The sequence below is a fragment of the Kitasatospora sp. Ki12 genome, assembly GCF_054601375.1.
Genome location: NZ_BAAIHT010000001.1, coordinates 690,223 through 747,239, shown reverse-complemented (window position 1 = coordinate 747,239; position 57,017 = coordinate 690,223). Strand labels below are relative to the sequence as shown.

General features: G+C 72.8%; 50 protein-coding genes and 5 tRNA genes (1 of these 55 running past the window's edge). 45 read left to right on the top strand and 10 right to left on the bottom strand.

From position 1 onward, the window contains the following. On the bottom strand, nt 1-2,263 hold the 5' portion of the coding sequence (locus tag ACYP53_RS03200; protein WP_459646584.1) for a nitrate- and nitrite sensing domain-containing protein. It extends 1,532 nt beyond the left edge of the window; the window shows 2,263 of its 3,795 coding nt (coding positions 1-2,263); its start codon is at nt 2,261-2,263; its stop codon lies beyond the left edge, outside the window. A 640-nt stretch (nt 2,264-2,903) separates the two neighbouring features. On the opposite strand from ACYP53_RS03200, the gene ACYP53_RS03195 reads away from it, so the two are divergent. The 8 genes from ACYP53_RS03195 (at nt 2,904) to ACYP53_RS03160 (ending at nt 6,422) form a co-directional block, all read left to right on the top strand. Beyond that, on the top strand, nt 2,904-3,122 hold the full coding sequence (locus ACYP53_RS03195; protein WP_189923461.1) for a hypothetical protein: 219 nt from the start codon (nt 2,904-2,906) through the stop codon (nt 3,120-3,122). A gap of 234 nt (nt 3,123-3,356) precedes the next feature. Then, entirely contained in the window at nt 3,357-4,157 is an 801-nt protein-coding gene (locus ACYP53_RS03190) for a fumarylacetoacetate hydrolase family protein (protein WP_189923463.1), read from the top strand. Continuing rightward, a complete protein-coding gene (gene gltX, locus ACYP53_RS03185; RefSeq protein WP_189923465.1) occupies nt 4,150-5,649 on the top strand; it encodes a glutamate--tRNA ligase in 1,500 nt (499 codons plus the stop codon). Before ACYP53_RS03190 ends, gltX begins: the two co-directional genes overlap by 8 nt. 239 nt (nt 5,650-5,888) lie before the next feature. Beyond that, nucleotides 5,889-5,960, top strand: a tRNA-Gln gene (locus ACYP53_RS03180). A 45-nt stretch (nt 5,961-6,005) separates the two neighbouring features. Next, nucleotides 6,006-6,078, top strand: a tRNA-Glu gene (locus ACYP53_RS03175). Nucleotides 6,079-6,126: 48 nt separating this feature from the next. Beyond that, nucleotides 6,127-6,199 (top strand) — tRNA-Glu (locus ACYP53_RS03170). Between the two features lie 26 nt (nt 6,200-6,225). Further along, nucleotides 6,226-6,298 (top strand) — tRNA-Glu (locus ACYP53_RS03165). Nucleotides 6,299-6,347: 49 nt separating this feature from the next. Beyond that, nucleotides 6,348-6,422, top strand: a tRNA-Gln gene (locus ACYP53_RS03160). A 172-nt stretch (nt 6,423-6,594) separates the two neighbouring features. Here ACYP53_RS03160 and ACYP53_RS03155 read toward each other — a convergent pair. Further along, complete coding sequence (locus tag ACYP53_RS03155) at nt 6,595-7,308, bottom strand: IclR family transcriptional regulator (protein ID WP_030246527.1); 714 nt, start codon at nt 7,306-7,308, stop codon at nt 6,595-6,597. A 232-nt stretch (nt 7,309-7,540) separates the two neighbouring features. On the opposite strand from ACYP53_RS03155, the gene leuC reads away from it, so the two are divergent. From leuC to ACYP53_RS03135, 4 genes are all read left to right on the top strand, one after another. After that, the gene (gene leuC, locus ACYP53_RS03150) at nt 7,541-8,980 is read left to right on the top strand and encodes a 3-isopropylmalate dehydratase large subunit (RefSeq protein WP_189923467.1); all 1,440 of its coding nucleotides are present in this window, start codon (nt 7,541-7,543) and stop codon (nt 8,978-8,980) included. A 3-nt stretch (nt 8,981-8,983) separates the two neighbouring features. Continuing rightward, nucleotides 8,984-9,580: a 3-isopropylmalate dehydratase small subunit gene (leuD, locus tag ACYP53_RS03145; RefSeq protein WP_189923469.1), complete on the top strand. Its 597-nt coding sequence runs from the start codon at nt 8,984-8,986 to the stop codon at nt 9,578-9,580. A 182-nt stretch (nt 9,581-9,762) separates the two neighbouring features. Then, entirely contained in the window at nt 9,763-10,110 is a 348-nt protein-coding gene (locus ACYP53_RS03140) for an SCO5555 family protein (protein ID WP_373313895.1), read from the top strand. 133 nt (nt 10,111-10,243) lie between these two features. Beyond that, nucleotides 10,244-10,981, top strand: coding sequence for an HU family DNA-binding protein (locus ACYP53_RS03135; protein WP_189923471.1), 738 nt, complete (start codon nt 10,244-10,246; stop codon nt 10,979-10,981). A 189-nt stretch (nt 10,982-11,170) separates the two neighbouring features. On the opposite strand, the gene ACYP53_RS03130 is transcribed toward ACYP53_RS03135, so the two are convergent. Further along, nucleotides 11,171-11,392 (bottom strand): hypothetical protein, encoded by a 222-nt coding sequence (locus tag ACYP53_RS03130; protein WP_189923473.1) that lies wholly within the window; start codon nt 11,390-11,392, stop codon nt 11,171-11,173. Nucleotides 11,393-11,496: 104 nt separating this feature from the next. Further along, nucleotides 11,497-12,180, bottom strand: a complete 684-nt coding sequence (gene cofC, locus ACYP53_RS03125; protein ID WP_459646583.1) for a 2-phospho-L-lactate guanylyltransferase — start codon at nt 12,178-12,180, stop codon at nt 11,497-11,499. 231 nt (nt 12,181-12,411) lie between these two features. On the opposite strand from cofC, the gene ACYP53_RS03120 reads away from it, so the two are divergent. From ACYP53_RS03120 to ACYP53_RS03110, 3 genes are all read left to right on the top strand, one after another. Further along, nucleotides 12,412-13,242, top strand: a complete 831-nt coding sequence (locus ACYP53_RS03120) for a lysophospholipid acyltransferase family protein (RefSeq protein ID WP_189923477.1) — start codon at nt 12,412-12,414, stop codon at nt 13,240-13,242. After that, nucleotides 13,239-14,243, top strand: coding sequence for an NAD(P)H-dependent glycerol-3-phosphate dehydrogenase (locus ACYP53_RS03115; protein WP_268256655.1), 1,005 nt, complete (start codon nt 13,239-13,241; stop codon nt 14,241-14,243). The genes ACYP53_RS03120 and ACYP53_RS03115 overlap by 4 nt, the downstream gene beginning before the upstream one ends. Nucleotides 14,244-14,328: 85 nt before the next feature. Beyond that, the gene (locus ACYP53_RS03110) at nt 14,329-15,474 is read left to right on the top strand and encodes a D-alanine--D-alanine ligase family protein (RefSeq protein WP_459646582.1); all 1,146 of its coding nucleotides are present in this window, start codon (nt 14,329-14,331) and stop codon (nt 15,472-15,474) included. Nucleotides 15,475-15,553: 79 nt separating this feature from the next. On the opposite strand, the gene ACYP53_RS03105 is transcribed toward ACYP53_RS03110, so the two are convergent. Beyond that, complete coding sequence (locus ACYP53_RS03105) at nt 15,554-16,072, bottom strand: DUF3515 family protein (protein WP_459646581.1); 519 nt, start codon at nt 16,070-16,072, stop codon at nt 15,554-15,556. Nucleotides 16,073-16,092: 20 nt separating this feature from the next. After that, nucleotides 16,093-16,326 carry an Lrp/AsnC family transcriptional regulator gene (locus ACYP53_RS03100; protein WP_189923483.1) on the bottom strand — a complete coding sequence of 78 codons (234 nt, stop codon included), beginning with the start codon at nt 16,324-16,326 and terminating at the stop codon, nt 16,093-16,095. 215 nt (nt 16,327-16,541) lie between these two features. Between ACYP53_RS03100 and ACYP53_RS03095 the strand changes: the two genes are divergently transcribed. From ACYP53_RS03095 to thiD, 3 genes are all read left to right on the top strand, one after another. Continuing rightward, nucleotides 16,542-17,507 (top strand): thiamine-phosphate kinase, encoded by a 966-nt coding sequence (locus ACYP53_RS03095; RefSeq protein WP_189923486.1) that lies wholly within the window; start codon nt 16,542-16,544, stop codon nt 17,505-17,507. 189 nt (nt 17,508-17,696) lie between these two features. Beyond that, nucleotides 17,697-18,722 (top strand): ATP-dependent 6-phosphofructokinase, encoded by a 1,026-nt coding sequence (locus tag ACYP53_RS03090; RefSeq protein WP_189923488.1) that lies wholly within the window; start codon nt 17,697-17,699, stop codon nt 18,720-18,722. A gap of 23 nt (nt 18,723-18,745) precedes the next feature. Beyond that, a complete protein-coding gene (thiD, locus tag ACYP53_RS03085) occupies nt 18,746-19,543 on the top strand; it encodes a bifunctional hydroxymethylpyrimidine kinase/phosphomethylpyrimidine kinase (protein ID WP_459646580.1) in 798 nt (265 codons plus the stop codon). Nucleotides 19,544-19,712: 169 nt separating this feature from the next. Here thiD and rpmB read toward each other — a convergent pair whose 3' ends face one another. Then, complete coding sequence (gene rpmB, locus ACYP53_RS03080; RefSeq protein WP_014138233.1) at nt 19,713-19,898, bottom strand: 50S ribosomal protein L28; 186 nt, start codon at nt 19,896-19,898, stop codon at nt 19,713-19,715. A 298-nt stretch (nt 19,899-20,196) separates the two neighbouring features. On the opposite strand from rpmB, the gene ACYP53_RS03075 reads away from it, so the two are divergent. The 10 genes from ACYP53_RS03075 (at nt 20,197) to mutM (ending at nt 30,507) form a co-directional block, all read left to right on the top strand. Continuing rightward, the gene (locus tag ACYP53_RS03075) at nt 20,197-21,828 is read left to right on the top strand and encodes a DAK2 domain-containing protein (RefSeq protein WP_189923492.1); all 1,632 of its coding nucleotides are present in this window, start codon (nt 20,197-20,199) and stop codon (nt 21,826-21,828) included. A 66-nt stretch (nt 21,829-21,894) separates the two neighbouring features. Further along, the gene (recG, locus tag ACYP53_RS03070) at nt 21,895-24,120 is read left to right on the top strand and encodes an ATP-dependent DNA helicase RecG (protein WP_459646579.1); all 2,226 of its coding nucleotides are present in this window, start codon (nt 21,895-21,897) and stop codon (nt 24,118-24,120) included. Nucleotides 24,121-24,225: 105 nt separating this feature from the next. Next, a complete protein-coding gene (locus ACYP53_RS03065) occupies nt 24,226-24,759 on the top strand; it encodes a hypothetical protein (protein WP_459646578.1) in 534 nt (177 codons plus the stop codon). Nucleotides 24,760-25,249: 490 nt separating this feature from the next. Then, complete coding sequence (rsmD, locus tag ACYP53_RS03060; protein ID WP_459646577.1) at nt 25,250-25,834, top strand: 16S rRNA (guanine(966)-N(2))-methyltransferase RsmD; 585 nt, start codon at nt 25,250-25,252, stop codon at nt 25,832-25,834. Nucleotides 25,835-25,885: 51 nt separating this feature from the next. Further along, entirely contained in the window at nt 25,886-26,377 is a 492-nt protein-coding gene (gene coaD, locus ACYP53_RS03055; protein ID WP_189923500.1) for a pantetheine-phosphate adenylyltransferase, read from the top strand. A gap of 219 nt (nt 26,378-26,596) precedes the next feature. After that, nucleotides 26,597-27,775, top strand: a complete 1,179-nt coding sequence (locus ACYP53_RS03050) for an ATP synthase F0 subunit B (RefSeq protein WP_459646576.1) — start codon at nt 26,597-26,599, stop codon at nt 27,773-27,775. 166 nt (nt 27,776-27,941) lie between these two features. Next, a complete protein-coding gene (locus ACYP53_RS03045) occupies nt 27,942-28,586 on the top strand; it encodes a YceD family protein (RefSeq protein WP_373313896.1) in 645 nt (214 codons plus the stop codon). A gap of 2 nt (nt 28,587-28,588) precedes the next feature. After that, nucleotides 28,589-28,762, top strand: a complete 174-nt coding sequence (gene rpmF / locus ACYP53_RS03040) for a 50S ribosomal protein L32 (protein WP_030056747.1) — start codon at nt 28,589-28,591, stop codon at nt 28,760-28,762. A 20-nt stretch (nt 28,763-28,782) separates the two neighbouring features. Further along, nucleotides 28,783-29,574 carry a ribonuclease III gene (rnc, locus tag ACYP53_RS03035; RefSeq protein ID WP_189923506.1) on the top strand — a complete coding sequence of 264 codons (792 nt, stop codon included), beginning with the start codon at nt 28,783-28,785 and terminating at the stop codon, nt 29,572-29,574. Between the two features lie 54 nt (nt 29,575-29,628). After that, on the top strand, nt 29,629-30,507 hold the full coding sequence (mutM, locus tag ACYP53_RS03030; RefSeq protein ID WP_189923508.1) for a bifunctional DNA-formamidopyrimidine glycosylase/DNA-(apurinic or apyrimidinic site) lyase: 879 nt from the start codon (nt 29,629-29,631) through the stop codon (nt 30,505-30,507). A gap of 28 nt (nt 30,508-30,535) precedes the next feature. Here the strand turns inward: mutM and ACYP53_RS03025 are convergent, their stop codons facing one another. Next, nucleotides 30,536-31,459, bottom strand: coding sequence for a DMT family protein (locus ACYP53_RS03025; protein ID WP_459646575.1), 924 nt, complete (start codon nt 31,457-31,459; stop codon nt 30,536-30,538). A 320-nt stretch (nt 31,460-31,779) separates the two neighbouring features. On the opposite strand from ACYP53_RS03025, the gene ACYP53_RS03020 reads away from it, so the two are divergent. The 5 genes from ACYP53_RS03020 to ftsY all read left to right on the top strand — a co-directional run bounded on the left by ACYP53_RS03020 (nt 31,780) and on the right by ftsY (nt 39,247). Next, nucleotides 31,780-33,126 carry a hypothetical protein gene (locus tag ACYP53_RS03020; protein ID WP_189923512.1) on the top strand — a complete coding sequence of 449 codons (1,347 nt, stop codon included), beginning with the start codon at nt 31,780-31,782 and terminating at the stop codon, nt 33,124-33,126. 100 nt (nt 33,127-33,226) lie between these two features. Further along, the gene (locus tag ACYP53_RS03015; RefSeq protein ID WP_189923514.1) at nt 33,227-33,526 is read left to right on the top strand and encodes an acylphosphatase; all 300 of its coding nucleotides are present in this window, start codon (nt 33,227-33,229) and stop codon (nt 33,524-33,526) included. A 446-nt stretch (nt 33,527-33,972) separates the two neighbouring features. Further along, nucleotides 33,973-34,176, top strand: a complete 204-nt coding sequence (locus ACYP53_RS03010) for a hypothetical protein (protein ID WP_030243474.1) — start codon at nt 33,973-33,975, stop codon at nt 34,174-34,176. A gap of 161 nt (nt 34,177-34,337) precedes the next feature. Further along, the gene (gene smc / locus ACYP53_RS03005) at nt 34,338-37,973 is read left to right on the top strand and encodes a chromosome segregation protein SMC (RefSeq protein WP_459646574.1); all 3,636 of its coding nucleotides are present in this window, start codon (nt 34,338-34,340) and stop codon (nt 37,971-37,973) included. Between the two features lie 47 nt (nt 37,974-38,020). Then, nucleotides 38,021-39,247 carry a signal recognition particle-docking protein FtsY gene (gene ftsY, locus ACYP53_RS03000; protein WP_189923518.1) on the top strand — a complete coding sequence of 409 codons (1,227 nt, stop codon included), beginning with the start codon at nt 38,021-38,023 and terminating at the stop codon, nt 39,245-39,247. A 177-nt stretch (nt 39,248-39,424) separates the two neighbouring features. Here ftsY and ACYP53_RS02995 read toward each other — a convergent pair whose 3' ends face one another. Continuing rightward, nucleotides 39,425-40,132 (bottom strand): bifunctional DNA primase/polymerase, encoded by a 708-nt coding sequence (locus ACYP53_RS02995; RefSeq protein ID WP_459646573.1) that lies wholly within the window; start codon nt 40,130-40,132, stop codon nt 39,425-39,427. Nucleotides 40,133-40,748: 616 nt separating this feature from the next. Here ACYP53_RS02995 and nsdA point away from each other — a divergent pair. The 7 genes from nsdA (at nt 40,749) to ftsH (ending at nt 51,342) form a co-directional block, all read left to right on the top strand. Further along, nucleotides 40,749-42,203 (top strand): transcriptional repressor NsdA, encoded by a 1,455-nt coding sequence (nsdA, locus tag ACYP53_RS02990; RefSeq protein ID WP_189923523.1) that lies wholly within the window; start codon nt 40,749-40,751, stop codon nt 42,201-42,203. Nucleotides 42,204-42,533: 330 nt separating this feature from the next. Next, on the top strand, nt 42,534-43,907 hold the full coding sequence (locus ACYP53_RS02985; RefSeq protein WP_189923525.1) for an ammonium transporter: 1,374 nt from the start codon (nt 42,534-42,536) through the stop codon (nt 43,905-43,907). Beyond that, a complete protein-coding gene (locus ACYP53_RS02980; protein ID WP_045700226.1) occupies nt 43,907-44,245 on the top strand; it encodes a P-II family nitrogen regulator in 339 nt (112 codons plus the stop codon). The genes ACYP53_RS02985 and ACYP53_RS02980 overlap by 1 nt, the downstream gene beginning before the upstream one ends. Before the next feature lie 158 nt (nt 44,246-44,403). Continuing rightward, on the top strand, nt 44,404-46,863 hold the full coding sequence (locus ACYP53_RS02975; RefSeq protein ID WP_189923527.1) for a [protein-PII] uridylyltransferase: 2,460 nt from the start codon (nt 44,404-44,406) through the stop codon (nt 46,861-46,863). A gap of 113 nt (nt 46,864-46,976) precedes the next feature. Continuing rightward, nucleotides 46,977-48,542 carry a signal recognition particle protein gene (gene ffh, locus ACYP53_RS02970; protein ID WP_189923529.1) on the top strand — a complete coding sequence of 522 codons (1,566 nt, stop codon included), beginning with the start codon at nt 46,977-46,979 and terminating at the stop codon, nt 48,540-48,542. A 131-nt stretch (nt 48,543-48,673) separates the two neighbouring features. Further along, nucleotides 48,674-49,198 carry a GNAT family N-acetyltransferase gene (locus tag ACYP53_RS02965; protein WP_189923531.1) on the top strand — a complete coding sequence of 175 codons (525 nt, stop codon included), beginning with the start codon at nt 48,674-48,676 and terminating at the stop codon, nt 49,196-49,198. Nucleotides 49,199-49,314: 116 nt separating this feature from the next. Continuing rightward, nucleotides 49,315-51,342 (top strand): ATP-dependent zinc metalloprotease FtsH, encoded by a 2,028-nt coding sequence (ftsH, locus tag ACYP53_RS02960; RefSeq protein ID WP_459646572.1) that lies wholly within the window; start codon nt 49,315-49,317, stop codon nt 51,340-51,342. 95 nt (nt 51,343-51,437) lie between these two features. On the opposite strand, the gene ACYP53_RS02955 is transcribed toward ftsH, so the two are convergent. Then, nucleotides 51,438-52,271: a class I SAM-dependent methyltransferase gene (locus tag ACYP53_RS02955; RefSeq protein WP_189923535.1), complete on the bottom strand. Its 834-nt coding sequence runs from the start codon at nt 52,269-52,271 to the stop codon at nt 51,438-51,440. Between the two features lie 291 nt (nt 52,272-52,562). Here ACYP53_RS02955 and proS point away from each other — a divergent pair, with 291 nt between their 5' ends. The 5 genes from proS (at nt 52,563) to rimM (ending at nt 56,995) form a co-directional block, all read left to right on the top strand. Then, nucleotides 52,563-53,975 (top strand): proline--tRNA ligase, encoded by a 1,413-nt coding sequence (gene proS / locus ACYP53_RS02950; RefSeq protein WP_189923537.1) that lies wholly within the window; start codon nt 52,563-52,565, stop codon nt 53,973-53,975. A 554-nt stretch (nt 53,976-54,529) separates the two neighbouring features. Then, entirely contained in the window at nt 54,530-55,108 is a 579-nt protein-coding gene (locus tag ACYP53_RS02945; protein ID WP_189923538.1) for a hypothetical protein, read from the top strand. Nucleotides 55,109-55,601: 493 nt separating this feature from the next. Beyond that, nucleotides 55,602-56,030 carry a 30S ribosomal protein S16 gene (gene rpsP / locus ACYP53_RS02940; RefSeq protein WP_189923540.1) on the top strand — a complete coding sequence of 143 codons (429 nt, stop codon included), beginning with the start codon at nt 55,602-55,604 and terminating at the stop codon, nt 56,028-56,030. A gap of 2 nt (nt 56,031-56,032) precedes the next feature. After that, on the top strand, nt 56,033-56,272 hold the full coding sequence (locus ACYP53_RS02935; protein ID WP_030056773.1) for an RNA-binding protein: 240 nt from the start codon (nt 56,033-56,035) through the stop codon (nt 56,270-56,272). Nucleotides 56,273-56,404: 132 nt separating this feature from the next. Beyond that, complete coding sequence (rimM, locus tag ACYP53_RS02930; RefSeq protein WP_189923542.1) at nt 56,405-56,995, top strand: ribosome maturation factor RimM; 591 nt, start codon at nt 56,405-56,407, stop codon at nt 56,993-56,995. Nucleotides 56,996-57,017: the final 22 nt, after the last annotated feature.

Sequence of the window (57,017 nt, the reverse complement as noted above, 5' to 3'; positions counted from 1 at the left end):
CGGCCGGGCCGCCCTGGCCGCCCTGGCCGAGCTGCGGGCGCCCGCCCTGCGGAGCACCGCCGCCCGGGCCCTGGCCGAGCGCGGCCGGACCGTTCTGACGGCCGGGCTGCATCTGGCGCTGCTGGCGCGGCGTCGGGGCGACCCCGCGCTGCTGCTGCTTGGCCTGCGCGGCGCCGCCGCGGCCGGTGGGGCGGCGGTCGCCGGAGTTGGTGACGTCCACCGGGAGCATGACCAGCGCGGTGGTGCCGCCGGAGTCGCTGGGGCGCAGCTGGATGCGGATGCCGTGGCGCAGCGACAGGCGGCCGACCACGAAGAGGCCCATGCGGCGGGAGACGGAGACGTCCACCGTCGGCGGGTTGGCGAGGCGCTCGTTGATCTCGGCGAGGTCGTCGGGGCTCAGGCCGATGCCGGTGTCGTGGATCTCGACCAGCACGCGGCCGTCCGGCAGCGCGTGGCCGGTGACCCGGACGCGGGTCTGCGGGCTGGAGAACGAGGTGGCGTTCTCGAGCAGCTCGGCGAGCAGGTGGACGAGGTCGTTGACGACGCGGCCGGCGACCTCGGCCGACGGTACGGCGGCGAGCTCGATGCGCTCGTACTGCTCCACCTCGGACGCGGCGGCGCGGAGCACGTCGACCAGCGGGACGGGGCGGGTCCAACGGCGGCCCGGGTCCTCACCGGCGAGGACGAGGAGGTTTTCGCCGTTGCGGCGCATGCGGGTCGCGAGGTGGTCCAGCTTGAAGAGGTTGGCCAGCTGGTCCGGGTCCGCCTCGCGGCTCTCCAGCTCGGAGATGAGCGACAGCTGGCGCTGGATGAGGCCCTGGCTGCGGCGGGAGAGGTTGGTGAACATCGCGTTGATGTTGCCGCGGAGGAGGGCCTGCTCGGCGGCGAGGCGGACGGCCTCGCTGTGCACCATGTCGAAGGCGTGCGCCACGTGGCCGATCTCGTCGGCGGAGTCGACGGCGACCGGCTCCACCGTGGTGTCGACGTCGTGCGGGTCGCTCTCGGAGAGGGTCTTGACCAGCTCGGGCAGGCGGCGCTCGGCGACGTCCTCGGCCGCGGCCTGCAGACGGGTCAGCGAGCGCACCATCGAGCGGGCGATCAGACCGGCGCCACCGAGGGCGACGAGCAGCACCAGGGCGATGGCGACACCGATGATCAGGGCGTCCGTGTCGGCCTGGGACTGCAGGTCCTGGGCCTTGCCGTCCAGGTTCTCGATGAGCTTGGACTCGATCCGGCGCTCGGCGGAGATCTTGGCGCTGGACTTCTCGTACCAGTCCTTGTAGCTGACCGGCTCGGTCTGGTGGATGCCGCCCTGGGTGAGGATCGTCTGGGCGTAGCGGTCGGCGTCGGCGACGACGCCGTTGTAGCTCAGCTGGCTGCGCAGGTTGTCCAGGTCGTGCGCGGTGTAGATGTTGTTGAAGCTGGCGATCGCGTTGTCGTACGACAGGCGCAGGCGGATACCGAAGGACTCGTCGCTCAGGCTGAGGTCGGGGGCCTTGGGGTTGGCGAGCGCGGCGCTGATCAGGGCCCGCTGCTGCGAGGTGGCGTTCTTGGCGAGCGAGAACTGCTGCAGCGCGCGGGTGGAGACGACCAGGTCCTTGTTGTTGGACGCGAGCGCGATGTCCTGGGTGATGGACAGCAGGTCGCGGATGATCACGTCGTAGGCGGTGATCGTCGACTGGATGTTCTGGTTGTTCTGGTACGGCAGGCTGCGGGTGTCCGCGATCGAGTTGAGGTCCTTGCGGATCTGCAGCAGCAGCGCCTTTCCGCCGGACAGTTCGAGGTTCTCGAACTTGTCGGAGGAGGCGGTGAAGGTGCGGCTCAGGTCGTCGGTGGCCTTGCGGGCGGCGACGATGTCGTCGTCCAGCTGGGCGCTCGGCTTGTCCGTGATCGGGCCGGCGCTGATGTCGCGCTCGGTCTGCAGCGCGTCCGCGAGGTTGGTCGCCTTCTTGGCCAGGTCGGACAGGTTGGCCATCTGGGCGAGTTGCTGCGAGTTCTCCATCGAGGTCTGGATACGCAGGCCACCGAGGACCAGCGCGACCATGACGGGGAGGGCGAGCAGGGCGATCAGTCGGGTGCGGATGCGCCAGTTGCGCATCGCGAGCCGGTTCAGACCGGTGGCCCGGCGCCGGGTCAGGGAGGTCCGGAGCTTGTCCCGTGCGGACTTGCGCTCCTGACCGTCGTCCTCCGGTCGGCCGACGGCCTCGGGCGGCACCGGCCCGGTCGGGCCGCCGGGCGCCGCCGCCTGTTGGGGGGCTGCCACAGGCTCACGCGACTCCGGGTTACCCGCGGCGCCGCTACCCCTTTTGAAACGTCCCTGCACTGGCGTCGCAACCTCTGGACCGGGCGTCCCGCCGCGTCGCCACGGCCTGGACGGTGTCGAGTTTCCATCCGCCTCCCGGCCGGTCCGGGAGAGCGGGTCACCGGGGTGGACCACTCCCTACCCACGGTCCGTCGCATTCCAGCACAGCCGGGGAATCCCAACAAGGGCCGCAGGAACCCGGCGCCCGGCGCTACCGAACGCTTGCGGCATCTCACTGACTGTGCGGTAACCGGACCGGAATACCGCCTTTTTCGGACACTCGCCGGATACATGCCAAGCAGACCGTAGATCGAAAAGAGTCACAGACCTTCCGGAATGCCCGATACCAGCTGAATGTCGGAATATTCCGGTGCGGCGATATGTCGGATATTTTCGCTTTGCTCAGCATTTTGTGAGCAAAATCACAGTCTAATGTGTAGCTTTGGTCACGGTCTCTATGGAAAGAGATCTCGTAATCTGGCTGTCTCCGGAGCACGGCCGCGTTCAGCCTGCCCAGAACCCCTCCGAATCAATCGGAATCACTCAGGCCGGCGCCGATCCGCCGCGGATCCGCCCGGCCGCGAACACCGAGGTGCTGTCGATGTCCCAGACGAAGAAGGCCACCACGTCCACGCTGTCCAGCCGCCCCACGGCGAACCCGCGCCGGACGACGCTGGCCTCGGTCGAGGACTTCAGCAAGATCCCGGGCGCCCGCAAGCCCGAGGACGTCGTGACCTACGGCACCGAGCTGCCGGCCAGCACCGCCAACCCGCGGCGCGTCCAGCTGATGGTCGCCCCGGTCGTCGTCGTCCAGGACTGACGCCGGAACGCGTTCGTACGAGGGCACCCCGCCGCACCACGGCCGGGTGCCCTCGCGCGTACCGGCCCCGCGGCCGATCCGTCCCAACCGCGCTGAACAGGGGCAAAGCGGTCAGCCGGGGCCCCACGCGATAGCCTGGAGGCCGATTGACGGGGCCGCGCCCACCCGTGGGCGGCGGCCCACCAGCGCCCGGGCGCGCCCCGGGCGGCCGACGAAGCGAGGGGTAGCCCAGCCGTGCGCATTGCCAGGTTTTCCGTCCGGGAAGGGAGTCCTGCCGCCGGCAGCGTCTCCTTCGGCGTGGTGGAGGGCGACCCTTCCCAGCCCGACTCGCTGGTCGTCCACGCGCTGGCCGGCCACCCGTTCGGCCAGCCCCAGCCCACCGGCGAGAGCTACCGCTTCCAGGACGTCCGGCTGCTCAGCCCGATGCTCCCGAACAAGATCGTGGCGGTCGGCCGGAACTACGCGGCGCACGCCGAGGAGCTGGGCAACCGGGTCCCGGACGTCCCGCTGACCTTCTTCAAGCCGTCCACGGCGGTGATCGGCCCGACCGAGAGCATCGCGTACCCGCCGTTCTCCTCGGACGTCCAGCACGAGGCCGAACTGGCCGTGGTGATCGGCCGGATGTGCCGCGAGGTGCCGCTGGAGCGGGTGCCCGAGGTGATCCTCGGCTACACCTGCGCCAACGACGTCACCGCCCGGGACGTCCAGCAGCGCGAGGGCCAGTGGGCCCGGGCCAAGGGCTTCGACACCTCCTGCCCGCTGGGCCCGTGGATCGAGACCGACCTGGACCCGAGCGACCTGGCCGTCACCTGCACGGTCAACGGCGAGCTCCGCCAGGCCGGCCGCACCTCCCTGATGGTCCGCTCGGTCGCCGAGCTGATCGTCCACATCTCCGAGGCCATGACGCTGCTGCCCGGCGACGTCATCCTCACCGGCACGCCCGCAGGGGTGGGCCCCCTCAACGTCGGCGACGAGGTCGCCGTCTCCATCGAAGGCATCGGCACTCTCACCAACAAGGTGATCAAGCGTGGCTAACACTGACCCGGCCGTCCGGGTTCGCTTCTGTCCCTCCCCGACCGGCAACCCCCACGTGGGCCTGGTCCGCACCGCCCTCTTCAACTGGGCCTTCGCCCGCCACAACGGCGGCACGCTGGTCTTCCGGATCGAGGACACCGACTCCGCCCGCGACTCCGAGGAGTCGTACGGCCAGCTGCTCGACGCCATGCGCTGGCTCGGCTTCGACTGGGACGAGGGCCCGGAGGTCGGCGGCCCGCACGAGCCGTACCGCCAGTCGCAGCGGATGGACATCTACGCCGACGTCGCCCGTCGCCTGCACGAGGCCGGCCACGCCTACCACTGCTACTGCAGCACCGAGGAGCTGGACGCCCGCCGCGAGGCCGCCCGCGCGGCCGGCAAGCCCTCCGGCTACGACGGCCACTGCCGCGAGCTGACCGACGACCAGGTGGCCGTCTACAAGCTGGAGAAGCGCGAGCCGATCCTGCGCTTCCGGATGCCCGACAAGACGATCTCCTTCGACGACGTGGTGCGCGGCACGCTCACCTTCGAGCCGGAGAACGTGCCGGACTACGGCATCGTCCGGGCCAACGGCGCCCCGCTGTACACCCTGGTCAACCCGGTGGACGACGCCCTGATGGGCATCACCCACGTGCTGCGCGGCGAGGACCTGCTGTCCTCCACCCCGCGGCAGATCGCGCTGTACGCCGCGCTCGCCGAGATCGGCGTGGGCAACGGCACCACCCCGCGCTTCGGCCACCTGCCGTACGTGATGGGCGAGGGCAACAAGAAGCTCTCCAAGCGCGACCCGCAGTCCTCGCTCAACCTGTACCGCGAGCGCGGCTTCATCCCCGAGGGCCTGCTCAACTACCTGTCCCTGCTGGGCTGGTCGCTGGCCGAGGACCGCGACATCTTCGACATCGACGAGATGGTCGCCGCCTTCGACATCACCAAGGTGAACGCCAACCCGGCCCGCTTCGACCTGAAGAAGTGCGAGGCGATCAACGCCGAGCACGTCCGGAAGCTGGCCCCGGAGGACTTCGCCGCCCGCCTGGTGCCGTTCCTGCAGACCGCCGGGCTGCTGCCGGCCGAGCCGACCGCCGAGCAGCTGGACGTGCTCGCCAAGGTCGCGCCGCTCACCCAGGAGCGGATGGTCGTGCTGAGCGAGATCGTGAACATGGCTGGCTTCCTGTTCGTCGCGCCGGAGGACTTCGCCCTCGACCCGGACGACGCCGCCAAGGTGCTGACCGCGGACGCCCGCCCGGTGCTGGAGGCCAGCGTCAAGGCGCTGGAGGAGCTCGCGGACTTCACCCCGGAGCCGATCCAGGCCGCGCTGCGCGCGGCGCTGGTGGAGGGGCTGGGCATCAAGCCCAAGTTCGCCTTCACGCCGCTGCGGGTGGCCGTCACGGGCCGCCGGGTCTCGCCGCCGCTCTTCGAGTCCATGGAGCTGCTGGGCCGCCCCGAGACGCTGCGCCGCCTGCGCGCCGCCCTGGACGCCGTGCCGGCCGCCTGAGCGGGCCGCTGAGCAGGCCGCGGGCCCGGCTCCGTGCCGGGCCCGCGGCGTACCCGGAGGTCATCCGCCGGCCTCCCCGCCGCTGCCTGGGGTTATCGATTTTGGAGCCAGGGCCGACGTCGGGTAATGTTCTTTCTGCGCCGCCCGGGAGGGAACGGACGAGGGAGCGAAAGCCCCCCGGCCGGGACCGAACGAGAGGCGCAACGCCTGAGAAGATCCCGACGAGGGTTCAACTCTGGTGGGGTATGGTGTAATTGGCAGCACGAGTGATTCTGGTTCATTTAGTCTAGGTTCGAGTCCTGGTACCCCAGCGCAGTACGCAGTAACAGCAGTACCGCAGGAAAACTGAAGATCAAGCCCCCGTTGTGTAGCGGCCTAGCACGCTGCCCTCTCACGGCAGTAGCGCCGGTTCGAATCCGGTCGGGGGTACTGATCCCGCAAGGGATCGCACGGATCCCGCAAGGGATCACCTGGAAAGCCCCCGTTGTGTAGCGGCCTAGCACGCTGCCCTCTCACGGCAGTAGCGCCGGTTCGAATCCGGTCGGGGGTACTGATCCCGCAAGGGATCGCCAGGATGCCCCCGTTGTGTAGCGGCCTAGCACGCTGCCCTCTCACGGCAGTAGCGCCGGTTCGAATCCGGTCGGGGGTACTTCAGAGCAGGAAGCCGGTGGGCTCGCCCATCGGCCCTTGCTTTGTGTTGGGGTATGGTGTAATTGGCAGCACGAGTGATTCTGGTTCATTTAGTCTAGGTTCGAGTCCTGGTACCCCAGCCAGAAAAGGAAGGCCCCGGCCAACGGGGTCTTTTTTGTTTTCCCGGCCGCATTCCGGCCGGATGTCCGAAGGGCCCCACTCGCGTGCGAGCGGGGCCCTTTCGGTGTTCGGTGGGGGAAGGTCTTCGGTGGGGACGGGTGGGGGCGGGTGGGGGATTCCGCCGGGCAGCGGGGGTCAGCTGCGGCGGAGGGCCTCGGTGAGCCGGTTCGCGGCCTCGATGATGGCCTGGGCGTGCAGCCGGCCCGGGTGGCGGGTCAGGCGCTCGATCGGGCCGGAGACGGAGACGGCGGCCACCACGCGGTTGGAGGGGCCGCGGACGGGCGCGGAGACGGACGCGACGCCCGGCTCGCGCTCGCCGATCGACTGGGCCCAGCCGCGCCGCCGGACGCCGCTCAGCGCGGTGGCGGTGAAGCGGGCGCCCTGGAGGCCGCGGTGGAGCCGCTCGGGCTCCTCCCAGGCCAGCAGGACCTGGGCGGCCGAGCCGGCCTTCATCGGCAGGGTGCTGCCGACCGGGACGGTGTCCCGCAGGCCGGAGAGCCGCTCGGCGGCGGCGACGCAGATCCGCATCTCGCCCTGGCGGCGGTAGAGCTGTGCGCTCTCGCCGGTGACGTCGCGCAGGTGGGTCAGGACCGGGCCCGCGGTGGCGAGCAGCCGGTCCTCGCCCGCCGCGGCGGAGAGTTCGGACAGGCGGGGACCGAGGATGAAGCGTCCCTGCATGTCTCTGGTGACGAGACGGTGGTGTTCGAGTGCGACGGCGAGTCTGTGTGCCGTGGGGCGCGCCAGACCGGTGGCGGCGACCAGCCCCGCCAACGTGGCGGGGCCCGACTCCAGTGCGCTCAGCACCAGAGCGGCCTTGTCGAGAACGCCGACGCCGCTAGTGTTGTCCATGCCCTAAGACTGCAGTCTCAGTCCGCGAGACGCAAGTTCAATCTTCCGAGAAAAGCGCCACTCTGGATGCAGCAGCCCGGGAGACATCCAGGATGGGGCCTCGTCCGAGTGTCCGCATCGTGGACAGCGATCCGGCGTGCAGGTCGTGCGGAAGCGCCCCCCACCGGGTGGCGCACGTTCTGACCTCGACGACACGAGAAGGCCGGCAACGCGGCCGGCTGGAGGGAATCCGATGGGACGGACACTCGCAGAGAAGGTCTGGGACGACCACGTCGTGCGGCGCGCGGAGGGCGAGCCCGACCTCCTCTTCATCGACCTGCACCTGCTCCACGAGGTCACCAGCCCGCAGGCCTTCGACGGGCTGCGACTGGCCGGCCGTACGGTCCGCCGCACCGACCTGACGATCGCCACCGAGGACCACAACACCCCCACCCTCGACATCGACAAGCCGATCGCCGACCCGGTCTCCAGGGTGCAGCTGGAGACGCTGCGCCGGAACGCCGCCGAGTTCGGCGTCCGGATCCACTCGCTGGGCGACGTCGAGCAGGGCGTCGTGCACGTCGTCGGCCCGCAGCTCGGCCTCACCCAGCCCGGTATGACCGTGGTCTGCGGCGACTCCCACACCTCCACCCACGGCGCCTTCGGCGCACTGGCGTTCGGCATCGGCACCAGCCAGGTCGAACACGTGCTGGCCACCCAGACCCTGCCGCTGGCCCCGTTCCGGACCATGGCGATCACCGTCGAGGGCGAACTGCCGGAGGGCGTCACCGCCAAGGACCTGATCCTGGCCGTCATCGCCAGGATCGGCACCGGCGGCGGCCAGGGCTACGTCCTGGAGTACCGCGGTTCGGCGATCCGGGGCCTGTCCATGGAGGCCCGGATGACCATCTGCAACATGTCGATCGAGGCGGGCGCCCGGGCCGGCATGATCGCCCCGGACGAGACCACCTTCGCCTACCTGGAGGGCCGCCCGCACGCCCCGCAGGGCGAGGACTGGGACGCCGCCGTCGCGTACTGGAAGACCCTGGGCACCGACGAGGACGCGGTCTTCGACCACGAGATCTTCATCGACGCGAGCGAGCTGAGCCCGTTCGTCACCTGGGGCACCAACCCCGGTCAGGGCGCCCCGCTGGGCTCGAACGTGCCGGACCCGGCCTCCTTCGCCGACCCGCAGGAGCGCGCGGCCGCCGAGAACGCCCTGGCGTACATGGGCCTGGAGGCCGGCACCCCGCTGCGCGAGGTGAAGGTCGACGCCGTCTTCGTCGGCTCCTGCACCAACGGCCGGATCGAGGACCTGCGGGCCGCCGCCGCCCTGCTGGAGGGCCGCCGGATCGCCGAGGGCGTACGGATGCTGGTGGTCCCCGGTTCCGTACGGGTCGCCCTGCAGGCCGTCGAGGAGGGCCTGGACAAGGTGTTCACCGCGGCCGGTGCCGAGTGGCGCCACGCGGGCTGCTCGATGTGCCTGGGCATGAACCCCGACCAGCTGGCCCCGGGCGAGCGCTGCGCCTCCACCTCGAACCGCAACTTCGAGGGCCGGCAGGGCAAGGGCGGCCGCACCCACCTGGTCTCCCCGCAGGTCGCCGCCGCGACCGCCGTGCTGGGCCGCCTCGCCGCCCCCGCCGACCTGACCGCCGCCGACCCGGCGGACACCGACGTTGCCGTGGAGGCCTGAGCCATGGAGAAGTTCACCACCCACACCGGCCGGGCCGTCCCGCTGCGCCGCAGCAACGTGGACACCGACCAGATCATCCCGGCCCACTGGCTCAAGAAGGTCACCCGATCCGGTTTCGAGGACGGCCTGTTCGAAGCCTGGCGCAAGGACGAGTCGTTCGTCTTCAACCGCCCCGAGCGGCAGGGCGCCACCGTCCTGGTGGCCGGCCCCGAGTTCGGCACCGGCTCCTCCCGCGAGCACGCCGTCTGGGCGCTGCAGAACTACGGCTTCCACGCGGTCATCTCCTCGCGCTTCGCCGACATCTTCCGGGGCAACTCCCTGAAGAACGGTCTGCTGACCGTCGTCCTGCCGCAGGAGACCGTGGAGCGGCTCTGGGCGCTCACTGAGAGTGACCCTTCGGCGGAGATCACCGTTGACCTGGAGGCGCGCGAAGTGCGCGCCGAGGGTGTCACCGCGGCCTTCGAACTGGACGACAACGTCCGGTGGCGGCTGCTCAACGGCCTGGACGACATCAGCATCACGCTGCAGAACGAGGCCGACATCTCGGCCTTCGAGGCGACCCGCCCGGCCTTCAAGCCCCGTACTCTGCCGGTCGCCTGAGTTCCCCTCAGAACAAGCATTCTGACGATCCGCCGGATGGCCCGCGCCCCCCTCGGGGGGGCCGGGCCATCCGTCGTTCCGGAGCACGAGTTAGCGCCGCGGCCCGCCCCGGATTGCCCATTTGGCTTTGCGGAAGAGGGGCCCGCGCAAGTACAACTGCGGGTAGATGGCACAATCAGTACATGCACCGGCACCATGAACCTCCGTACGCGGGCGGCGAACCCGCGGCTGAGGACTCCAGGGGCCGGCCATCCGAACGCCGAATTGACGACCGGCCGGACGTCACCTCCGCGCCAGCTGAGGAGCCGGACGACCAGGAAGTCGCAGCGCTCTACGCGCTCGTGGCCGAGCGGTTGAAGCAAGCTCACGCCCGCGTGCATGCGCTGAACGTGTCTGCCGATGCAAAGACCGCTCTCACCCGTCAACTCCTCATCGTCACCGAGACCGCCAAGCGCGATCTTCCGGAGGCGGCAAGGCGGTTGAGTCGCTTTGTACATGACCTCGACGAGGGGCCCCCGCCGCTCCGCTGAGGTCGCCGACGCGCAAATCCATTGCGACACTAGGGTGATTCGCGCGTTTGGTAATTGAAAGTCCGCAGATACATACCTAACGTGCGAAAAGAACGGATGGAATCATCCGGCGCCCGTTTCCGAAGGGGAAGACGTGAACAAGGCTCAGCTTGTCGAAGCGGTGGCCGAGCAGCTGGGCGGTCGCAAGGCTGCCGCAGAGGCTGTCGACGCAGTGCTCGACACCATGGTCCGTGCCGTCGTGGCCGGTGACCGGGTTTCGGTCACCGGTTTCGGCACCTTCGAGAAGGTGGAGCGCTCCGCGCGCTTCGCCCGCAACCCGCAGACCGGCGAGCGGGTCAAGGTCAAGAAGACCTCGGTCCCCCGCTTCCGCCCCGGCCAGGGCTTCAAGGACCTGGTCAGCGGCAGCAAGAAGCTGCCGAAGGAGGGCCCCTCGGTGAAGAAGGCCCCCAAGGGCTCCCTCACCCCGGGCAAGACCGGTGTGGCCGCCACCCCGGCCGCCAAGCGCGCCGCCACCAAGCGGGCCACCGCCGCCGCTGCCGCCGCCGCTCCGGCCACCAAGAAGGCCGCCGCGAAGAAGACGGCCACCACGGCCGCCGCCAAGAAGACCACGGCCACCACCGCGAAGAAGGCGGCCACGGCCAAGAAGACCGCGGTGAAGGCCACCGCCGCGAAGACCACCGCGGCCAAGAAGGCGACCACCACCGCGGCCGCGACCAAGAAGACGGCCGCCGCCAAGAAGGCGACCACCACGGCCGCCGCCAAGAAGACCACCGCGACCGCCAAGAAGGCGACCGCGACGGCCAAGAAGACGGCTCCGGCGAAGAAGACCGCCACCCGCAAGACCACCGCGCGCAAGACCTCTGCCAAGTAGGTCCCGCGCGGCCGTCCCCGGACGGCCTTCGGTCAAGAGCCGCGGCACCCTCCCGTGCATTCACGGGCACCGGTTGCCGCGGCTCTTCCGCTTTCCGGGCGCTTAGTCAGGATCGCGGGGCGTGCGGCGGGACCGGGCGGTCGACTGTCGACGGTCGGCGGGCCCGGCGGCCGGGCATCCCGCGGGCGGTCAGCCCTCGGCGGGGTCGGGGAAGGTCTGCAGCGTCACGAAGACCACCCGGCGGGCCTCGCCGGCGCCCTCGGTACGGATCCGCACCCGCTGGCCCGGGCGCAGCAGCCGCAGGCCGCCGGCGTCGAAGGCGGCCGCGTCGAACGGCACCGGGGTCCCGTCGTCGAGCAGCACGGAGCCGGCCCGGGTGGCGGGGTCGAAGGTGAACGCGGTGGCCTGCATGGCAGCAGCATAGCGAGCGGACCGGCGCCGGCCCGGGGCCGGTGGGCCGTCGACCGGCCGCCGGAACGGGCTGAGGACGCGTTCAGAACGGGTTCAGGGCGGGCTCAGGACAGGCTCAGCCGGGCGAACAGCGCACTGGTGTGCGGACCGAGGCCGAGCGCCGCGGCCTCCCCGAGGTCGGTACCGGTGTCGACGTCCCGGCGCACCGACTCCACGTCCGCGAGCCGCAGTTCGAGCGCCCCGCCGGCCGCGTGCCGGGCCCGCGAGCCGTCCCCGAAGGCGGGGGAGAGCGGGCGCCCGGGGGCGCAGGCGAGCAGGGTGGTGCCGAGGCCGGGGGAGTCCGGCAGGAAGGCCCGGCCGTCCGGCGGCACCGCGCCCAGCACCCGGGCGAGTTCGGCCGGGCGCAGGGCGGGCAGGTCCGCCGAGAGGGCGGCGAGCGGGGCCGCCGGGGCGAGCGCCAGGGCGGCCGACGCGCCGTGCGCCAGCGCCCGGTTGAGGCCGCCGCCGGGCTCGTCGGCGACCACCAGCGCGCCCAGCGCGGCCAGCCGGGCAGCGGCCGTGGCGTCCCTGGTGACCACCAGGACGCGGGCGACGCCCGGGGTGGCCAGCGCCGCGGTGACGGTGTCGAGCGCGAACGACATGGCCAGGTCGGCCCGGTGCGGCCCGGCGTACGGGGCGAGTCTGCTCTTCGCCAGCGCGAGCGGCTTGAGCGGGAGCACCAGCGACCAGCCGGCGGTGGGTGCGGCGGGCGCGACGGGCCCGCTGGGGCGTACGGTGTCCTGGGTCATCGGCGTCATTGTGTCGCCGGTCCCGGAGCCCTCGCCAGGCCGTCCGAGCTGTGCGGACGTGCGTTTGATCACGCCCGCCCGGCGGGTTGGCGCGGCCGCTCGACAGCCGGTGAGCGGGCGGGCGACACTGTTCCGCGCCCGTGGCCCGGGCACCGCTGGCACCGGTGCGCGGCACCGGGAGGCCATGACGGCGGCACTCCACGTGTCGCACTCGGATGAGAAGGAGCTGGGGTGGCCCGCCGCTCGTACGCCAAGTTCGGCAACGCCGACTACGGCATCTGGTACCGCTTCGCGGCCGTGCTGGTGAAGCCGGTGACGACCGCCCTGGTGAAGCCCGACTGGCGGGGCTGGGAGCACATCCCGGAGGAAGGCGGTTTCATCGCCGCCGTGAACCACAATTCGATCATCGATCCGGTGATCTACGCGCACTGGCAGTACAACAGTGGACGCCCGCCGCGCATTCTCGGCAAGTCCTCGCTGTTCTCGATTCCCTTCATCGGATTCATGCTGCGCAAGACCGGTCAGATTCCGGTGTTCCGCGAGTCGACCGACGCCGCGGCTGCGTTCCGGGCCGCGATCGACGCCGTCAACAGCGGCCAGTGCGTGCAGTTCTACCCGGAGGGAACGCTCACCCGGGACCCGGACCTGTGGCCGATGACCGGCAAGAGCGGTGTCGCCCGGGTCGCGCTGATGACCGGCGCGCCGGTCATCCCGGTCGCCCACTGGGGCGCCCACGAGATCATCCCGCCGTACGGCCGGACCGGCTTCGGGAAGGGCAAGTTCAACCTCTTCCCCCGCCACCGGGTGACCGTCGCGGCCGGCCCGGCCGTGGACCTGAGCAAGTACCGGGGCCAGGAGCTCACCGCCCAGGTGCTCGCCGACGCGACCGAGGACATCATGACGGCGATCACCGAGGTGCTGGCCGAGGTCCGCGGCGAGCGGCCGCCGGCCGAGCGCTACGACATGCGCAGGGCCGCCCGGGAGCGCGCCGCGGCGGCGCTGGCCGAGCGCCGGCGCGCCAAGGGCGAGCGGAGCATCGGCACCGAGGAGGCCGGCAAGTGACCCGCTGCGCCGTGATGGGGACCGGATCCTGGGGCACCGCCTTCGCGATGGTGCTCGCCGACGCCGGCTGCGAGGTCGTGCTGTGGGCCCGCCGCCAGGAGCTGGTGGACGCCGTCAACTCCACGCACGAGAACCCGGACTACCTGCCGGGCGTCCGGCTGCCCGACTCGGTGCGGGCCACCACCGACGCCGCCGAGGCGCTGGCCGGCGCCGACTTCGCCGTCCTGGTGGTGCCCTCGCAGACGCTGCGCGACAACCTGGCCGCCTGGACGCCGCTGATCGAGCCGCAGACCGTGCTGGTGAGCCTGATGAAGGGCATCGAGCTCGGCACCGCCAAGCGGATGAGCGAGGTCATCGACGAGGTCACCAAGGTCGGCCCGGAGCGCGTCGCGGTGGTCAGCGGGCCCAACCTGGCCAAGGAGATCGCCAACCGGCAGCCCGCGGCGAGCGTCGTCGCCTGCACCGACGAGGCGGTCGCCAAGCGGCTCCAGGCGGCCTGCCACACGCCGTACTTCCGGCCGTACACCAACACCGACGTGGTGGGCTGCGAGCTCGGCGGCGCGGTCAAGAACGTGATCGGCCTGGCGGTCGGCATGGCGGCCGGCATGGGGCTCGGCGACAACACCAAGGCGACGCTGATCACCCGCGGGCTGGCCGAGACCACCCGGCTCGGCGAGGTGCTGGGCGCCGACCCGCACACCTTCGCGGGGCTCGCCGGGATGGGCGACCTGGTCGCCACCTGCTCCTCGCCGCTGTCCCGCAACAACACCTTCGGCATGAACCTGGGCCGGGGCATGTCGCTCGCCGAGACCATCGCGGCCACCCGGCAGACCGCCGAGGGCGTCAAGTCCTGCGAGTCGGTGCTGGACCTGGCCCGGCGCAACGGGGTCGACATGCCGATCGTCGAGGCCGTGGTGGAGGTCGTGCACAACGGGCGGCCGACCCAGGAGGCGCTGCAGACGCTGATGTCGCGCTCGGCGAAGGCGGAGCGGCGGCGCTGACGGCCCGGGAAGGCGGCCCGGGAGGGTGGCGTGGCGGGGCGGCTGACGTCCCGGAAACACGTCGCACGGTAGTCTCAAACCCGATATGAGCATCGAACAGTCCTCCCCGAACCCGTCCGCCCCGAAGCCCCGCGTCGCGCTGGTGTTCGGCGGACGCAGCTCCGAGCACGCCATCTCGGTCTCCACCGCGGGCAGTGTGCTCAGGGCTATCGACCGCGACAAGTACGACGTGCTGCCGATCGGCATCACGCACGAGGGCCGCTGGGCGCTGACCAGCGACGAGCCGGCCCGGATGGCCATCACCGACGGCAAGCTGCCGGACGTGGCGCACGTCGCCGAGTCCGTCGACGCGCAGGTCGCGCTGCCCGTCGCCCCGGGCAGCCGGGAGGTGCTGCTGAGCGAGCCGGGCAGCGCCCCCAAGGTGCTCGGCGAGGTCGACGTGGTGTTCCCGCTGCTGCACGGCCCGTGGGGCGAGGACGGCACCCTGCAGGGCCTGCTGGAGCTCTCCGGCGTCCCCTACGTCGGCAACGGCGTGCTGGCCAGCGCGGTCGGCATGGACAAGGAGTTCGCCAAGCGGGTCCTGGCCTCGCACGGCCTGGGCGTCGGCCGGTACACCATCGTGCGGCCGCGCGAGTGGGAGAGCGAGGCGGGTCGCGCGGCGGTGCGCGAGCGGGTCGCCGAGCTCGGCCTGCCGGTGTTCGTGAAGCCCTGCCGGGCCGGCTCCAGCATCGGCATCACCAAGGTCAGGGACGCCGCCGACCTCGACGCCGCGATCGAGGAGGCCCGCCGGCACGACCCCAAGCTGATCATCGAAGCGGGCGTGACCGGCCGCGAGATCGAGTGCGGCGTGCTGGAGTTCGAGGACGGCCCGCGGGCCAGCGTGGCCGGTGAGGTCCTGGTCGGCGAAGGCTTCGACTTCTACGACTTCGAGGCCAAGTACATCGACTCCTCCGACGTGCGGATCCCCGCGGAGCTCTCCGACGAGGAGCTGTCCGAGATCCGGCGCCAGGCGGTCGAGGCCTTCGAGGCGCTCGGCTGCGAGGGCCTGGCCCGGGTGGACTTCTTCCTGCTGGAGGACGGCACCTGGATGATCAACGAGATCAACACCATGCCCGGATTCACCCCGATCTCGGCCTTCCCGAAGATGTGGGAGGCCAGCGGGGTCTCGTACCCGGAGCTGATCGACCGGCTGCTGCAGACGGCGCTGCGCCGCTCGACCGGGCTGCGCTAGCGGGTCCGTACGGCGGAGGGCGGGCCGGGAAACCCCCGGCCCGCCCTCGGTACGTCGGCACCGGCCGGCACCGCCCGGCTCAGCCGGGGATGTTGGCCTTGACCAGCGGGGTGAGTGCCGCGGCCGGGTCCAGCGGGCTGCTGTAGACCCCGGGCGGGGAGATCACCTCGACGTAGGCCGCGCGCATGGTCGCGACGAGCCGGTAGCTCCCGTCGTCCCGCTTCTGCGACCACCAGGTGAGGTCGTCGACGGTCGGCGACAGGTCCTTGGCGTGCGGCCCGTCCAACTCCTCGGGCCGGTCGATGCCGCAGCGCATGACCGTCCGGGGCGAGCTGTCCCAGACGGCCACGTACGGCGAGCCGGGCGACGGGTCCTTGCGGGCGTGCCCGAGCAGCACCTGCGGCAGCGCGGCGGCCAGGGCCCGGCAGTAGTCGGCGGCCCTGCCGCTCGGCCGCGGCGCCTCGGTGTCCCCGTCCCCCGAACCCCAGCTGCCGACCAGCACGACGACCGCGCAGGTCAGCGCGACGGGCAGGGCCAGCCAGCGGATCGGCGCCGGCACGGCGGTCAGCGCCTTGGGGACACGGGTTTCTCTGGCCACCCGCCGATGGTAGCCGGGGCCTACAGGTGGACCACCGGACAGGTGAGGGTACGGGTGATGCCCTCGACCTTCTGGACCTGGGCCACGACCATGCGGCCCAGCTCGTCCACCGTCTCGGCCTCGGCCTTGACGATCACGTCGTAGGGGCCGGTGACGTCCTCGGCGGCGAGCACGCCGGGGATCTTGGTGATCAGCTCGGCCACCGCGGTGGCCTTTCCTACTTCGGTCTGGATCAGGATGTATGCCTGTACCACGAGGACCTCCCGGCGGCCGGTTACGGGGATCGCCGCCGTGATCGCCCGGGTCAGGCGTCGGGGTGGAACGGGCTCACCGGCAGCCTGATCACCACGCTACCGCGCGGTGGGCCGGGGAGGGGAGACCTCCGCACCCCCGAAGGGCGTACGCTGCGCGCGGGGGAGCGGGACGGGGACCGCAGCGCTATCCGGATTGAAAGGCGAGAGGACGGCAGATGCAGGGGACCGTGGGCGAGCTCGGCGAGTTCGGACTCATCAGGGAGCTGACCGCCCGGGTACCGCTCACCGACGCGGTCGACCTCGGCCCGGGTGACGACGCCGCGGTGGTGCGGGCTCCGGACGGCCGGGTGGTGGCGACCACGGACGTCCTGATCGAGAACCGGCACTTCCGCCGGGACTGGTCCACCGCCTACGACGTGGGCCGCAAGGCCGCCGCCCAGAACCTCGCCGACGTGGCCGCGATGGGGGCGGTGCCGACCGCGATACTGCTCGGCCTGGTCGCCCCCGCCGACCTCCCGACCACCTGGGCCACCGAGTTGATGGACGGACTGCGCGACGAGTGCCAGGTCGCCGGGGCGACGGTGGTCGGCGGCGACGTGGTGCGCGGGGACACCGTCACGCTGGCCATCACGGCGCTCGGGGACCTGCAGGGGCGCGCGCCGGTGACGCGCTCCGGCGCGCAGGTCGGCGACGTGGTCGCGGTGACCGGCTGGCTGGGCTGGTCGGCCGCCGGCCTGACCGTGCTGCAGCGCGGCTTCCGCTCCCCGCGCGCCTTCGTCGAGGCGCACCGCCGACCCGAACCGCCGTACCACGCGGGCCCGGCCGGGGCCGAGTTGGGCGCGACCTCGATGATCGACGTGAGCGACGGGCTGGTCGCCGACCTCGGCCACGTGGCCCGGGCCAGCGAGGTGGACATCGACCTCAAGGCCGCCGACTTCGACGTCCCGGCGCAGATGGCCGACATCGGCCAGGCGGTCGGGGTCGACCCGCTGGTCTGGGTGCTCTCCGGCGGCGAGGACCACGCGATCGTGGCGACCTTCCCGCGCGGAGTCCAACTCCCGGCCCGCTGGCGGGTGGTGGGCGAGGTCACCGGCCGCCCGACGGGCAGCCGCAGCGGCCGGGTGACGGTGGACGGCGCCCCCTGGGACCGGGTCGGCGGCTGGGACCACTTCGCCGAATGAGGGGGGCTGTGACTCGCCCGCTCGCCTCCGGGTGCTTCGCCGATTGCCTTACGGCGCACGGCGCGTGACGCTCCGGGCGTGCGGCGGACGGGCTTCGCGGGTGGGTTTTGCGTAGGCTTGCGGCATCGGAGTCCGCCCGCCCGTCCGGCGCGGGCGGACCGAACCACTGCGAGCGGGAGCACACCTGACATGCGCATCGGTGTACTGACCAGCGGCGGCGACTGCCCCGGCCTCAACGCGGTGATCCGCTCGGTGGTGCACCGGGGAACGGACGTCCACGGCGACGAGATCGTCGGCATCGAGGACGGCTTCCTCGGCCTGATCGAGGGCCGCACCCGGACGGTCTCGCACGACGACGTCACCGGCCTGCTCACCCTCGGCGGCACCATCCTGGGCTCGGCCCGGGTGCGGCGCGACCGGATCGCCTGGGCGGTGGAGAACGCGAAGGTGCTGGCCCGGGACATCGGCATCGACGCGCTGATCGCGATCGGCGGCGAGGGGACGCTGACCGCCGCCAAGCTGTTCAGCGAGGCCGGACTGCCGGTGGTCGGGGTGCCGAAGACCATCGACAACGACATCGACGCCACCGACGTCACCTTCGGCTTCGACACCGCGGTGCACGTCGCGACCGAGGCGATCGACCGGCTGAAGACCACCGCAGAATCCCACCAGCGGGTCATGGTCGTCGAGTTGATGGGCCGTCACACCGGCTGGATCACCCTGACCGCGGGCATGGCCGGCGGCGCGCACGGCATCCTGATCCCGGAGAAGCCCTTCGACATCGAGGCGGTGGCCCGGATAATCGAGGACCGCTTCGCGCGCGGCAAGAAGTTCGCCATCATCGCCGTCGCGGAGGGCGCCACCCCGGTGCCCGGCACCATGCGCTTCGACCACGGCGAGGTCGACCAGTACGGCCACCGGACCTTCGGCGGGATCGGCAACCGGCTCGCCCACGAGCTGGAGGACCTGCTCGGCAAGGAGGCCCGCCCGGTCATCCTCGGCCACACCCAGCGCGGCGGCACCCCGACCGCCCGGGACCGGGTGCTCGCCACCCGCTTCGGCTGGCACGCGGTGGAGGCCGTCCACCGGGGCGCCTTCGGGCACTTCACCGCGCTGCGCCGGACCGGGATCGAGCTGGTGCCGATCGGTGACGCGGTGACCCGGCTGAAGACGGTGCCGGAGGACCGCTGGGCGGAATCCGAGGCCGTGCTGTGAACCGCCGGGGGTAGGTTGACCTCATGGTTTCGACTGCTCCTCCCCGCGTGCTCACCGTCGCCGGCTCCGACTCCGGCGGCGGCGCCGGCATCCAGGCCGACCTCAAGGCGATGCTCGCCCTCGGCGTCCACGGCATGAGCGTGATCACCGCCGTCACCGCGCAGAACTCGCTCGGCGTCCAGGGCTACTGGGAACTGCCCGCCGAAGCCGTCCGGGCGCAGTTCCGCAGCGTGGTGGACGACATCGGGGTGCAGGCCGTGAAGACCGGCATGCTCGCCTCGGTCGAACTGGTCGAGACCGTCTCCGAGCTGCTCGCCGGGGTGACCGCCCCGGTGGTGGTCGACCCGGTCGGCGTCTCCAAGCACGGGGACGCGCTGCTGGCCGCCGAGGCCGTCGCCACCGTCCGCGAACGGCTGCTGCCGGTCGCCACCCTGGCCACCCCCAACCTGCACGAGGTGACGCAGCTCACCGGCCGCACCGTCGAGCACGAGGGGCAGATGCTGGACGCCGCCAAGGCGCTGCTCGACCTCGGGCCGCGCTGGGTGCTGGTCAAGGGCGGCCACCTGGAGGGCGAGGCCGCCGACCTGCTGTACGGCGGGCCGGGGGAGGAGCACTGGTACCGGGCGCCGCGCTACGACAACCGGCACACCCACGGCACCGGCTGCACCCTGGCCAGCTCGATCGCGGCCGGGCTGGCCAAGGGCGAGTCGCTGCCGGAGGCGGTGGGCTCGGCCAAGGAGTACATCACCGGCGCGATCGCCGGGGGCTTCGCCCTGGGCGCCGGGATCGGGCCGGTCGACCACGCCTGGCGCTGGCGCTGAGAACGCCCGGAGCCGCGGAGTCAGGACGAAAACACTGGTGGGCGGGTACCCGAAGGTGCCCGCCCACCAGTGATGGTCCGGAATCGACGTCGCCGGTCACGAAAACAGCGAAGCCGGTCCATCCGGGGATGAACCGACTCACTGGAGGACCGGCATGCCGGTCTGCGCGTCAGCGCGAGACCTTACCGGCCTTGATGCACGAGGTGCAGACGTTGAGCCGCTTCGGCGTCCGCCCAATCACAGCGCGCACCGTCTGGATGTTGGGGTTCCAACGACGGGGGGTACGGCGGTGAGAGTGGGAGATGCTGTTGCCGAAGCCCGGCCCCTTGCCGCAGACGTCGCAGTTGGCAGCCACAGGAGTCACTCCAAGACTTCAGATCAGATACTTTCGAAAACCCCGCCCACCCACCGGAGCACTCGCGTGAACCAGACCGGACAAGGGGGTGAGCCTGGACGGTTCCAGGCAACCGGAAGAGCATACAACGCTTGCTTCCGTCCCACGAAACTACCATGACCGGCTGAGTGATCGCTGCGGTCGCCGGGCCGGACGGGCCTCCCCGACCCCCGATAACCTGCCGGTACCACCCCTAGCCGCAGCTTTTGAATGCTGCTGCTCCAGAGGCCATCGCGGCGTCCCATCCGGAGGAGACCTGGTGCTGCACACGCTCGACGCCCCGGCCGTGCGCACCTGGTGCCAGCTCGCCCTGCGCGCGCTCGGCCAGGCGCGCGAGGAGATCGACGCGCTCAACGTCTACCCCGTCCCGGACGGCGACACCGGCACCAACCTCTACCTGACCGTCGAATCCGCCGCCGCCGAGGTGGAGAGCCGCTTCGCCGACCCCGCCGCCGACCCGGCCCCCGGACTGGCCGACGCCGTCCGGGCGATGGCTCGCGGCGCGCTGGTCGGCGCCCGCGGCAACTCCGGGGTGATCCTCGCCCAGTGGCTGCGCGGCACCGCCGAGACGCTGTCCGAGGGCGGCGGCGCCGAACAGCTGCGGGCCGCCCTCCAGCGCGCCGCCGACTCCGCCTACCAGGCGGTCGCCGAGCCCGTCGAGGGCACGCTGCTGACCGTCGCCCGGGTCGCCGCCCGGGAGGCGGCCCGGGCCGGGGACGGGCTCGCGCAGGTCGCCGACACCGCCCACCGGGCCGCCCGGGACGCGCTGCGGCACACCCCCGAGCAGCTCGCCGTCCTGGCCGAGAACGGGGTCGTGGACGCCGGCGGGCGCGGCCTGGTGGCCGTCCTCGGCGCGCTCGCCGACGCCGTCGCCGGGCAGCAGCCGATGGGGCCGGTCGCGCTGCGCGGGGACGTCCGGGTCGCGGAGAGCTGCACGGCGCACGTCCGGCCGCCCGGCCCCGGGCACCCCGCCTTCGAGGTCATCTACCTGCTGGACGCCGAGGACGGGGCGCTGCCCGCGCTGCGCGAGCGGCTCGGCGGGCTCGGCGACTCGCTGGTGATCGGCGGCGGCGACGGTCTGTGGAACGTGCACGTCCACGTGGACGACGCGGGCGCCGCCGTGGAGGCCGGGGTCCGGGCCGGGCGCCCGCACCAGATCCGGATCACGCACTTCGCCGAGGCCGCCGCCCGGGCCGGCAGCGCCACCGAGCGCGGCGAGCGCGCGGAACGGGCCCGCGCGGTGCTCTCGGTGGTCTCCGGCGAGGGCCTGGCCGAGCTCTGCGAGCAGGCCGGCGCCGTCGTCCTGCACGCCGACCCGGACCGCCCGCCGGCCAGCGTCGAACTCGCCGCCGCGGTGCGCCGCTCGGCCGCCCGCGAGGTCGTCCTGCTGCTCAACGACCCCGAGCTGCGCGCCGCCGCCGGGGCCGCCGCCGACCAGCTGCGCGAGGAGGGCGTCCGGATCGCCGTCCTGCCCACCCGCTCACCGGTGCAGGGGCTGGCGGCGCTCGCGGTGCACGAGGGCGGCCGCCGCTTCGACGAGGACGTGGTCGCCATGACCTCCGCGGCCGGGGCCACCCGGTACGCCGAACTGGCCGTCGCCGAGGGGGAGTCCTGGACGATGGCCGGGGTCTGCCAGGCCGGGGACGTGCTCGGGCTGATCGACGGCGACGTCGCGGTCATCGGCACCGGGCTGGCCGAGGTCGGCGAGAGCGTGCTCGACCGGATGCTCGGCGCCGGCGGCGAACTCGTCACCCTGATCCTCGGCGGGGGCACCGACGAGGCGCTCGCCGAACGGCTGGTCGCGCACGTGCGGCACCGGAGGCCCGAGGTGGACGCGGTGGTCTTCCACGGCGGGCAGGAACCGGCACCGCTGCTCATCGGCGTGGAGTAGCCGGTCCTTCCCTCGCCCGCCTTCCCTCGCCCGGATTGTCGGTCCGGTGGTGTAAACAAGGCGCTGATGGGCGCTCTCGATGAACCACTGACCAAGCTCGTCGGCGACCGCACCGCGAAGGTGCTCGCCGACAGCCTCAAGCTGCGCACGGTCGGGGACCTGCTGCACCACTACCCGCGCCGCTACGTCGAACGCGGCCAGCTCACCAGCCTGGACGAGCTGGAGATCGACGAGCACGTCACCGTGCTGGCCCGGATCGAGAAGGTCACCCTGATCCCGTTCCGCGGCCGCAAGGGCGACCGCCTGGAGGTCGTCGTCACCGACGGCCGCAGCCGGCTCTCGCTGGTCTTCTTCAACCAGGGCTGGCGGCAGAAGGAGCTCAGGGTGGGCGCCCAGGGCCTGTTCGCCGGCAAGGTCGGCGTCTTCAACCGCACCCGCCAGCTGGTCTCCCCGGACTACCAGCTCCTCGACGAGGACGCCGGCTCGGATGCCGCGCAGCAGTTCGCCGGCCGGCTCATCCCGGTGTACGGCGCCAGCGCGCAGATGCCCAGCTGGAAGCTGTCGATCTGCGTCGAGACCGCGCTCACCAAGCACCTCGGCGATGTCGGCGAGCCGCTGCCCGCCGAACTGCGCGAGCGGCACGACCTGATTCCGCTGCCCGAGGCGCTGGAGCTGATCCACCGCCCCCGTAGCCAGGCCGACCGGGAGCGCGCCCAGAGCCGGCTGCGCTGGGACGAGGCCTTCGTCCTCCAGGTCGCCCTGGCCCAGCGCCGGGCCGCCGACTCGGCGCTGCCCGCCAAGCCGCGCCGGGCCCGCGAGGGCGGCCTGCTGGACGCCTTCGACGCCCGGCTGCCGTTCACCCTCACCGAGGGCCAGCGGAAGGTCTCCGCCGAGATCGCCGCCGACCTGGCGACCGAACACCCGATGCACCGGCTGCTCCAGGGCGAGGTCGGCTCCGGCAAGACCCTGGTCGCGCTGCGGGCCATGCTCGCCGTGGTGGACGCGGGCGGCCAGGCCGTCCTGCTCGCCCCCACCGAGGTGCTCGCCCAGCAGCACCACCGCTCGATCGTCGAGATGATGGGGGACCTCGCCGAGGGCGGCATGCTCGGCGGCTCGGACCTCGGCACCAAGGTGGTGCTGCTGACCGGCTCGATGGGCGTCGCCGCCCGCCGCCAGGCGCTGCTCGACATGGCCTGCGGGGACGCCGGGCTCGCCATCGGCACCCACGCGCTGATCGAGGACAAGGTGCAGTTCCAGGACCTCGGCCTGGTGGTGGTCGACGAGCAGCACCGCTTCGGCGTCGAGCAGCGGGACGCGCTGCGCGCCAAGGGGGAGCAGCCGCCGCACCTGCTGGTGATGACGGCCACGCCGATCCCGCGCACCGTCGCGATGACCGTCTTCGGGGACCTGGAGACCTCCGTCCTGGACCAGCTGCCGGCCGGCCGCTCGCCGATCTCCAGCCACGTCGTCCCGGCGCTGGAGAAGCCGAACTTCCTCACCCGGGCCTGGGAGCGGGTCCGTGAGGAGGTCGGCAAGGGCCACCAGGCGTACGTGGTCTGCCCCCGGATCGGGGACGAGGAGCCCGCGGTCGACCCGAAGAACGCGAAGAAGAAGCGGAAGGCGCCCGAGGAGGACTTCGAGGAGGTCGCCGACTTCGGCGCGGCGAGCGACGAACGGCGGCCCCCGCTCTCGGTGGTGGAGACCGCCGAGAAGCTGGTGAAGGGCCCGCTGGCCGGCCTGCGGGTGGAGATCCTGCACGGCCGGCTCGCTCCGGAGGCCAAGGACGAGGTGATGCGCCGGTTCGCCGCCGGCGAGGTGGACGTGCTGGTCGCCACCACGGTGATCGAGGTCGGCGTCAACGTCCCCAACTCCACCGTGATGGTCATCATGGACGCCGACCGCTTCGGGGTCTCCCAGCTCCACCAGCTGCGCGGCCGGGTCGGCCGCGGCAGTGCGGCGGGCCTGTGCCTGCTGGTCAGCGAGATGCCCGCGGGCAGCGCGGCCCGCGGCCGGCTGGACGCGGTGGCGGGCACCCTGGACGGCTTCGAGCTGTCCCGGATCGACCTCGAACAGCGCCGCGAGGGCGACGTGCTGGGCCAGGCGCAGTCCGGGGTGAAGTCCTCGCTCAAGGTGCTCTCGGTGCTGGAGGACGAGGAGGTCATCGTGACCGCCCGGGCCGAGGCCACCAGGCTGGTCGCCGAGGACCCGGAACTGGCCGCCCACCCGGACCTGCGCACCGCGCTGGAGAGCCTGCTCGACGCGGACCGCGCCGAGTACCTGGAGAAGGGCTGAGCGGGCCCTCCGGCAGGCCGGATTGTCAGACCCCCGCGAGAGAATGTAGTTGTTCAGGACGCACCCTCAAGGTGCGTACCTGGCACGACACTTGGGGGTCCTGCCATGGCATTCCGTCATCTCAACGAGCTCCCGCTGGGCGACAAGGTCTTCCGGATCGAACTCGCCAGCGACGACGACCGCGAGGTCACCCTCACCCTCACCGGCTGGCGCGAGGGGGCGGCGGCCGTGCCGCTCGCCTCGGGCAAGCTCCGCCTGCCGGTCGAGGACGTCGCCTCGCTGCGGATCGCGCTCAACCGCGCGCTGCGGGCGCTGGCGATCGTCGCCGACGTCTCCGAGCCCATCCCCGACCGCGACGTGCTGCGCGAGCTGTACCCCGGCCACGGCGCCCCCTGGGTGCCGCAGCACGAGGAGGAGCTGGTCCGGCGTTTCCACGACGGTGAGACCGTCGCCCGGATCGCCGCCCGCTTCGGCCGTACCCCCGACTCCGTCCGGACCAAGCTGCGCGAGCTCGGGCACGACCCGCGCCGCCCCGAGTTCTGCCCGCCCGACGGCTGCCTGTCCTGGTCCCGCTACGCCTCGCCGGCCCTGCTCGGCGGGTCCGTCCCGGCCCAGGCGACGGGCTCCGAGGCGAGCTGAGCCGTGACGCCCGCAGGCCCCGCCGGGTACGCCCGGCGGGGCCTGCGACGTCTCCTCGCGCCTCCGGGCTGTGACTCGCCCGCTCGCCTCCGGGGCGCTCGGATCCGGTGCCGACGGTCGGCGCTCCAAGGCCCTCGTCCCTCGGGCCTCCTCGCTTCTCCCTTTCGGCACCGGCGCGCCCCTTCGGCTCGGGGCGGGGGCTCGCCCGCTCGCCTCCGGGGCGCTCGGATCCGGTGCCGACGGTCGGCGCTCCAAGGCCCTCGTCCCTCGGGCCTCCTCGCTCCTCCCTTTCGGCACCGGCGCGCCCCTTCGGCTCGGGGCGGGGGCTCGCCCGCTCGCCTCCGGGGCGCTCGGATCCGGTGCCGACGGTCGGCGCTCCAAGGCCCTCGTCCCTCGGGCCTCCCCGCTTCTCCCTTTCGGCACCGGCGCGCCCCTTCGGCTCGGGGCGGGATAGCGTGGTCGGGCAGCGACGAAAGGACCTTCCACCACCATGACCCGCGTGATCGCCGGGGCGGCCGGCGGCCGCCGGCTGGCCGTACCGCCCGGCCGGGGCACCCGACCGACCTCCGACAAGGCCCGCGAGGCGATGTTCTCCACCCTGGCGGCGCTGCGCGGCACCCTGCAGGGGGCCCGGATGCTGGACCTGTTCGGCGGATCGGGCGCGGTCGGGCTGGAGGCGCTGTCGCGCGGCGCCGAGCACGTCCTGCTGGTCGAGGCGGACGCCCAGGCGGCCCGGGTGATCCGGGAGAACGTCCGCACGATCGGGCTGCCGGGTGCCGAGGTGCGGGCCGTGAAGGCGGAGAAGGTGGTCGTCGGCCCGCCGCCGCAGAGCCCGTACGACCTGGTGTTCCTGGACCCGCCGTACGTGATGACGGACGAGGAACTGCGCGAGATGCTGATCACACTCCTGGCCGGAGGGTGGCTCGCGGAGGACACACTCGTCACCGTGGAGCGCAGCACGCGTGGCGGCGAGTTCGGCTGGCCCGAGGGTTTCGAGGGGCTGCGCTCCCGCCGCTACGGCGAGGGCACGCTCTGGTACGGTCGCGCCGCCGCCGCGGCCGGTCAACAGGAGTAGCGGGCCGCGGGGCCCGCACGAGCCGTCACCCCACGAGGGAGCACACACGCCATGCGCCGAGCCGTCTGCCCGGGTTCGTTCGACCCGATCACCAACGGTCATCTCGACATCATCGAGCGGGCCTCGAAGCTGTACGACGTGGTGCATGTCGCGGTCGCGATCAACCGGAACAAGCAGGGCATGTTCACCATCGACGAGCGGATCGCCCTGATCGAGGAGACCACCGCCAAGTACGGCAACATCGTGGTCGAGTCGCACCTGGGCCTGCTGGTGGACTTCTGCCGGGAGCGCGGCATCCCGGCGATCGTCAAGGGCCTGCGCGCCGTCAGCGACTTCGACTACGAGCTGCAGATGGCCCAGATGAACCACGGGCTGACCGGCGTCGAGACGCTCTTCCTGCCGACCTCGCCGACGTACAGCTTCCTCTCCTCCACGCTGGTCAAGGAGGTCGCCTCGTACGGGGGCGACGTCTCGCACCTGCTGCCGGAGACGGTGCACCGCCGCCTGGTCGAGCGGATCGCGGAGCGCAAGGCGCAGCAGTAGGGGCGTAAGGCCGGGCGGCGGTCGGCCGGTTGCCGGCCGCTTGTCCTTTTCTGCCGGTTCGTCATGTTTTGCCCGAAGAGTGGGTGGCCGGTTCGGTTCAGGCGTTGTGACCCGGCCCCGGGGTGGCCGTACAGTCTGTATTCCTGCCCTGCGGTGAGGTTCACCGCGCCGGGCCTGCCTCCGCCGGACCGTCGGCGGCACACGGAAAGACGAAGCCCCGTGGACGTGCAGAACAAGGTCGACGAGATCGTCGCGGCGGTCGAGAACGCCCGCTCGATGCCGATGTCGGCCTCCTGCGTGGTGAACCGGTCCGAGCTGATCGGCCTGCTCAACGACCTCAAGGCGGCCCTGCCCGCCGAACTCGCCCAGGCCCAGTCGGTGATGGCCGACCACGAGCAGGTGGTGGCCGGTGCGCAGGCCGAGGCCGACCTGATCATCCAGGGGGCGCACGCCGAGCGCGGCTCGTTGATCTCGGACACCGAGGTGGTCCGCCAGGCCCAGTCCCAGGCGGACCGGATCCTCGCCGAGGCGCGCGCCGAGGTCGAGGCCAAGCGGGCCGAGGCCGACGACTACGTGGACAGCAAGCTCGCCAACTTCGAGGTCGTGCTGACCAAGACGCTCGGCGCGGTCGGCCGCGGCCGCACCAAGCTGCGCGGCGACGCCGGCGTCTTCGAGAGCGAGCACGACGCCGAGACCGACGGCGAGGAGTTCCGGCCGCAGCGGATCAGCCCGAGCCCCGAGGTCGACGAGTACGTCGACGTGAAGCTCGCCACGTTGGAGAACGTGCTCAGCGCGACCCTGGAGGCCGTCGGCAAGGGCCGGGACAAGCTGCTCGGCAAGCGGCCGATCGACGAGCTGGGCGCCTACCTGGCCGCCGCCGACGAGGCCCAGCAGGCCAAGGAGCGGGCCGAGGCGGTGGCCGCGGGCTTCGCCACGGACGCGGACGGCTCGGACATCGCCTGGTACCGCGAGGACGTCCCGCAGCAGCAGACCTGGCCCGAGCAGGCCCCGGCCGCGGCGGACTGGCAGTCCCCCGGGACCGACCAGTACGCGGCGACCGCCCAGCAGCAACCGGGCGGGCAGTACGCGGAGGTGTACGGCGGGGGCTTCGACCCGGCCGGCCAGGGCGACCCGTACAACACCCAGTGGGGCCAGCAGCAGGGCGGCTACCAGCAGCAGGGCTACCCGGCCCAGCAGCAGGACGGCTACGGCTACCAGCAGCCGCAGCAACAGCCGCAGCAGGGCTACGCCGCGCAGCCGTACGACGGCTACAACTACCCGCAGCAGCCCGCCTCCCCGCCGGCCGTGCCGCAACAGCAGCAGGGCCTGGACGAGACCAGCTTCTTCGACACCAGCATGATCGACATGACCAGGCTGCGGGAGCTCGGCGGCCGCTGAGCGGACCGTCGCGGAGTCTCCTGACAGGACCGAAGTTGGGCCTGACGGGAGACTCCGGTAGTCTGACCACTCCGGCATCCCCATGTCCGGTCGTCGGCTTGCCCGCGAGGCGCCGACACAGATGGGGGAGACCCCCTCGAACGTTTCCTATGGAAGTCAGGACACCGTGAACCGCCTCGACCACCGCGACCCCCTCGTGTTCGACACGCACGAGCTCGGTCGTCGCCCGGGTGCGATGCGCAAGGTGTCCCGGACCCTGGAGGCCCCCGAGGGCTTCGGGATCATCGACGTGATCGCCGTCCCGGAGAAGAGCCCGATCGAGCTGGAGCTCCGCCTGGAGTCCGTGGTCGAGGGCGTGCTGGTCACCGGCACCGCCGACGCCCAGGTCGAGGGTGAGTGCGTCCGGTGCCTGGAGCCCGTCGAGTTCGACATCGACGTGGACTTCCAGGAGCTCTACTACTACCCGGAGTCCGACGAGCGCCACCGCGCCCGGACCACCGGGACCGAGGACCTCGACGAGGACTCGGAAGACGAGACTTACCGTCTGGAGGGCGATTTCTTCGACCTCCGGCCGGTGCTGCGTGACGCGGTGGTGCTCGCACTGCCGCTGCAGCCGGTGTGCCAGGAAGACTGCCTGGGCCTGTGCTCCGAATGCGGAGCGCGCCTGAGCGACGACCCGGCGCACCACCACGATGCCGCCGACCCCCGGTGGGCGGCTCTGCAGGGACTCTCCGCCGCCCCCGGCGACGAGGGTGACGGAACCAAGACCAGCGGTACCCGTGAGGGTCTCGCCGAGAACCAGGAGAAGTAGCCGTGGCTGTTCCGAAGCGGAAGATGTCGCGCAGCAACACGCGCCACCGTCGGTCCAACTGGAAGGCCGTCGTCCCGGCCCTCGTGGCGTGCGACCGCTGCCACGAGCCGAAGCTGGGCCACATCGCGTGCCCGAGCTGCGGCACGTACAACCGTCGCCAGGTCCTCTCGGTCTGATCGGCGGGGTGCACGGATCGATGTCGGACGGTAACTCCACCCGCAAGGCGTCCGCCGCCCCGAAGGGTTCTTCTTCTGGCGGTGGCAAGGCCGGCGGGCCGGCTTCGACCGAATACGACGTCCTGGAAGGGCGCCTCGGGTACACGCTCGAGCGCGCCCTTCTGGTGCGTGCCCTGACCCACCGCTCGTACGCGTACGAGAACGGGGGTCTGCCCACCAACGAGCGCCTGGAATTCCTCGGCGACTCGGTGCTGGGCCTGGTGGTGACCGACACCCTCTACCGCGTCCACCCGGACGTCCCGGAGGGCACGCTCGCCAAGCTGCGCGCCGCGGTGGTCAACTCCCGCGCGCTCGCGGACGTCGGCCGCGGCCTGGAGCTCGGCACGTTCATCCGGCTCGGCAAGGGCGAGGAGGGCACCGGCGGCCGCGACAAGTCGTCGATCCTCGCCGACACCGTCGAGGCCGTGATCGGCGCCGTCTACCTGGACCAGGGTCTGGACGCGGCGACCGAGTTCGTCCACCGGCTGTTCGACCCGCTGATCGAGGAATCCTCTCAGCTGGGCGCGGGCCTGGACTGGAAGACCAGCCTGCAGGAGCTCACCGCCTCGGTGGGCATCGGGGTTCCCGAGTACGTGGTCATGGAGTCCGGTCCGGACCACGAGAAGACCTTCACCGCGGCGGCCCGGGTGGCCGGCGAGGACTTCGGCAGCGGCGTCGGCCGCTCGAAGAAGGAAGCCGAGCAGAAGGCCGCCGAGAGCGCCTGGCGCGCGATCAAGGAGAAGTACGCCGACCGGCTGCCCGCGGGCGCCTGATCCGGACGTAGCCTTTCCCCTGCCGATCGGTATCGAAGCAGGAGGCTCCTTCCCGTGCCCGAACTCCCCGAGGTCGAGGTCGTCCGCCGTGGTCTGGCCAACTGGGTCGCCGGGCGGACCGTCGCCGACGTCCAGGTGCTGCACCCGCGCGCGGTGCGCCGCCAGCCCGCCGGCGCGGCCGACTTCACCGCCCGGCTGACCGGTACCACCCTCGGCACCGCGCAACGGCGCGGCAAGTACCTGTGGGTGCCGCTGTCCGGGACCGGGGCGGGCTTCTCGCTGATCGGCCACCTCGGGATGAGCGGCCAGCTCCTCGTCCAGGACCCGGCCGTCCCCGACGAGACGCACCTGCGGGTCCGGCTGCGCTTCGCCGACGGCGGGCGCGAACTGCGCTTCGTCGACCAGCGGACCTTCGGCGGCCTGGCGGTCGAGGAGGCCGAGGAGGGCGACCCGGAGGGCACGCCCGTCTCCATCGCGCACATCGCCCGCGACCCGCTCGACCAGCGCTTCGACGACGGGACCTTCGTCGCCGCGCTGCGGGCCAAGCGCACCACCGTCAAGCGCGCGCTGCTCGACCAGACCCTGATCAGCGGCGTCGGCAACATCTACGCCGACGAGGCGCTGTGGCGCGCCAAGCTGCACTACGACCGGCCGACCGCGACGCTCACCCGCCCGCAGGCCGCCGCCCTGCTGGCGCACGCCCGGGACGTGATGACCGCGGCGCTCGCCGTCGGCGGCACCAGCTTCGACAGCCTCTACGTCAACGTGAACGGTGAGAGCGGCTACTTCTCCCGGGACCTCGACGCCTACGGCCGCGAGCACGAGCCCTGCCGCCGCTGCGGCACCGCGATCCGGCGGGCGGCCTGGATGAACCGCTCCAGCTACTTCTGCCCCCGCTGCCAGCGCGTGCCGCGCGACCGCAGCGGGGGCTGAGCCCGCCCCAGGGCCCGGTTTCCGAGCCCTACGGCCGGGCGGCGAGTTCGGGCTGCTCGGCGTCCGTGCCGCCGGGCGAGCCGTGGGTGTCCTGGCCGAAGTAGGCGACGCCGACCGCGGCCACCACGGCGAGCAGGAAGCCGACCACGCCGAGCCAGGCCAGGCCGGCCTTGGAGGAGTCGCCGAGCCAGAGCACGCCGACCGCGCCGGGCAGCACCGTCTCGCCGACCACCAGCGCGGCCGTGGCGCCGTTCACCGAGCCGATCTGCAGCGCCACGGTGTGGATGTACATGCCGCCGAGGCCGCCGACCAGGACCGCGTACAGGGCCGGGTCGGAGAGCAGCGCGCCGAGGTCGAACGGCTCGACGCCGTTGAGGATGCGCACGCCGACGCCCAGGGCGCCGAAGCCGAGACCGGAGAGCAGGCCGGCGACGATCGCGCCGTTCGCTCCCATCCGCCGCACCAGCAGGCTGCCGCCGACCAGCAGCACGGTGATGACGATCAGCAGCCACCAGTGGAAGGACGGGTCGGCGTGGTGGCCGCCCTCGGGGCCGGCCGAGACGGCCAGCAGCACCAGCGCCGAGCAGAGCACGCCGATCGAGGCCCACTCCAGCTGCTTGAGCCGGATGCCCAGCAGCTTGATGCTGAGCAGCGCGGTGATCACCAGGTTGGCGCTGATGATGGTCTGGGAGAGGAACAGCGGCAGCAGCCGCGCGGCCAGCGCGCCGAGCCCGAAGCCGATCAGGTCGAGCACCGTGCCGAGGATGAACTCCCAGGTGACGGCGGCCTTCGCGGTCGAGGAGAGGCTCGGCCCGCCGTGCTCGGTGGTGGCGGTGGTGGTGCCCTTGGCGGCCTCCTCCCGGGCGGAACGGCGGGATCCGACGGCCTGCAGGACCGAGCCGGTGCCGTAGCAGGCGGATGCCGCCACGGCGGTGACGAGGCCGATGATCACCGAAGTGCTCCGATCGGGAGTTGGGTCAGGAACGGGCTGGGTCAAGAAAAGACAAAGGGACCGGCGGTCCGGGACCACTATGCCCGTTCGCGCGGTACGGTCGGCACGCCCCCGGGCTGCCCCGGATTCGGGCCGGACCTGCCGGGACGTACGTCCGGGCGCCTTCCGCGGTTCCCGTGCCCCACCCGGGTCAGGGTCGGCCGGGGGAAACATCATCCCCGAGAAGGGGAGCGGACCCGGCGGTCGGCGGGGAGTCCCGCCTCTACCAGTATGCGAAGGGTATGGCGTGCTCCGACGCCGCTCGCGGTAGCGTCGGGGACATGAGAACCCTTGCACGACGTTCCCGGGGCGCCGGGCCACTTGCCCTGGTGGCGGCGCTGCTCGGGCTGCTGCTCCTGCTGGCCCCGGCGGCCTCGGCCGCCGGCGGGCTGAGCAACGCCGCCGCCACCCTGAAGAAGGGGCAGGTCTACGTCGATCCGACGATGCTGAACCGCTTCAGCCAGGACCAGGCGGACGCCCTGACCAAGAAGATCGAGAAGGCCGACAAGCCGATCTTCATCGCGGTCGTCCCCGACGCCGCCAACAAGGACACCGTCCTCACGGACCTTCGCACCCTGGTGGGCATCGACGGCGTCTACGGCGTTTGGCGAGGCACCGGCGGCTTCCTGGCCCACGCAGACCGCGGCGCGATGGGCGTCGGCACCGCGGAGAGGATCGCGGGCGCCGTCGGCCGCGCCGACAAGGGTGACATCAACGCCACCCTGAACGACTTCGTCGACCAGGCCGCCCCGCAGACCAAGGGCCAGGGCGTCAACCACAGCACCTCGATCGCCTGGGTGGTCATCCCGGTCGTGCTGGTGGCCCTGGCCGGTGCCGGCGTCTTCTTCCTCTTCCGCCGCGCCAAGAAGCGCAAGGAGGAGCAGGCCCGGGCCGAGCTGGAGCAGGTGAGCCGGGTGGTGGACGAGGACATCACCGCCTTTGGCGAGGAGCTGGACCGGCTCGACTTCAACCCGGGCGCGGCCGACGCCGACGACGCCCAGCGCACCGACTACACCCACGCCCTGGACTCGTACGAGAAGTCGAAGCGCCTGATGGCGGAGGCCAAGCGGCCGGAGGACGTCAAGCCGGTCACCGAGGCGATCGAGGACGGCCGGTTCGCGCTGGCCACCCTGAGTGCCCGGCGGGACAAGCGCCCGCTGCCCGAGCGCCGGCCCCCGTGCTTCATGGACCCGCGCCACGGCCCGTCCGTCAAGGACGTCGACTGGGCCCCGGCCGGTGGCTCCGCCCGCTCCGTCCCGGTCTGCCAGGCCGACGCGGACCGGGTGGCGGCCGGCCTCGACCCGGCCGTCCGCACCGTGGACACCGAGCACGGCCCGCAGCCGTACTGGAACGCCGGCCCGGCGTACGCCCCGTACGCGGGCGGCTACTACAGCAGCTTCGGCGGCGGCCTCCTGCCGGGCCTGCTGGTCGGCACCATGCTCGGCTCGATGATGAGCACCCCGGCCTACGCGGCGCCCATGATGGACGGCGGCCACCACGGCTACCAGGACCAGTACGAGGGCGGCGACTACACCGGGGCCGACTTCAACGCCGGGGACTTCAGCGGCGGGGGCTGGAGCGGTGGCGGTGACTCCGGTGGCGGTGACTTCGGCGGCGGGGACTGGTAGCCCCGGCCGAACGCCCGACCCCGCGCGGCCCCGTCGGTTCCTCCGGCGGGGCCGCTCCCGTGTCCGGGCACCCCGGTGGGGGAGCAGCTAGGGTCGGGGCATGCACGGTCGCGACGCCCACAGTGAGGAACCGGTCCGGGTCACCGCCTGGGTCCGGGGGAAGGTCCAGCAGGTCGGGTTCCGCTGGTGGACCAGGGCACGGGCGCTGGAGATCGGCTTGACCGGCTACGCGAGCAACCTCGGCGACGGCCGGGTGCAGGTGGTCGCCGAGGGCCTGGCGCCCGACTGCGAGGAGCTGCTGGTCCGGCTGCGCGGCCCCGGGACCCCGGGCAGCGTCAGCGGGGTGACCGAGATCTGGACGGCCGTCGGCCCTGGTTACGAGGGTTTCGAGATCCGCTGAGCCGCTTCCGGACCGCGCCCGGACCGCCCCCGCCGGGCCCCCGTAGGCCCCCCGCCGGGCCCACCCCGAAAAGATCCGGAACTGTCGGTGTCACGAGGTTGCCATCCGGGCAGACTCGTGGTTGACTCCGCATCGAACGATGATCCACGAGCACGTGGTGGACCCGTCCCGATGGACCCCCAGGCGTGACCACACCGCCGGGCAGGTGACAGGGGCGCGGTAGCGTGCGGTGATCGTGTTGACCCTTTCCGTCTTTGGTGAGACGCTGGAAACCCGCGCACACGACCGCGTTTATCCGGCAGGCGCATGCCCTCGTGAGCCCAGCTCACGGTGGTTGTGCCGTAGTGCCCAGCCAGCACTTCCGGTGACGCGCCGCGCGTGCGTCCCCCTTCCCCCTAGACCTGTACCGTTCCGGTTCGGTCACTCAGCGTGGAGGACCATTCATCATGGCAAAGGCGCTTCTCGGGTACGTCGGCGGCCCCGACCCGCGAATGCTCTCCGAGATGCGACGGCTTCAGCAGCGCGTCCAGGACCTTGAATCCGAGCTCCTTCGGATGCAGGCCGAGAACGACGCTCTCACCGCTGTCGCTGACGAGCACTCGCTGCTCAACAGCATTGATCTGGATCAGCGGGAGCCGGCTCTCACCTGAGTCCCGCCCGGTCCTCGCAGATCGACGCCGCTGTGCACTGAGCCGCCCCGAAAGGGACGCAGCTTGCAAGGGACGCCCTGATGTGGCGTCCCTTCGTCGTGTCCGACTCCGGATACAGTCGCACGCCGGGGGCCCTGGCGAGCGACGAGGAGACCGGCCGCGTGCACCTGAAGAGTCTGACGCTGCGCGGGTTCAAGTCCTTCGCCTCCGCCACCACCCTGCGCTTCGAACCGGGCATCACCTGCGTGGTCGGCCCGAACGGCTCCGGCAAGTCGAACGTGGTCGACGCGCTGTCCTGGGTGATGGGCGAGCAGGGCGCCAAGTCGCTGCGCGGCGGCAAGATGGAGGACGTCATCTTCGCCGGGACCAGCGGGCGCGCCCCGCTCGGCCGCGCCGAGGTCAGCCTCACCATCGACAACACCGACGGCGCCCTGCCGATCGACTACGCCGAGGTGACCATCACCCGGACGATGTTCCGCAACGGCGGCAGCGAGTACGCGCTCAACGGCGAGACCTGCCGCCTGCTGGACATCCAGGAGCTGCTCTCCGACTCCGGCATCGGCCGGGAGATGCACGTCATCGTCGGGCAGGGACAGCTGGACTCCGTCCTGCACGCCGACCCGATGGGCCGGCGCGCCTTCATCGAGGAGGCGGCCGGCGTCCTCAAGCACCGCAAGCGCAAGGAGAAGGCGCTGCGGAAGCTGGACGCGATGCAGGCCAACCTCAACCGGGTCCAGGACCTGGTGGCCGAACTGCGCCGCCAACTCGGCCCGCTCGGCCGACAGGCCAGGATCGCCCGCCGGGCCGCCGGCATCCAGGCCGACCTGCGCGACGCCCGGCTGCGACTGCTCGCCGACGACCTGTCCACCCTGCGCCGGGCCGTCGAGGCCGAGGTCGCGGACGAGCTGGCGCTGCGGCTGCGCCGGACCACCGTCGAGCAGGAGCTGGCCCGCGCCGTCCAGCGCGAGCGTGTCCTGGAGGCCCAGGTCCAGCAGCTCGGCCCCGGCCTGGAGGCCGCCCGGCAGACCTGGTACTGGCTCTCTGCGCTCGCCGAACGCACCCGCGGCACCATCGGACTGGCCGAGGCCAGGGCCCGGCACGCCGCCGCCGGCGGGCGGGTCGAGGAGCGCACCGGACGCGACCCCGAGCAGCTGGAGCAGGAGGCCGCCCGGGTCCGCGAGGAGGAGGCCGAACTGGCCGGGGCCCTGGAGGAGGCCCGATACGCGCTGGCCGAGGCGGTCGAGCGCAAGGGCGGGCTGGAACGCGAACTGGTCGCCGAGGAACGCCGGCTGCGCGACGCCGCCCGGGCCATCGCCGACCGCAGGGAAGGGCTCGCCCGGCTGCAGGGACAGGCCGCCGCCGCCCGCTCCGAGGCCGCCGCCGCCCAGGCCGAGACCGGCCGGCTCGCCGAGGCCAGGGACGAGGCGCTGCTGCGCGCCGAGGCCGCGCGCGCCGAACTGGAGGAACTCCAGCAGCAGGTCGACGGCACGGCCGGGGACGACGAGCGGGCCGAGACCGGGTACCGGGAGGCGCGTGAGCGGCTGGCCGCCGTCGAACGGGAACTCACCGCCGCCCGGGAGGCGGCCGGCGCCGCCGAACGCGAACGGGCCGGGCTCACCGCGCGTCACGAGGCGCTCTCGCTCGGGCTGCGCCGCAAGGACGGCACCGGCGCGCTGCTCGCGGCGGGGGAGCGGCTGGACGGGCTGCTCGGCCCGGCGGCCGCGCTGCTGCGGATCGAGACCGGCCACGAGGTGCCGGTGGCGGCGGCGCTCGGGGCCGCGGCCGACGCGGTGGCCGTCGACTCGCCGACCGCCGCCGCCGGGGCGCTGCGACTGCTCCGGGCCGACGACGCCGGGCGGGCCGCCCTGCTGATCGCGGGCGCGGCCGACGGGCCCGGCGTGGCCGATGTGCCCGGTGCGGCGGGGGAGTTGCCGGACGGCGCCCGCTGGGCCGCCGAACTGGTGTACGGCCCCGCCGAGTTGCTCGCCGCCGTACGGCGCTTGCTGGCCGGGGTGGCGGTGGTCCCGGACCTGGACGCGGCGCTGCGGCTGGTCGCGGACCACCCCGGGCTGACCGCCGTCACCGCCGACGGGGACCGGCTGGGCGCCGGCTTCGCGCACGGCGGCGCCGGCGGCGCGCCGAGCCTGCTGGAGACCCAGGCCGCGGTCGACGAGACGGCCCGGGCGATCGGCGAACTCACCGACCGCTGCGCCGAGTCGGCCGAACGGCTGGCCGAACTCACCGAGCGGCGCCGGGAGTCGGCCGCAGAGGTCGAACGGCAAGGCGAGCGGCGACGGCAGGCGGAGCGGGAACGGGCCCAGGTCGCCGGCGCGCTCGGCCGCCTCGGCGGGCAGGCCCGGGCCGCCGTCGGCGAGGCCGAACGGCTGTCGGCCGCCGCCGCGCGGGCCGAGCAGGGCCTGGCCGCCGTGCTGACCGCCGCCGAGGAGGCGGCGCGCCGCCTGGCCCTGGCCGAGGAGTCGGCGGACGCCGGGGAGGACGAGCCGGACCCCGCCGAGCAGCAGCGGCTGGCGGAGGCCGCGAGCGCCGCCCGGCAGGCCGAACTGGAGGCCCGGCTCGCGGTGCGCACCCACGAGGAGCGGGTGCGCGCGCTGGCCGGGCGGGCGGACCAGCTGGACCGGGCCGCCCGCGCCGAGCGCGAGGCGCGCGCCCGCGCCGCCGAGCGCCGCCGGCGGGCCGAGCACGACGCCGGGGTGGCGAACGCCGTCGCGGCCGGCGCCCGGCAGCTGCTCGCCTGTCTGGAGGTGTCGCTGGCCCGCGCGGACGCCGGGCGGGCGGCCGTCGAACAGGCGCGCGGCGAACGCGAGCAGGAGCTGCGGGAGCACCGCGAGCACGGCCGCGGCCTCAAGGAGGAGCTGGACAAGCTGGTCGACGCCGGGCACCGGGACGAGGTGCTGCGGGCGGAGAAGCGGCTGCGGATCGAGCAGCTGGAGTCCCGCGCGCTGGAGGAGTTCGGCATCGACGGCGGCGAGCTGCTGGCCGGGTACGGGCCGGACCGGCCGGTCCCGCCCGCGACGCCGGAGGACGGCCAGGAGCCGGGGGAGCCGTACCCGTACGTCCGGGCCGAGCAGGAGAAGCGGCTGCGGGCCGCCGAGAAGGCGTACCAGCAGCTCGGCAAGGTCAACCCGCTGGCGCTGGAGGAGTTCGCCGCGCTGGAGGAGCGCCACAAGTTCCTCGGCGAGCAGCTGGACGACCTCAAGCGCGGCCGGCGCGACCTGCTGGACATCGTCCGGGACGTGGACCAGCGGGTCGAGCAGCTGTTCACCGCGGCGTACCACGACACCGCCGCGCAGTTCGAGGGCGTCTTCGCCCGGCTCTTCCCGGGCGGGGAGGGCCGGCTGGTGCTGACCGATCCGGACGACATGCTCGCCACCGGGGTCGAGGTGGAGGCCCGGCCGCCCGGCAAGAAGGTCAAGCGGCTGTCCCTGCTGTCCGGCGGCGAGCGCTCGCTGACCGCGGTGGCGCTGCTGGTCGCGATCTTCAAGGCCAGGCCCAGCCCGTTCTACGTGATGGACGAGGTGGAGGCGGCGCTGGACGAGACCAACCTGCGCCGGCTGGTCGGGATCATGGAGGAGCTGCGGGAGAGCTCCCAGCTGATCGTGATCACCCACCAGAAGCTGACCATGGAGTCCGCCGACGCCCTCTACGGCGTGACGATGAAGGGCGACGGCATCTCCCAGGTGATCAGCCAGCGGCTGCGGGACGCGGACCGGGCCCGGGGCAGGGAGCGGGACGGGGCCCGGGAGCGGCCGATGGGGGTGCGTACCGCACCGGTGTAGGGCGGCGGCGGTCCATCCGGGCTCCGGTCACGGATACTGGAGCGGATATGGAATACGTGATCCTTGCCGTAGTCATCGCCGTGGTCGCCGTCGGCGCGATCGCCGGCCTCGTCGTTTCCGGCAGACGACGCCAGCAGCTGCCCCCGAAGTCGCAGGCGCCGGTCATCACGGCGCCGAAGCCCACCCCGGCGGAACCCCAGGTCGGCGACGAGTCCGCGCCGCCGACCGAGGAACCCCGCCGCACCGTCGAGGAGGTGCAACTCCCGGCGGAGCCGGCGGCCCCCGAGGCCGTCGAGGCCGTCGAGGTCGAGCCCGCCGAGGCCGAGGCGGCCCCCGCCGTCGAGGTCCCCGAGCCCACCGCCGGCCGGCTGGTCCGGCTGCGCTCGCGGCTCTCCCGCTCGCAGAACTCGCTCGGCAAGGGCCTGCTCTCGCTGCTCTCGCGCGAGCACCTGGACGAGGACACCTGGGAGGAGATCGAGGAGACCCTGCTCACCGCCGACGTCGGCGTCACCCCCACCCAGGAACTGGTCGAGCGGCTGCGCACCCGGGTGAAGGTGCTCGGCACCCGTACGCCCGAGGAGCTGCGCGCGCTGCTGCGCGAGGAGCTGGTCGAGCTGGTCGGCAAGGACTCCGACCGCGTCGTCCGCTCCACCAAGCACGAGGACGGCCCGGCCGTGGTCCTGGTCGTCGGCGTCAACGGCGTCGGCAAGACCACCACCACCGGCAAGCTGGCCCGCGTCCTGGTCGCCGACGGCCGCACGGTGGTCCTCGGCGCCGCCGACACCTTCCGTGCCGCCGCCGCGGACCAGCTGCAGACCTGGGGCGAGCGGGTCGGTGCGCGCACCGTGCGCGGCCCCGAGGGCGGGGACCCGGCCTCGATCGCCTTCGACGCGGTCAAGGAGGGCATCGCCGAGGGCGTCGACACCGTGCTGATCGACACCGCCGGCCGACTGCACACCAAGACCGGTCTGATGGACGAGCTGGGCAAGGTCAAGCGGGTCGTGGAGAAGCACGGCCCGGTGGACGAGGTGCTGCTGGTGCTGGACGCCACCACCGGCCAGAACGGCCTGATCCAGGCCCGGGTGTTCGCCGAGGTGGTCGACATCACCGGCATCGTGCTGACCAAGCTGGACGGCACCGCCAAGGGCGGCATCGTGGTCGCGGTCCAGCGCGAGCTGGGCGTGCCGGTCAAGCTGATCGGCCTGGGCGAGGGCGCCGACGACCTGGCGCCGTTCGAGCCGGGTGCGTTCGTGGACGCGCTGATCGGGGACTGAGGCTCCCCGCCGGCCTGGGCCGGGAAGGGTCCGCTCCGCTGGGGGCGGGCCCTTTCGCGTACCCGGGGCCGGATGGGCGGGCGACCGCGCCAAGGGCCGCCCGAGCCGCGTCACGGGTGGGACGGGGAACCCGACCCGAGCCGAGGGGTCAGAGCGCTTCGGAGGCGAGCGGGCGGATCAGGACGCGATCCAGGCCGGTTCGGCGGTGCGCTCGCGGCCGCGGTGGCAGGCGTACGCGAGGGTGCCGAGCAGCAGGCGGGCCTCGGGCGGGCAGCCGGCGTTGTCGCGGGTGGGCCGGCGCAGCCAGCGGACCGGGCCGAGGCCGCCGAGGACGGTGGGCGGGGCGGCGACGTAGCTGCCCTCGCCGTGGCAGGTGAGGTCGAGCGCGGCGTCGTCCCAGCCCATCCGGTAGAGCAGGTCGGGCAGGCGGCGGGCGGTGCCGGCGGCGACCAGGAACTGCAGCCGGCCGGTGGGTGCGGCGAGCACCGGGCCGACCTGGGTGCCCATCCGCTCCAGCCGGACCAGTGCCTGCAGGCCGGCCTGCTCGGGGACGTCCAGGACGTCGAAGGCGCGGCCGGTGGGGAACAGCACCGAGCCCTCGGCGCGACCGGCGCGGGCCCGGCCCTCGCCGCCCGGTACGGGGTGCAGGCCGGGCGCGGCGCAGCGGGCGGCGCCGCAGGGACAGCGGGTCGGGGCGGTGGCGCCGGCGGCCGGGGCTGCGGCGACGGGTGCTGCGGCGACCGGGTCTCCGGTGGCGACCGCCCAGCCCCAGCGGCCGGTGTACTCCGCGGCGGCCTGGGACGCGGTGACCTTGGTGCGGCGGCGCGCGCCCAGCGGTGCCAGCCGCAGGTGCCCCAGTCGAAGTTCGCCGAACAGGTTGTCCATGCCTCCCCCAACAGGTTCTCGTTGCCGATGGTTACGGGACGGTGACTGTGTGTCGATTGTCGGGTGTGTGGTGCGTAGTGCGGTGGCGGCGCGCAGCGCGTGGTGTGCGCCTGTTCCGGTGGTGCGCCTCGGGCGCCGCCTTGTGGGGGCGGCGCGGATGCCGGATCGTCGTGTGCGCGAGGCTGTTGCCGCCCGGAGTGGGTGGTGAACTCGCTTGTGCCTGAGGTGAATTGCGGGTTCTGCCGGGCTCCCCGGGGTGAGCCTGGGGACTTGGCGGCCCGCATATGCCGGACCGCCGGGACTACCTAGTGAAGCGTGTGCCCCCTGACTTCGGTTCACTCCTGGGGGTGGCGAAAGGTGGCGTTTCGCCAGGGCCGCTCCCGCGGGCCCCTCGCGGGGCATTACGTTCAGGGCGCGGATGTCGTCGGTGATCCCGCTCCGGGCCGTCGGGGACCGGGAGTTGGGAATCTGACGGCTCGTCCGCGACGATGGCACACCAGTGCGAGGGCGCGGCACGGCACCACCTCAGGCACGGCACGCCTGGCAAGAGCCCGCAACCGTCGGGCGGTCACGATCGGGGGCCCCGCGAGGGGCCGGGCGGGATGGGACGTTCCCCATGGCAGAGAAGCAACCCAATGAGAAGCTGACCACGTGGTTCGCCCGCAGCGGCTGGTCCAAGGGTGAGCTGGCCCGGCAGGTGAACCGCCGGGCCCGGCAGATCGGCGCCCACCACGTGTCCACCGACACCTCCCGGGTGCGCCGCTGGCTCGACGGCGAGCAGCCCCGCGAGCCGATCCCCAAGATCATGTCGGAGCTCTTCTCCGAGCGCTTCGGCTCGGTCGTCTCGATCGAGGACCTCGGCCTGCGCGCCGCCATCCCGGTCTCCACCGTGGGCGGCGGGGTCGACCTGCCGTGGAGCGGCCCGCAGACCGTCCAGCTGATCAGTGACTACTCCCGCAGCGACCTGATGCTGAACCGCCGGGGCTTCCTCGGCACCTCGCTGGCGCTGACCGCCGGCGCCGCGCTGATCGAGCCGATGCAGCGCTGGCTGACCCCCGGCCCGACCGGCGTGCCCACCCCGATCCTGACCGCGGCCAACGGCGGCGAGGCGTTCACCGGCCGGCTCTCCGAACCCGAGCTCGAACTGCTGGAGCAGACCACGGTCATGTTCCGCCAGTGGGACGCGCAGAACGGCGGCGGGCTGCGCCGCAAGGCCGTCGTCGGCCAGCTGCACGAGGTCACCGACCTGCTCCAGGAGACGTACAGCGAGGACACCACCCGGCGGCTGTTCCGGCTCACCGCCGAACTCGCGCACCTGGCCGGCTGGATGTCGTACGACGTCGGGATGCACCCGAGCGCGCAGAAGTACTACGTGCTGGCCCTGCACGCGGCCAAGGAGGCCGGCGACCGCCCGTTCGGCGCGCTGATCCTGACCGACATGAGCCGCCAGATGATCCACCTCAACCGGGGCGAGGACGCCCTGGAGCTGATCCACCTGGCGCAGTACGGCAGCCGCGACACCGCCACCCCGCGCCAGCAGTCCCTGCTGTACGCGATGGAGGCGCGCGCCTACGCCACCATCGGCGAGATCAACCGCTGCGCCCGGGCGATCCGGCTGTCAGAGGACACCTTCACCGACATCCGCGAGGGGGACGAGGAGCCGGACTGGCTGAAGTTCTTCTCGCCGGCCGAGCTGAACGCGGAGAACGCGCACTCCTTCCGCGACCTCGCGTACCACTCCGACAACGCCCAGCTGTACGCCTCGCTGTCGGCGCCGGTGATGGAGCGTGCCGTCGACCTGTTCCGCCAGGACGGCGACCACGTGCGCTCGTACGCCTTCAACCTGATCGGCATGGCCAGCGTGCACCTGCTGCAGCGGGAGGCCGAGCAGGCGGCGGTGATGGCCGAGCAGGCGGTGGACATCGCGACCAAGGTGCGCTCGGAGCGGCTGAACTCCCGGGTGCGCAAGACCACGGAGGCCGCCGCGGCCCGGTTCAAGGGCGTGGACGCGGTGAGCCGGCTCAAGGAGCGGGTGGTTCAGGACATCCCGGAGTACGTCTCGGTGGTCTGACCGCCGCTCCCACCTGACTCCACCGACCGTGGCGGCCGCCGCCGTCACGGTCGGTGGCTCTTTCGCGCCCGGGCTCGGCCGGTTTCGCGTCTGCGGCCGTCCGGGGTGTCCGGAGCCGTCCCGTGCGGCGGCACGGTAGCCCGTCCGGGTGGTCCGGAGGCCCCGGTTCACGTGGCCGTAACCCGTGCGTCGCACGCGTCACGGCCGCGAAACAACCGGCCGCACTGGCCGAAACCAGCCTTCGGCACGCTCCTCCTCATCGCCGACACCCCGGAGTGGCACGGGACAGGACCCCGGGTGCGGATCGGCTTGAACGCAGAGGAGACGCCGATGCCGGACGGCTTCAGCGCGGGCGACACCGCCTTCGTGCTCATCAGTGCGGCCCTGGTCATGGTGATGACCCCGGGCCTGGCCTTCTTCTACGGGGGCATGGTCAGGGCCAAGAGCACACTGAACATGCTGGCGATGAGTTTCCTCTCGCTCGGCATCGTCAGCGTGCTCTGGGTCCTCTACGGGTACTCGCTCAGCTTCGGGCCCGACGCCTTCGGCGGACTGATCGGCAACCTGGACTTCCTCGGGATGCGCGGCATCGGCCTGAACGAGCTGAGCGGGACCATCCCGGTCACCGCCTTCGCGATCTTCCAGCTGATGTTCGCGATCATCACACCGGCGCTGATCAGCGGCGCCATCGCGGACCGGGCCAAGTTCGCCGCCTGGGGCCTGTTCATCGCGCTCTGGGTGACGGTCGTCTACTTCCCGGTCGCGCACTGGGTCTTCTTCTTCGACGGCGGCAACGGCGGCTGGCTGGGCGACCGCAACGGCGTGATCGACTTCGCCGGCGGCACGGCCGTGCACATCAACGCCGGTGTCGCGGGCCTCGCGCTCTGCCTGGTGCTGGGCAAGCGGGTCGGCTTCAAGAAGGACCCGATGCGCCCGCACAGCCTGCCGCTGGTGATGCTCGGCTCCGGGCTGCTGTGGTTCGGCTGGTTCGGCTTCAACGCGGGCTCGGCGCTGGCCGCCAACGGCGTCGCCGCGATGGCGATGGTCAACACCCAGGTCGCCACCGGTGCGGCGCTGGTCGGCTGGCTGATCTACGAGAAGCTGAAGCACGGCGCGTTCACCACGCTGGGCGCCGCCTCCGGCGCGGTGGCCGGACTGGTCGCGATCACCCCGGCCTGCGGCTCGGTCAGCCCGCTCGGCGCGGTTGCGATCGGCCTGGTCGCCGGCGCGGTCTGCGCCGCCGCCGTCTCGCTGAAGTACCGCTGGGGCTTCGACGACTCGCTCGACGTGGTGGGCGTGCACGCGGTGGGCGGGGCGATCGGCTCGCTGCTGGTCGGCGTCTTCGCCACCGGCGGGGTCGGCCAGACCGCCAAGGGCCTGTTCTACGGCGGCGGGCTCGGGCAGCTCGGCAAGCAGGCGATGGGCGTGGCCGTGGTCGCGGCGTATTCCTTCGTCCTCTCCTGGCTGCTGGCCAAGGCGGTGGACAAGCTGGTCGGCTTCCGGGTCGCCGAGGAGGTCGAGGTGGCCGGCATCGACCAGGCCGAACACGCCGAGTCCGCCTACGATTTCAGCGCCGTCGGCGCGGGACTGGCGCGGGCCCTCCCGGGCCTGGCCACGGCCGCCGCACCGGGCGGTCCGTCCGCCGAGAAGCCCACCGAGAAGGCCGCCGGAAAGGCCGCCGAGAAGACCGAGGTCGACGCCTGATGAAGCTCATCACCGCCGTGATCAAGCCGTACCGCCTGGACGAGGTGAAGGCCGCCCTGCAGGCCTTCGGGGTCCACGGCCTGACCGTCACCGAGGCCAGCGGCTACGGCCGCCAGCGCGGCCACACCGAGGTGTACCGCGGCGCCGAGTACACCGTGGACCTGGTGCCGAAGGTCAGGATCGAGGTCCTGGTCGAGGACGAGGACGCCGACGACCTGATCGAGGTCCTGGTGAAGGCCGCCCGGACCGGGAAGATCGGCGACGGCAAGGTCTGGAGCGTCCCGGTCGACACCGCCGTACGGGTCCGCACCGGAGAGCGCGGACCGGACGCCCTGTAGGCCCGGATGCCCCTGTAGCCCCCACCGTCGGCGGGCCCGCCACCCCCTTGGGGACGCGGGCCCGCCGAACGGCGTACCCCCGCCCGGCCGAACCGCGGCGCACGCAATCCCGGCGCACCGCGGGACGGTCCGGCCGCACGACGGACGGGACCCCGCGCATGACCACCGAGACCAGGCCTTCCGACCCCGCCGACCCCACCGCCGCCCGGGCCGCGCTGATCGCCGACCCCGGCCCGGTCGGCCGCCCGCGCCGCGAGGCGCTCGCCCGGGCCACCGACGACTGGCTGGCAGGCCTGCTCCAGGCCGCCGGCGCCCCGCCCAAGGTCGCGCTGGTCGCCGTCGGCGGCTACGGGCGCGGCGAGCTGTCGCCGCGCAGCGACCTGGACGTGCTGCTGCTGCACGACGGTCCGATCGCCCGCGAGCTGCCCGAGCGGATCTGGTACCCGGTCTGGGACGCGGGCGCCAAGCTCGACCACTCGGTGCGCACCGTCGCCGAGGCCCGGGCGGTCGCCGCCGCCGACCTCAAGGCGCAGCTCGGCCTGCTGGACGCCCGCCACCTCGCCGGGGACCCGGCGCTCACCGCCGAGCTGCGCTCCGCGGTGTTCACCGACTGGCGCGCGAGCGCCCCCGCGCGCCTGCCCGAACTGCGCGAGCTGGGCCGCGAGCGGGCCGAACGGCACGGCGAGCTGTCCTTCCTGCTGGAACCCGACCTCAAGGAGGCCCGCGGCGGCCTGCGCGACGTGGTCGCGCTCAACGCCGTCGCCGCCACCTGGCTGGCCGACGCGCCCCGCGACGGCCTGGACGCCGCCGCGCTGCGGCTCGCGGACGTGCGCGACGCCCTGCACCTGGTGACCGGCCGGGCCACCGAGCGGCTCAGCCTGCAGGACCAGGACCAGGTCGCCGAGCGGCTCGGGGTGCTGGACGCCGACAGCCTGCTGCGCCAGGTCTACGAGGCCGCCCGCACCATCGCCTACGCCGGTGACGTCACCTGGCGGGCGGTGGACCGGGTGCTCGCCGACCGGGCCGGCCGGGGCCGCCGGGCGGTCCGGCGGGCGTTCCCGTTCACCGCGCCGTTCACCGGTGCCGGGCGCGGCGCGGGCGCGGTGGCCCGGGGCGCGGTCGAGCGCCGCCCGCTCGCCGACGGCGTGGTCGAGCAGGACGGCGAGGCGGTGCTGGCCCAGGGCGCCCGCCCGGCGGCCGACCCGGTGCTGCCGCTGCGCGCCGCGGCCGCCGCCGCGCAGAACGGGCTGACCGTCTCGTACGCGACGGTGCGCCGGCTGGCCGCCGAGTGCCGGCCGCTGCCGGTGCCCTGGCCGGACGAGGCGCGCGAGCAGCTGGTCACCCTGCTGGGCGCGGGGGAGGCGGCCGTCCCGGTCTGGGAGGCGATGGAGGCGGAGGGGCTGGTCACCCGGCTGCTGCCGGACTGGGAGCGGGTGCGCTGCCGTCCGCAGCGCAACGCCGTGCACCGCTGGACGGTGGACCGGCACCTGGTGGAGACGGCGGTGCGGGCCGCCGCGATGACCCGCCGGGTGGCCCGGCCGGACCTCCTGCTGGTCGCCGCGCTGCTGCACGACATCGGCAAGGGCTGGCCCGGGGACCACAGCGAGGCCGGCGAGGTGATCGTCCGCGACCTCGCGCCCCGGATGGGCTTCGGACCGGACGACACCCGGACCCTGGCGGTGCTGGTCCGCCACCACCTGACGCTGGTCGACACCGCGACCCGCCGCGACCCGGACGACCCGGCCACCGTCGAGACGATCATCAAGGCGGTCACCACCCTGCCGGAGCTGGAGCTGCTGCACGCGCTCACCGAGGCGGACGCGCTGGCCACCGGCCCGGCCGCGTGGAGCGGCTGGCGGGCCTCGCTGGTGGACGGCCTGGTGGCCCGGGCGGCCGACCGGCTGGCCGGGGCGGGCACCGCGCCGGTCGAGGCGGCGCCGACCGCCGAGCAGGAGCGGCTGGCGATCGAGGCCGCCCGCACCGGCGAGCCGGCCCTCTCGCTGCGGGCCCAGGCCGGCGGAGCGGACCCGGGCGCCGAGGCGATGGGTGTCGAGCCGATGGGCGTCGAGCTGACCGTGGCCGTCCCCGACCGTCCCGGGCTGCTGGGCACCGCCGCCGGGGTGCTCGCGCTGCACCGGCTGGCCGTCCGCTCGGCCGGGCTGCGCGAGCTGGACCCGATCGGCGCTGGGCCGGTGCTGCTGCTGTCCTGGCGGGTGGCCGCCGAGTTCGGCGAACTGCCGGAGGCGGCCCGGCTGCGGGCGGACCTGCGCCGGGCCCTGGACGGCTCGCTGGACGTGGCGCGGCGCCTCGCCGAGCGGGACGCCGCCGCCCCGCGCCGTAAGGGCATCCCGACCCCGCCGCCGGTGGTCGCGGTGGCGCCCGCGGTGGCCTCGGCGACCGCGACCGTGCTGGAGGTCCGGGCGCACGACGCCCCCGGGCTGCTGCACCGGATCGGCCGGGCGCTGGACGGGGCCGGCGTACGGGTGCGCACCGCGCACGTCTCCACGCTGGGCGCGGACGCCGTCGACTCCTTCTACCTGACCGACGGGGAGGGCCGTCCGCTCACCGCCGGGCGGGCCGGGGAGGTGGCGGCGGCGGTCCGGGCGGCACTGGGCTGAGGAACGGCCGCTGAGGTCTCCGGTACCGGGGGTGGAGACCGTACCCGGGGCGGCCGGATACCCTGGGGACGACGACCGAACCGATACCGATGCCGTAGAGGACCCGCGACGACGTGTTCGACACCCTTTCCGATCGCCTCGCAGCGACGTTCAAGAACCTCCGGGGCAAGGGCCGCCTGAGCGAGGCGGACATCGACGCCACCGCCCGCGAGATCCGCATCGCGCTGCTGGAGGCGGACGTCGCGCTGCCGGTCGTCCGGGCCTTCATCAAGCAGGTCAAGGAGCGGGCGCTCGGTGTCGAGGTCTCCGGCGCGCTGAACCCGGCGCAGCAGATCATCAAGATCGTCAACGAGGAGCTCATCGCGATCCTCGGTGGCGAGACCCGCCGGGTGCGGTTCGCCAAGAACGGCCCGACGGTCATCATGCTCGCCGGTCTGCAGGGTGCCGGTAAGACCACCCTCGCGGGCAAGCTCGGCCACTGGCTGAAGAGCCAGAAGCACACCCCGCTGCTGGTCGCCTGCGACCTCCAGCGCCCCAACGCGGTCAACCAGCTCCAGGTCGTCGCCGAGCGCGCCGGCGTGGCCTTCTACGGCCCGCAGCCGGGCAACGGCGTCGGCGACCCGGTGCGGGTGGCCGAGGACTCGATCGAGTACGCCAAGCAGAAGCAGTACGACGTCGTCATCGTCGACACCGCCGGCCGCCTGGGCATCGACGCCGAGCTGATGCAGCAGGCCGCCGACATCCGCGCCGCGGTGAACCCGGACGAGGTCCTGTTCGTCGTCGACGCGATGATCGGCCAGGACGCGGTCACCACCGCGCAGGCCTTCCTCGAGGGCGTGGACTTCACCGGTGTCGTGCTCTCCAAGCTCGACGGCGACGCCCGCGGTGGTGCCGCCCTGTCGGTCGCGCACGTCACCGGCCGCCAGATCATGTTCGCCTCCAACGGCGAGAAGGTCGACGACTTCGACGCCTTCCACCCGGACCGGATGGCCTCGCGCATCCTCGGCATGGGTGACGTCCTCTCGCTGATCGAGAAGGCCGAGCAGACCTTCTCGCAGGCCGAGGCGGAGAAGATCGCCGCCAAGCTGCGCGGCGGCCCGAAGGCCTTCACGCTGGACGACTTCCTGTCGCAGCTGGAGCAGGTCCAGAAGATGGGCTCGATCTCCAAGCTGCTCGGCATGCTGCCCGGCATGGGCCAGATCCGGGACCAGATCAACAACATCGACGACAAGGACGTCAACCGGGTCGGCGCGATCATCAAGTCGATGACCCCGGCCGAGCGGGCCGAGCCGGAGCTGATCAACGGCTCCCGCCGGGCCCGCATCGCCAAGGGTTCGGGCGTCCAGGTCGGCGAGGTGAAGAACCTGGTCGAGCGGTTCTTCGACGCCCGCAAGATGATGTCCGCGATGGCCTCCGGCAAGGGCATGCCCGGCATGCCGGGGATCCCGGGCATGGGCGGCGGCGCGAAGAAGTCCGGCAAGAAGGCTCCGCAGGCCAAGGGCAAGCGCAAGAGCGGCAACCCGCTGAAGCGGGCGCAGGAGGAGGCCGCGGCCGCCGAGCGCCGCGCGCTCGGCCCGGGCGCGGGCCAGGGCCCGGCGGACGGCGGGGCGTTCGGCCTCGGCGCGGGCAAGGGCCCGGCCGACTTCGAGCTGCCCAAGGAGTTCAAGGACCTGCTGTAGTCCTTGTGTGCCTGTGGGTGTCCGCGCGCGGTCGTTCGCGGCTCCTTCGGGAGAGGTCTTGATCGATTCCGATCGGCCCGTCGTCCGGTGTTTCCGGGCGGCGGGCCGATCGCGTGTCCGATGATGGGGGCATGCGAGTGATGATCAGGGCCCCGAGGGCCGAGGACACGGTTGCGTACGCCGAGGCGGTCCGCCGGTCCGCCGAGCACATCGGGCGGTGGAACCCGGTCGAGCCGGACGGGCTGCCCGAGCTGCTGGAGCGCCAGGGGGCGGGCCTGCGCACCTTCCTGATCGTCGACCGGGAGAGCGCCGGGCTGGTCGGCAAGGTGAACGTCGCCAACATCGTGCTGGGCCGCTTCTGCAACGCGACCCTGGGCTACGACTCCTACCTGCCGTTCGCCGGCACCGGGCGGATGACCGAGGGCATGCGGCTGGTCCTGGACCGCTGCTTCGCCCCGCACTCGGGCGGCGGGCTGGGGCTGCACCGGCTGGAGATCAACGTGCAGCCGGACAACGAGCGCTCGGTCGCGATGGCCAAGCGGCTGGGCTTCCGGCACGAGGGCTTCTCGCCGCGGATGCTGTTCCTGCAGGGCGACTGGCGCGACCACGAGCGGTTCGCGCTGACCGCCGAGGAGTGGCCCGGCGCCTCGGCATAGCCGCTGGTGGGGGAGGTGGCAGGGTCTCTGGTGGGGACGGTCGGCGGGGCCGTACGGGCGCCCGGGCGCGGCGTTGCGGTTGGCCCGCCCGAGCACCTGTCCGTATCGTCCGATGGGTGACCGAACCCGTGCCGCCGCGTCAGACCCCCGACCAGCCCTGGCGTTCCGAGGGAGCCCCGCCTCCGCCACCGCCCCGCCGTCGGATGCCCGGCGGCTGGACCGGCCTCGTCCTCACCGCCCTCGTGGTGTTCCTGATCTCCGACGTCCTGCTGTCGTTCTTCGGCAACGAGGGCGCCACCACGATCTCGTACACCGAGTTCAACAACCAGCTGAACAAGGGCAACATCACCAAGATCTACTCCAAGGGCGACGCGATCGAGGGCACCCTCAAGAGCGCGCAGCCCAAGCCGGACGGCGGCAAGGGCGACTACACCGAGTTCGACACCCAGCGCCCCTCCTTCGCGGGCGACAACCTGTGGAGCACGCTGCAGCAGCAGGGCGTGGAGGTCACCGCCACCTCGCCGGTCCAGCAGCGCAGCTTCCTCACCAACCTGCTGCTGTCGCTCGCCCCGATGCTGCTGCTGGTCTTCATCTGGGTGCTGCTCGCCCGCCGGATGGCCGGGGGCCTCGGCGGCGGGCCGCTGGGGCGCAAGGCGCCGCCCAAGCCGGTCGCCGCCGACCAGGGCAAGCGCACCACCTTCGCCGACGTGGCCGGCATCGACGAGGTCGAGGCCGAACTCACGGAGGTGGTCGACTACTTGAAGAACCCCGACCGCTACCGCCGGCTCGGCGCCAAGATGCCGCGCGGGGTCCTGCTGAGCGGACCACCCGGAACGGGCAAGACCCTGCTGGCCCGGGCTGTGGCCGGCGAGGCGGACGTGCCGTTCTTCTCGGCCTCCGCCTCCGAGTTCATCGAGATGATCGTCGGCGTCGGCGCCAGCCGGGTCCGCGAACTGTTCGCGGAGGCCCGCAAGGTCGCCCCCGCGATCATCTTCATCGACGAGATCGACACCATCGGACGCCAGCGCGGCGCGGGCGGCGGCATGGGCGGGCACGACGAGCGCGAGCAGACGCTCAACCAGATCCTCACCGAGATGGACGGCTTCTCCGGCTCCGAGGGCGTCATCGTGATCGCCGCGACCAACCGGGCGGACGTGCTCGACCCGGCGCTGCTGCGCCCCGGCCGCTTCGACCGGCGGATCACCGTCAGCCCGCCCGACCGGGACGGCCGCGCCGCGATCCTGCGCATCCACACCCGCACCGTCCCGCTGGCCGGCGACACCGACCTCCGGCAGCTGGCCAAGGTCACCCCCGGGATGACCGGCGCCGAACTCGCCAACCTGGTCAACGAGGCCGCCCTGCTGGCCGTCAAGCGCGAGCAGGACGCGGTCAACGAGCGGGACCTCTCGGACGCCCTGGAGAAGGTCCAACTGGGCGCCGTGCGACCGCTGGTGATGCCGCAGGAGGAGCGCGAGCGGACGGCGTACCACGAGAGCGGGCACGCGCTGCTGGGCATGCTGCAGCCGGGCGCGGACCCGGTGCGCAAGATCACCATCGTGCCGCGCGGCCGGGCGCTCGGCGTCACCCTCTCCACCCCCGAGAACGACCGCTACTCGTACACCGAGCCGTACCTGCGCGGCCGGATCATCGGCGCGCTCGGCGGCATGGCGGCCGAGCAGGTGGTCTACGGGGTGATCACCACCGGCGCGGAGAGCGACCTGGAGCAGGTCACCAACATCGCCCGCGGGATGGCCGGACGCTGGGGCATGAGCGAGCGGGTCGGCCGGCTCACCGCGGTGCCCTCCGACCCGCAGGGCGCGTACGGGCTCTCCGCCGCGCCGACCACACTGGACGCCGTGGACGAGGAGGCCCGGCGGATCGTCTCCGAGTGCTACGACGAGGCGGTGAGGCTGCTGACCGAGCAGCGGCACCGGCTGGACGCGCTGGCGGCGGCGCTGCTGGAGGCGGAGACGCTGGACGAGGAGCAGGCCTACCGCGCGGCGGGCGTGCCGCGGGAGGGGGCCGGGGAGGGCTCGGCCGGGGCCGAGGGGGCTGATGGGACCGAGGGGGCTGATGGGACCGAGGGGGCTGATGGGACCGAGGGGCCGTCCGGGGCAGGCGGGAAGTCGCTCGATCAGGCGTGAAGCCGGGCGTGAAGCCGGGCAATTGAGCCGGGCGTGAGACCGGTGCCGGGGGCGCTCGCCGAGATGGCGGGCGCCCCCGGTTTCGCGCGTCGTCCTCAGGCCCCCCGGCTCGGCCGTTCGGCGACCAGGTAGCGGAACACGTTCTCCATCCGTACCGAGCCGTCCGCGCGCAGGAACGGCTGCAGCGCCTCCTCCAGCTCCTTGGCCACCAGCGAGGCGCCGGAGAACTCCTCGGCCGCCTCGAACAGGCCGGTGGAGAGCAGGCCGCGCACCGCGCTGTCCAGGTCCGGGTAGGCGAACGGGCAGCCCACCCGGCCGCTGCCGGCCGGGCGCAGGCCGGCCGGGGCGAGCAGGTCCTCCAGCGTCCCGGGCGCGCTCAGCTCGAACGGGTCGCGCGCGGTGGTGCGGCCCGCCATCCGCCGGGCCACGTCCAGCACCGGGGCGCTCTCGCAGCGCTCCGGCGGGCCCCAGGCGGCGAGCACCACGTGCCCGCCAGGAAGCACGTGCCGGGCGGCCTCGGCCACCACCGTGCCGGGCTCGGCGGCACCCGGCAGCTGCTCGAAAACCGTCACCAGCGAATGGGCCGGGTGGGGGACGGCGGCGGCCGTCCTGGCCCCGGCGCACACCCGAAGCCGCCGTCCGCGGGCCAGCTCGCGCAGCTCCTCGCGCGGCTCCTGCCCGGAGACCTGGGCGCCCCGGCCGGCCGCGAGCAGCAGGGCCAGTCCGGCCCGGCAGCCCAGGCCCAGCACGCTGCTCGCCGGGCCGACCTCCAGCCGGTCGTAGACCGCCTCGTAGAGCGGTACCAGCATGCGTTCCTGGATCTCCGCCCAGTCGCGCGCCCGCGCGGGGCCGGTGGCCCCGGGCCGCGGGTGGTGCGCGCGTGCGCCGGTCGGTCGTACGGTCGTGCCGGTCGTCCGAGCTGAAGCCATCGCGGCCTCCCATCCGGTCCTTCGGTGTGCTGCTACGGCTCCCCCAAAGTCCCGCCCCACTCCAGCGAACAGCGGGTCGGGCCCGGCGTCCAGAGGGGTGCAGGGTGGTGCGCGCGTGTCGCGGTGGTGCGCCCCCCGTTCGACGGGCCGGGTCCGCCCCCTGTTCCGCCGCCCGGTCGGGGGCCGGGGCCGTGGCGCGGTCGGCGGCCCGGTCGGCGGTTCGGTCGGCGGCTCTCGGCGGGTGTGATACCGATTCGAAGTCAGGGGGTCGCTCCCCGTACCATTCGCCCCATGGCTAAGGCACCCGTTCTCACCCCTCAGGCGGAAGACTTCCCGCGCTGGTACCAGGACCTCATCAACAAGGCCGAGCTGGCCGACAACGGTCCGGTGCGCGGCACCATGGTCATCCGACCGTACGGCTACGGGCTGTGGGAGCGGATGCAGCAGGAGATGGACGCGCGCATCAAGAAGGCGGGCGCGCAGAACGCCTACTTCCCGATGTTCATCCCGCAGTCCTACCTGACCAAGGAAGCCGAGCACGTCGAGGGCTTCGCGCCCGAGCTCGCGGTGGTCACCCACGGTGGCGGCAAGCAGCTGGAGGAGCCGGTCGTCGTCCGGCCGACCTCCGAGACGATCATCAACGAGTACTTCTCGAAGTGGGTGCAGAGCCACCGCGACCTGCCCCTGCTGATCAACCAGTGGGCCAATGTGGTCCGTTGGGAGCTGCGCCCGCGCGTCTTCCTGCGCACCACCGAGTTCCTCTGGCAGGAGGGCCACACCGCCCACGCCACGTACGAGGACGCCCGCGCGTACGCGTCGATGATCCACACCCAGGTCTACGGCGACTTCATGACCAACGTGCTCGGCATCGACGTCGTGCTCGGCCGCAAGACCGCCAAGGAGCGCTTCGCCGGCGCCATCAACACCCTCACCCTCGAGGGCATGATGGGCGACGGCAAGGCGCTGCAGATGGGCACCAGCCACGAGCTGGGCCAGAACTTCGCCAAGGCGTTCAACACCACGTACCAGCTGCAGGGCGCCGAGCGCGAGTACGTCTGGCAGACCTCCTGGGGCGTCTCGACCCGCATGGTCGGCGGCCTGATCATGTCCCACGGTGACGACAACGGCCTGCGGGTGCCCCCGCGCCTGGCCGCCGTCCAGGCCGTCGTGCTCGCGATCAAGGGCGACGACGCGGTCATCGCCAAGGTCCGCGAGATCGGCGCCCAGCTGGAGGCCGTCGGCATCCGCGTCGTGGTCGACGACCGCACCGACACCCCGTTCGGCCGCCGCGCCGTCGACTGGGAGCTCAAGGGCGTTCCGCTGCGCATCGAGGTCGGCCCGCGCGACCTGGAGAACGGCACCGCGATGCTGGCCCGCCGCATCCCGGGCGGCAAGGAGCCGGTCGCCATCGACTCCCTGGCCGCGCTGCTCCCCGGCATCCTGGAGGAGGACCAGGCGCTGCTGCTGCGCCAGTCCCGCGAGCGCCGCGAGTCCCGCACCGTCGACGTCAAGACCATCGACGAGGCCATCGAGGCCGCCGCCACCGGCTGGGGCCGGATCTCCTGGGCCGACCTCGGCGCGGAGGGCGAGGCCAAGCTGGCCGAGCAGGGCGTCACGGTGCGCTGCATCGTCGCGGCCGACGGCTCGGTGCCGGCGACGGACGACCAGGACGGCAACATCGCGATCGTCGCCCGCGCGTACTGACGTCCGCGGGTAGCGGTCGGATGCGGGTTCCCGGTTCGGATCCGCGTCCGGTTCCGGGCCGTTCCGGGCTGCTTACGGGGCGTTCCGGGCCGTTCCAGGGTCGGTTTCGCGGCTCTTCCGGAGCGCTTCCGCGATCCCGGGATGTCCGCCGGATGTCTGTTACCTGCAGGTAATGACCGTCCGCGGCGACATTTGCCCGGAATGCGGGCGGGTAAGAATCCGGTAACTCTTCCGGGGGACTCCCGGCGGTGGACATCCCTACTGGCCGGTCAACTCCCGGTATTAACGGAATAGCGGTACGGTGTACGGCCCGTGGCCCTGTCAATCAGGCAGGACCGCGGGCCGTACGTCTTGGGGGCGACAGCCCGCCCCTCGGGCGGAATTTCGACAGGCCCGCCGACTCTGCGACGGGCCGAAACCGGCAGGGGGTTGGTCTTGCGTCAGATCCGGAGCGTGCATTTCGCGCGCGGCCATGCATTCCTGGGAGTTCCCTGTGAATTCCCGGAGATCGGGAACATGCGGAACATCGGCTCGCACTCCATCGTTGGTCTAGCGTGAGCACGACACAGCCCCTCGTTCTCGCGGCCGAACTGGCCGCCGCCTGGAGTGACATCCAGGCCTACCACCAGGACCTCCCCGACCTGGCCTCGCCCGAGGCCCTGATCGGCGAGTCCTCCTCGGCCTGTGGGACGCGGCTCGGTTTCGAGCGGCTCCTCCACGAGGCTGCCCATGGTCTGGCCGCGGCCCGGGACATCCGGGACACCTCGCGGGCCGGCCGCTACCACAACCGGCGCTTCCTGATGCTCGCCTCCGAGCTCGGTCTGGCGCACCCGGTCGAACCGCACGCGAGTAGCGGCTTCTCCCAGGTGACCATGCTCAAGGAGACCCAGGAACGCTACGCCGGCACCATCGAGCGCCTGGACCGCGCCCTCGGCGCGCACCAGGAGGCGGTGGCCGGCGACGGCGCGACGCGTGCCTTCCGCGGCCCGGCCGCCCGGCACGGCTCCTCCGGGGGCGGCGTCCGGGTCAAGGCGGTCTGCGGCTGCGGACGCAACGTCCGGGTCGTGCCGTCGGTGCTCGCGCAGGCGTCCATCGTCTGCGGTGCGTGCCAGCAGCCGTTCAAGATCGCGTAAGCGGTCGACGACCGGCGGCCGCTGTGCGGGCAGCGGCCCGGCCGGAGCGAGCGGTACGGCAGGTATCCGCCGAGCACGTACGGGCCGCGCGACGGGACGGTCGCGCGGCGAGATGGCACGGCGGGCAGCGCGGTACGGCCCGGCGGCAACAGCAGGACAGCGGTAACAGCAGGACAGCGGTAACAGCAGGACAGCGATAAACGGCAGCGCAGTACGACGGTCAGTCCGTGGGTTGGACCGGGGGCGGGGGCTCCCGGTCGGACCCTGATCGCCACCCGGCCCGGCCCTGACGCCCCCGGTCGGGACCCTGATCACCCCCGGGGTCCGCGTGCGGGCGGCTCGCGCCGGTATGGCAGAATGGACAGCTGAGTACTCGGCAGCCGAGCAGGACCCCTCTCTCCTACGGCTGGCGTGTCCCCTGAACGGTCCGCCCCGCAACCCCACGCGGAGGCGAGCCCGCTCACCCACGTCAACACCAGGAGAATCCACTCCCGTGGCAGTCAAGATCAAGCTCAAGCGTCTCGGCAAGATTCGCTCCCCGCACTACCGCATCGTCGTCGCCGACTCGCGCACCAAGCGTGACGGTCGCGCGATCGAGGAGATCGGCATCTACCAGCCGACCTACAACCCCTCGAAGATCGAGGTCGACAGCGAGCGCGCCCAGTACTGGCTGTCCGTCGGCGCCCAGCCGACCGAGCCGGTGCTCGCCATCCTGAAGCTGACCGGCGACTGGCAGAAGTACAAGGGCCTGCCGGCCCCGGCCCCGCTGCTGGTCGCGGAGCCCAAGGTCGAGGACTTCTCGCACCTGTTCGCGAAGGCCGTCGCCGGCTTCGAGGACGCCACCACCGGTGTCGCCATCACCCCGAAGGCCAAGAAGTCGGACAAGGTCGAGGCTGAGGCCGACGCCGCCGTCGAGGCCTGAGCGTGATCGAGGACGCCCTCGACCACCTGGTGAAGGGCATCGTCGAGCACCCCGACGAGGTGCAGGTGCGCTCGCGCAACCTGCGTCGGGGGAACACCATCGAGGTGCGAGTGCACCCCGATGACCTCGGCAAGGTGATCGGCCGGGGCGGCCGCACGGCTCGCGCTCTGCGCACCGTGGTCGGCGCCCTCGGCGGTCGCAACGTCCGGGTCGACCTGGTCGACGTGGACAACATCCGCTGACGTAGCTGCTCGTTCAGCCGTCAGGGCTTGGGGCCGACCGGGACGCATGTCGTCCCGGTCGGCCTTTCTCGTTTCCCGCACCACCCCACTCCCCGCACCGCCCCACTCAGGAACTCCAGGAGAACGATCACCGTGCAGCTCGTCGTCGGCAAGATCGGCCGTGCCCACGGCATCAGGGGGGACGTCAGTGTCGAGGTCCGCACCGACGAGCCGGAGCTCCGGCTCGGCCCGGGTGCCGTCCTGCTCACCGACCCCGGATCGGCCGGGCCGCTGACCGTCGAGTCCGGCCGGGTGCACAGCGGCCGGCTGCTGCTGCGCTTCGCGGGCGTCAAGGACCGCAACGCGGCCGAGGCCCTCCGGGGCACCCTGCTGATCGCCGAGGTCGACCCGGAGGAGCGCCCCGACGACCCGGAGGAGTACTACGACCACCAGCTGATCGGCCTGGACGTGGTGCTGCTCGACGGCACCCTGGTCGGTGAACTCACCGAGGTCCTCCACCTGCCGTACCAGGACCTGCTCACGGTGGAGAAGCCCGACGGGACGGAGGTGCTCGTGCCCTTCGTCACCCAGATCGTGCCGACCATCGACCTGGAGAACCAGCGCGCGGTGATCACCCCGCCGCCCGGGCTGATCGACCCGGAGCAGGCCGACGTCGCCGGCACGTCCGCGGCCGAAGGAGCCGAGGGCGCGGAGGGTGCCGAGGGCCCGGAGGAGTCGGAGTGACCGTCGAGGGGAACGGCGGCGT

Excerpts from the sequence above, each read along its gene's own strand:
- nsdA (WP_189923523.1), top strand. The coding sequence starts at position 40,749 with ATGGCAGAGAAGCAACCCAATGAGAAGCTGACCACGTGGTTCGCCCGC.
- coaD (WP_189923500.1), top strand. The coding sequence starts at position 25,886 with ATGCGCCGAGCCGTCTGCCCGGGTTCGTTCGACCCGATCACCAACGGT.
- ACYP53_RS03140 (WP_373313895.1), top strand. The coding sequence starts at position 9,763 with ATGCACCGGCACCATGAACCTCCGTACGCGGGCGGCGAACCCGCGGCT.
- ACYP53_RS02955 (WP_189923535.1), bottom strand. The coding sequence starts at position 52,271 with ATGGCTTCAGCTCGGACGACCGGCACGACCGTACGACCGACCGGCGCA.
- ACYP53_RS03130 (WP_189923473.1), bottom strand. The coding sequence starts at position 11,392 with ATGCAGGCCACCGCGTTCACCTTCGACCCCGCCACCCGGGCCGGCTCC.
- proS (WP_189923537.1), top strand. The coding sequence starts at position 52,563 with ATGGCTAAGGCACCCGTTCTCACCCCTCAGGCGGAAGACTTCCCGCGC.
- ACYP53_RS03010 (WP_030243474.1), top strand. The coding sequence starts at position 33,973 with ATGGCAAAGGCGCTTCTCGGGTACGTCGGCGGCCCCGACCCGCGAATG.
- ACYP53_RS02985 (WP_189923525.1), top strand. The coding sequence starts at position 42,534 with ATGCCGGACGGCTTCAGCGCGGGCGACACCGCCTTCGTGCTCATCAGT.
- ACYP53_RS02995 (WP_459646573.1), bottom strand. The coding sequence starts at position 40,132 with ATGGACAACCTGTTCGGCGAACTTCGACTGGGGCACCTGCGGCTGGCA.
- cofC (WP_459646583.1), bottom strand. The coding sequence starts at position 12,180 with ATGACCCAGGACACCGTACGCCCCAGCGGGCCCGTCGCGCCCGCCGCA.
- ACYP53_RS03015 (WP_189923514.1), top strand. The coding sequence starts at position 33,227 with ATGCACGGTCGCGACGCCCACAGTGAGGAACCGGTCCGGGTCACCGCC.
- ACYP53_RS03195 (WP_189923461.1), top strand. The coding sequence starts at position 2,904 with ATGTCCCAGACGAAGAAGGCCACCACGTCCACGCTGTCCAGCCGCCCC.
- leuD (WP_189923469.1), top strand. The coding sequence starts at position 8,984 with ATGGAGAAGTTCACCACCCACACCGGCCGGGCCGTCCCGCTGCGCCGC.
- recG (WP_459646579.1), top strand. The coding sequence starts at position 21,895 with ATGGGCGCTCTCGATGAACCACTGACCAAGCTCGTCGGCGACCGCACC.
- ACYP53_RS02975 (WP_189923527.1), top strand. The coding sequence starts at position 44,404 with ATGACCACCGAGACCAGGCCTTCCGACCCCGCCGACCCCACCGCCGCC.
- thiD (WP_459646580.1), top strand. The coding sequence starts at position 18,746 with ATGGTTTCGACTGCTCCTCCCCGCGTGCTCACCGTCGCCGGCTCCGAC.
- ACYP53_RS03095 (WP_189923486.1), top strand. The coding sequence starts at position 16,542 with ATGCAGGGGACCGTGGGCGAGCTCGGCGAGTTCGGACTCATCAGGGAG.
- ACYP53_RS02965 (WP_189923531.1), top strand. The coding sequence starts at position 48,674 with ATGCGAGTGATGATCAGGGCCCCGAGGGCCGAGGACACGGTTGCGTAC.
- ACYP53_RS02980 (WP_045700226.1), top strand. The coding sequence starts at position 43,907 with ATGAAGCTCATCACCGCCGTGATCAAGCCGTACCGCCTGGACGAGGTG.
- ACYP53_RS03020 (WP_189923512.1), top strand. The coding sequence starts at position 31,780 with ATGAGAACCCTTGCACGACGTTCCCGGGGCGCCGGGCCACTTGCCCTG.
- ftsY (WP_189923518.1), top strand. The coding sequence starts at position 38,021 with ATGGAATACGTGATCCTTGCCGTAGTCATCGCCGTGGTCGCCGTCGGC.
- leuC (WP_189923467.1), top strand. The coding sequence starts at position 7,541 with ATGGGACGGACACTCGCAGAGAAGGTCTGGGACGACCACGTCGTGCGG.
- ACYP53_RS03065 (WP_459646578.1), top strand. The coding sequence starts at position 24,226 with ATGGCATTCCGTCATCTCAACGAGCTCCCGCTGGGCGACAAGGTCTTC.
- ACYP53_RS03110 (WP_459646582.1), top strand. The coding sequence starts at position 14,329 with ATGAGCATCGAACAGTCCTCCCCGAACCCGTCCGCCCCGAAGCCCCGC.
- rsmD (WP_459646577.1), top strand. The coding sequence starts at position 25,250 with ATGACCCGCGTGATCGCCGGGGCGGCCGGCGGCCGCCGGCTGGCCGTA.
- ACYP53_RS03155 (WP_030246527.1), bottom strand. The coding sequence starts at position 7,308 with ATGGACAACACTAGCGGCGTCGGCGTTCTCGACAAGGCCGCTCTGGTG.
- rnc (WP_189923506.1), top strand. The coding sequence starts at position 28,783 with ATGTCGGACGGTAACTCCACCCGCAAGGCGTCCGCCGCCCCGAAGGGT.
- ACYP53_RS03090 (WP_189923488.1), top strand. The coding sequence starts at position 17,697 with ATGCGCATCGGTGTACTGACCAGCGGCGGCGACTGCCCCGGCCTCAAC.